The organism is Pelagibacterium mangrovi (assembly GCF_036662815.1).
Classification (GTDB): Bacteria; Pseudomonadota; Alphaproteobacteria; order Rhizobiales; family Devosiaceae; genus Pelagibacterium; species Pelagibacterium mangrovi.
On sequence record NZ_JBAFXA010000001.1, the window covers coordinates 168,056 to 220,000 of the forward strand.

Consider the following 51,945-nt stretch of genomic DNA (forward strand, 5'->3'; position numbering starts at 1 on the left):
GAGCGCGACCGAGGCGCCGATGGCGAGGGTCAGCGGATCGGTGAGGATCGAAGTGATGCGGGAAGTGGGATTGGCCATGTTACCGCCTCGTTACGAATACGCCGCCGGCAAGGGCGAGCAGAACGATGATGCCCTGGACGAGCGTCTGATATTCGAAGGGCAGGCCGGCAAAAAAGATCACATTGCCGATCATGCCCAGGACCAGTGCGCCGATGATCGAGCCGAACGCGCCGCCGAAGCCTCCCGCCAGCGCCGTGCCGCCCAGCACCACCGCCGAGATCGAGGAGAGGGCTAGGGTCTGGCCCAGGAGCGGATCGCCCGAGGCGGTCTCGCCGGTGAGGCAGAGGGCTGCGAAGGCGGCGAAAAGGCCCGCGATCATGAAGGACGTGATGCGGATGCGTCCGATGCGCAGCCCGCTCTGGAACGCGCCGGTGCGATTGCCGCCGGCGGCCAGAAGGTGGCTGTGGAATACCGTGCGCGAAACGACGAGGGTGAAGATTGCTCCGGCGATCAGCACCCAGGCGACCAGCGGGACGCCGAAAAAGCTCTCGCCATAGGTGCGCCAATAGTTTTGCGGCACGGGCAGGCCGGCCTGGGGCAGGACCCAGAGCGCGAAGGCGGCAAAGAGGATGCCGGTGGCGAAGGTCGTGACGATGGGCTGGAACCTGAGGCCCGAAATGAGCAGGCCGTTGACCAGACCGCAGACAAGGCCCACGGCCACCCCGCTGGCCATGCCGAGCCAGATGGCGAGATCGGTGCCGCCCATCGCGGCGATGACCGAGACGGTCACCACATTGGCCAACGCCACTATGGAGCCGACCGAGAGGTCGATATCGCCGGCCAGGATCACATAGGTCTGGCCGATGGCGACGAGGATGAGGGGCAGGAAGGTCGCAAGGTTGGAGCGCAGCACGCCCGGATTGGTGAAGGAAGGCTGCAGCGAGATATTGATGGCGACCAGAATGGCCAGGACGATGACCGTGATGAGCCACGGTCGGCTCCTGACGAATGCAAACGCGTTCATGCTGCTTCCCCGAAAGCGGCGCGGGCCAGATTGACCGGATTGATGGCGTCCCCCACCAGTTCGGCGGAAATTTCGCCACCGTTGAAGACAATGACGCGGTCGGCGTAATCGAGGATTTCCGAATCCTCGGACGAATAGAAGAGGATGGTCGCGCCCTCGTCGGCCAATTGGCGCATCAGGGTGAAAAGGTCCGATTTGGCGCCCAGATCGATGCCCTTGGTGGGGTCGTCGAGCAGGAGCAGTTTGGGTTTAGTTGCCAGCCAGCGGGAGATGAAGATTTTCTGCTGGTTGCCGCCCGAGAGCGTCCCGATTGGGTCGTCGATGTGGGAGAATTTGGTCTTGAGACCCTTGGAAACCTCTTCGACGCGGGGCTTGAGCTTGCCCGGATCGACGATTTTCAGCCGCTCGCGGACCGTAAGCGCGCTGACGAGGTTTTCAAAGATCGAACGGCCGCCCAGCGCCGCGTCGCGGGCGCGGTCGCCCGAGACATAGGCAAAGCCGTGGCGCACGGCCTGGCCGGGGCGCTTGATGGAAAGCTGGTTGCCTTCGAACGCCAATTCGCCGGAGGTGAAGGGGCGTGCGCCGAACAGGCCCTGCAACAGCGCCGACTGACCCTGGCCCTGGAGGCCGGCGAGACCGAGGATTTCGCCGCGATGGGCCTTCAAGGACACGCCGGAGACCCGGAAATTGGTGAGGTTGCGCGCTTCGAGCGTGACCTGTGCGGAAGCGTTCTCGGTGCGGTTGCCGCGGACGGGGGCGGCGACGTCGCCGACCATGTTGTGGACGACCTCCTCGCGGGTGGTGTCGGCGATATCGGCGGCGGTGATCGTCGCGCCGTTGCGCATGACGGTGATCCGGTCGCACACGGCGAAAACTTCATCGAGCCGGTGCGAGATCATGATTGTGGAAACCCCTTGCGTCTTTTTTTCGCGCAGGATTTCAAAGAACCGCTCGGACTGGCGGCCATCAAGGGCGGCGGTCGCCTCGTCCATGATCATCAGGCGCGGGTTCTTGGCGAAGACCTTGAGGATTTCGACGATCTGGCGCTGATCGGGGGGCAGGTCTGCAACGATGGCGTCGGGATCGAGGCCCGTGCCGGCGACGCCCTCAAACAGTTTGATGAGCGCGGCGGATTTGTCCCTGAGCGCCTTGCGGTCGACAAAGCCGTTGTTTTGCGGTTCGTGGCCGAGGAAGATGTTGTCGGCGACGCTCAGTTGCGGGATGAGGCTCAGCTCCTGGTAAAAGAGCGCGATGCCCTTGTGCTCGGCGTCGCGCGGGCTGGCGAAATCGGCGGGTTCGCCTTCGAAGACGATTTCGCCCGAGGTCCGCGATACGGCGCCGGCGATGATCTTGCTCAGCGTGCTCTTGCCGCAGCCATTGGCGCCCATGAGCGCGTGGATTTCGCCCTCCCGGACCGAAAGTTGGCCATCGACCAGCGCCTTGACGGCGCCGAAATGCTTGACCACGTTCCTGGCTTGAAGCGCAACCGGCATCTGTCCTCCTCGTCGGCTGCCAAAAGCGCCGATCTCGAGTATTCTTATTGGAAAGTCCGGGCCAGCCCAAGCGGGGCGGCCCGGACGTTCTATGGTTACTGGAAGAATTCCTGGGCTTCTTCCGGGGTCACGACTTCGGTGACCGACCAGTAACCGGGCTGGCCTTCCGAGGCGGCGACGTTGTCGGCGAGGTTGTTGTTGTCGACGAACGGGATCGGGATGTAGATCGCGTTGCCGTACTGGCCGGTGAAAACGTCCTCGCGCAGCTCATTGCCCTGCAGGGCAAGCACTGCAACGTTGAGCGCCGAAGCCATGACGCCCGGAGGGTTGACCGACGCTGCGGAATTCAGCCCCTGCTCTTCCCAACGCTCGAGGAAGTCGCGGCGGATTTCCCCGGTGGCGGCGATATCGTCGGTGCGACCGGCCGCTTCGATGGCGCGCCATGCGCCGTCGGCCATGCCGTCCTGCACGAGAACGCCGTCGATATCGGGATAGGTGGCGAGCAGGTTCTGCATGACCTGCTGGCCTTGGGCCTGATCCCAATTGGCGTTGGCCTGGTTGAGGACGTTGATGCCCGGGTTCTGTTCGAACACTTCGGAGTAGCCGGCGACGCGGGCTTCATTGGCCGGGTTGCCGGCGATGCCGTCGATGGTCACCACATTGCCTTCGCCGCCCAGCGTTTCAACCAGCCATTCGGCGGCCTGCACGCCATACTGTTTCTGGTCGATGCCCACATAGATGGCGTCGGGGGACGACACTTCCGCGTCGGTGGCGATCACGAGGATGCCGGCAGCGGCGGCCTGGGCGAAGACCGGATCGAAGGCGGTCGGGCTCTGGGGGTTGATGATGATGGCATCGACACCCTGGTTGATGAAGTTGCGGATGTGGCCGATCTGGCCCTGGACATCCACATTGCCGCTCTGGACGATGACTTCGACCTCGACGCCGTTTTCACCCCAAGCCTCGGCAGCAGCCTGGGCTTCCTCGATCATCTGGGTCCGCCACTCGCTGCCTACGAAACCGTTGGACAGGCCGATGGTGAAGCTGTCCTGACCGAATGCGGTCGAGGACAGGCCGGCAGCCGCAATGGCCGCCAGAATCATGGTTTTGCGCAAAATTTCCTCCACTAAGCATGTGTGCGATTGTTAGCACACCGAATTTATGCAACCGGTTGCAGAGCGAGTCAAGCTTATGGTTTTCGTCCGCGTTCCGCCGGGGAGGGCGGGCATTTCCAGCCTTGGATCGGCCTGACGCCTGCATGTCATGCAGACCGGCTATGCGCTTAGGCGGGCGAGACAGGCGCGCCCGGACGCTGTAACCCCCATCGGCTTCGGGCGTCCGGATTTTCGGTCGCCCGTTTTTCGTTTTCGTTCGGAGTGCTCCATGACGACGGCCGTTCTCAATTCCATGCCCCGCAGCCGGGTCGGCTATGGCCTGATGCTGGCGTTCGCCGCCTTTGCGGTCTTTGCCTGGAGCGATGCGTTCATCAAATTTCTTCACGGGGCGATCAACCCGTTCGAAACCGCGTTTTTCGGGGCGGTGTTCGGGCTGGCGGCGCTGCCTTTCCTGCGCAAGCGGGGGGATCAGTGGAGCGATATCGTGCGCACCACCAACCGGCCGCTCTGGCTGGTGCGGTTCGTCTCCTCGGGCGTGGGCGCGGTGGGGAGCGTCACCGCGTTCAGCTATTTGCCGATGGCGGAAGCGTTTTCGCTGATTTTCCTGTTGCCGTCCTTCGTCACCATCATGTCGGTGCTCTTTCTCAAGGAACAGGTGGGCATCAGGCGCTGGGGTGCGGTGATCGTGGGGTTCATCGGCGTGCTGATCATCCTGCGTCCGGGTTTTCGCGAGCTTTCCATCGGCCATCTGGGCGCGATCTTCGGGGGGCTGAGCGGGGCGATCTCGATCATCATCTTCCGCGCCATGGGGCCCAAGGAAAAAACTCTGTCACTTTATGGCGCCGGCGTCTTGGGATGGCTGGTGATCTGTGGGGTTGCGATGATCCCGGTGTTCGTCATGCCGACGGCCGAGCAATGGGTGTTTCTGGCCGGTTATGGGCTGCTGGCCGCGCTGGCCAATGTCCTGATGATGATGGCGGCCGGGCACGCGCCCGCCGCCTATGTGGCGCCCACCCAATACAGCCAGATGCTTTGGGCGCTGGTCATCGGCTATGTGTTTTTCGGCGAACTCGTCGATCTGCCCATGGTGATGGGGATCGTGCTCATCGTCGCTTCGGGGCTTTTGACGCTGCTGCGCGAGCGCCAGCGCCATACCCCGCTGCCGCCTCCGGTCGTCTCCGACCCGCAGGCCGGCGTGGCGGTGACGCCGCACGAGTCCTGATTGCAAAGAAAGTTTTGCAAAAATTTATTTGCGGTTGTAGAGTGAGGCGTCGGTTCCGTTCGCGGCAGGTCTCCTCATGCGTGAAATTTCCAAAATCGTTCCCGGCCCGGCGGCGCTCAAGGCGCTGACGCATCGCGACAGGCTCAAGATGCTGGGCATATTGCGGCTCGAAGGGCCGCAGACGGCCACCGGGCTTGCCGGACGGCTGGGGCTCAATTCGGGGGCGACGAGCTATCACCTGCGCCAACTGGCCCAGCATGGTTTCATCGAGATCGATGAGGGGCGGGGCAACAAGCGCGACAAATGGTGGAAGGCGCGCCACGAATCGACGCTTGTCGAACCCGCTGAAGCCGAGGGTGAGGCGCAGGACGCGTCGATGGCCATGATACAGGCGGTGGTGAGCCATCACGCCGCCGCCATGCAGCGGGCGCACGATACATTCACCGAACTGCCGCTCGAATGGCGCAAAGCGCAGACCATGAGCGATTTCACCATTCCCCTGTCCGCGCAGGCGGCGAAAGCACTGGTGGACGAGCTGCAGGCGGTGCTGTGGCGGGCTAAGGAGGAGGCGCCAGCGCCGGGCGAGCCGCTGCCCGAGGGGTGGCGGCCCTTCACCGTCCATATCCACGGCTTTCCCTATGTTCCGGAGGGAGGTGGGGACAAATGAGCGGCCGGCGAAGCTTTTTCTCGCTGGTGACGGCGGAAGTCTTCTCCCTCTCGGGCACAAGGCTTTCGATGATCGCCATCCCCTGGCTCGTGTTGACCATGACCGGGGACGCGGTGCTCACCGGGATCGTCGCCTTCGCCGAAATGGCGCCCTACGTTGTCGCAAAGGCGCTGGGCGGGCCGCTGCTCGACCGACTGGGAGCACGCAGGATTTCGATCATCGGAGATTTCGCTTCGGTGCTGGTCGTTGCTGCCGTGCCCGTGCTCGATCATTTCGGCCTGCTGGCGGTGCCCACGCTGATCCCGCTGGTGGCGGTGCTGGGTGTGCTGCGGGGGCCGGCCGACGCCGCCAAGCAGGCGATGATCCCTGGTGTGGCGCGGGAGGGCAGGCTGCCGCTCGAACGGGTTACGGGCGTGATGGGCACCATCGAGCGGCTGGCCTCGACGATCGGCGCGGGAGCGGCCGGGGCGCTGGTCGCGGCGATCGGGCCGGCGCAGGCACTGGCGTTCAACGCCGTGTGCCTCGGGTGTGCGGCAGTGGTGCTTTTGGCCGGCACGCGTCCGTCCGAGCGCGTCACAGCCCAGGCGCAGCACGGTTATGGCCAGCAATTGCGGGAGGGGTTCGATTTCCTTCGCGCGGATGCGGTTCTGGTTGGCATCGCGGCGATGGTGGCGCTAACCAATTTCATCGACCAGGCTTATGGCGCCGTGCTGGTGCCGGTCTGGGTGGTGGAAAGCGGGCAGGGGGCGGCGGTGCTGGGGCTGGTGTTCGCCGTCTTTTCGGGCTTTTCCATATTGGGATCGGTGGTGGCCACCGCCTTTGCCGAACGCCTGCCGCGCCTTGCGGTCTATATCGGCGCGTTCGTTCTGGTGGGCCTGCCGCGCTTTGCCGCCTTTGCGCTGGGCGCGCCGCTTTGGGCGATCCTCATCGTGCTGGCTGTAGGCGGGTTTTCCTCGGGGTTCCTCAACCCGATCCTTTCGGCGGTGATCCTCGAGCGCATCCCGGAAAATCTTGTGGGCCGCGTATCCTCGCTGGTCACCGCCTCGGCCTGGGCGCTGATGCCGTTCGGGGGCATCGTGGGCGGCGCGCTGATCGTGGGCGTGGGACTGGAGGCGACGCTGTGGCTGGCGGGCGCGCTCTATCTGGCGATTACGCTCGCCCCATTGGGAATCCGGAGTTTTCGCGGGTTCTCCCGGCGGACGAAGGCAGTTTAGTTTTTAGTTTGTCGTGCGATCGAACCGGAAAAGTCTGCAACTTTTCCTGACCGCACTCTAGTTCAACCCCACCAGCACCATGGAGATATCGCCGAAGCTCGAGCCCATCAACACGCGATAGGGGATGAAGAAGCCCGAATTGGAAAGCGGCATGTACCAGATGAGCATCCGATCGGAATTGGCCAGATACTGGGTGACTTCCGAACTTTCGAAATGGCCCGAGACCGGGACGTAGCGCATGGCGCAGAGGACCACGGGGCCCTGATAGGCCGTGCGGGTCGAGGTGGCGGTGGTGGTTTCGACATAGCTCATGGGCATGTCGAAACGCTCGATGCCGGTATAGATGCGCAGCGTGCGGTTGCAGAGCGAGCCGTCCAGCGTCTGCCCGCGCAGGATAAAGGCGGCCAGCGGATCGTTGACGCCGGAGCGGTGCGAGGACGACACCTGCACGCGTTCGGGATTGTGGACGAGCGGCGGGGTGACGGTGCCTTCGCCGGCATTGCCGTTCGCATAGGCCGTCTGGAGCGCGAAGCGCTCGTTGGCGGTGCGGGTTTCGAGATAGAAGCGGTTCGCCTGCAGCCCTGTATCCGTAACGGTTCCGCCCGAATTGACAGCGCCCGAGCCCTGGGCGACCACCTGCGCAAGGCCGGCGACATCGGCGGAGAGGTCGAGCTGGTAGGCGGCGCCTTCGGTCGCGAGGCGAATGTTGACATTGGCGACGTTGATGCCGCCGATCGAGATGACATAGGTCGCGATCGATCCGTCCTGCTGGGCAGCGGTGGGACCGGTAAGCCCCAGCACCAGGGCCGCGCTGGCGAAAAGAGACGAAAGGGAAAAGCGTTTCACGCGAGACTCGTTTCCTGATATTGCCGCATCTGTCCGACCCGCCGCGTCACGAATCAGGGGTGCGTATAGGTTGCCTGCTGCGATTCGGCCTGTCCAGCGCGCGTTGGGCACAATGAGTCGGCAAATCTCGCGCTTGTGCTTGACGGATACCCGCCATTTCTCTATATCCGCTCGAAAGTTTCTTCCATCCAGACCCAGACTGGTCGACTGGGGGCTTGACCCTCGGTCCCGGCATTCGATTGACAGGAATACAAAATGGCACGGCGCTGTGAACTCACCGGCAAAGGCGTGATGACCGGCAACAATGTGAGCCACGCGCTCAACCGGACCCGCCGCCGCTTTCTGCCCAACCTCTGCGATGTGACGCTGATCTCCGAAGCGCTCGACCGTCAGGTCAAGCTGCGCGTTTCGGCGGCTGCGCTGCGCACCGTCGAGCACCGTGGCGGTCTCGACGCTTTCCTCATCAAGGCCAAGGACGACGAGCTTTCCGATCGCGCCCGCGGCATCAAGAAGGAAATCCGCGCCGCTCTCGCCAACTAAGGCGAACGCCGCAACGGCTTTTTGAACGCCGCGTTGGGAAACACCCGGCGCGGCGTTCGGTATTTTCAAGGATGCTCCGGTCATCTGCCGGTCGGCATCCGCTCGAAAAAGGGAGACTCAGGCGTCTCCGGGGCATCAACCGGCGGTCATCTTGCCGCACAGGAAAGGAAAGCGACGCCATGAGCGTGCGTTTCATCTGGGCCATCCTGGCCATGGCGGTGGTGGTCACCGCGTCCAATTTTCTCGTCCAGTTTCCGGTGCAGGGGCATATCGGGGCGCTCGATCTCGCCGAAATCCTCACCTGGGGCGCGTTCACCTATCCGGTGGCGTTTCTGGTCAACGATCTCACCAATCGCCAGTTCGGCCCTGCCGCCGCCCGCAAGGTGGTGCTGGTGGGCTTTGCCATTGCGGTGGTGATCAGCTTCATCCTTTCGACGCCGCGTATCGCGATGGCCTCAGGGGCCGCGTTCCTTTTCGCGCAGCTCCTCGATACGACGATCTTTTCGCGCCTGCGCGCCGCCCATTGGTGGAAGGCCCCGCTCTTTGCCTCGCTGGCCGGGTCGGTGATCGATACGCTTCTGTTCTTCGGCATCGCCTTTTCGGCGAGCTTTGCCTTTATCGATTCGGCGCTGGGCGTGCCCGATTCTTCGCTGGCCTTTCCCGTGCCGCTCTTTTCGCTGCTCCCGATCGAGGTCCCGCTCTGGGTGTCGCTGGCGCTGGGAGATTTCACCATCAAGGTGATGATGGCCTTCGTGCTGCTGGCGCCCTATCGCGCGCTACTCAAGGCCATTCCCGACCGCTATCTGAAAGCGACGCTGGCTTAGAGAAAAGTGCCGCCCCTCCGGAGTACTTCCAGCAAAAGTGGAATCCACTTTTGCGGTTCGGAAGCGCGACAAAACAAGGACCTAGAGCATTTCAATGTTTCCTTTAAACGATGAAATGCTCTAGCGCGGCCCTTTTTATTACTTGCCCTTGAGGTACGCGACGAGGATATCGAGGGCCGCCTGCAGATCGGTCTTTTCGATCATTTCGGCCACTGTGTGGATATAGCGGGTGCCCACGACGATCCCCACGGCGCGCGCGCCTGCGGCGGCCTGTTGCGCGGCGGCGGCGTCCTGGCCACCGGCGGCGAGGATGGAGCGCTGGAAGGGAATTTTCTCCTTGACCGCCAGGGCTTCGATTTCTTCCACCAGTTCGATATCGGCGATGAAGGACCCGTCCTTGATCTGAAGGCCGAACCCCTTGCCCTGGGCGGTGACCATCTCGTTTTCCGGAACGCCGGGGGTGTCGCAGGCGAGCGTGGTGTCGATGCCCAGCCCGATATCGGGGGCGACGGCAAAGGACGCTGTGCGTGCGCCGCGCAGGCCCACTTCCTCCTGGGCGGTGAAGGCGACGTGGATTTCGCATTCATGATCGACGCCGCTCGCTTCGAGCGCGCGGATCGCTTCGATGCCCAGCCAGCAGGCGATGCGGTTGTCGAGCGCCTTGGAGACGATCTTGTCTCCCATTTCGACGAGCGGTTCGTCCATGACGATGAAATCGCCCACATTGACCTTGGAGCGGGTTTCCGCGCCCATGCCGATATCGACGAAGAACTCCTTGACCGCCGGGACCTTCTTGCGGTCCTCGGGCGAGGAGATGTGCAGCGGCCTTCCGCCGGCGTTCATGACGCCGGGGTAATCGCCATCGCGGGTGACGACCCGGACGCGGCGGGCGAACAGGGTACGCGGATCGAAGCCGCCGACGTTGTCGATGTGAATCCAGCCCTTTTCGGACACATGGGTGACCAGGAACCCGATCTCGTCCATGTGGCAGAGCAGCATGATTTTCAGCGGCTTTTCGGCATTGGTGCGCGAGCGGCGAACGGCGATGAGCGAGCCCATGGAATCGGTTCTCACCTCATCGAAGAGCCCTTCGATCTCGCGTTCGATCAGCGCGCGGACGCGGTGTTCGCGGCCGGGGACGCCGGGGGTTTCGCAAAGATTGCGGAGCAGGTCGATGTTCATGGAAATCACTCCCGTATGGAAAAATCGAGCAGCAGGGTGCGCTGGAAAGAATTGAAATTATCGTCGGAAACCATGGTGATACGGGTTTGCCCATCGGGCAAGCGCCGCACGCCCAGGGCCTCGAAATTGTCGATTTCGCCCCCCGACGCATGAAAGATCACCTCGCCATCCATCGTGGCATCCGGGCGGACCTGATCGGCGGGGATGCGGCGGATCTGGGCCGTGAAGGTGAGGAAGGCGAACCCGCGTTCGAGCACCAGCAGATCGCCATCGGGGAGGAAGGCGCAGTCGGTGGGATTGACGCCATGTCCCTGGGCCAGATGGAGATCGCCGCGATCGCGATTGCCGAGCAGGGTTGCGGCCCAGGTGCCGGCAAGGCGCGAATGGGCTTCGGTGATGATCAGGGTCGAACCGGCGACGGGGGAGGCCGGCGGGGCAATGCAGACCGATTCGATGGATTCATTGATGCGCAGGGCCGTCAACCAATCGGGAATGGCGACTTCCCGCGCCGCGCCGCCCGGACGGCCATCGGTGATGTCGAAATCGGCGATGCGGGTCAGATGCTCGTAGCCGACGCGCGCCACGGCGGGCTCACCATCGCGGAAGACGATGTCGACGGCTTCGGAATCCTGGGCGAATTTGCGGGGCAGGGGCGCGCCGGAGGAATTGCGGAGCACGTCCATTTCCACGTCGGTCAGCGCGCTCGGGGCGCCGTCGGTGAGGGTGAGGGCTCCGGAGACGAAACGGCCTTCATCGGTAACCATCACGAAGCGGGTGGCGTCGAGGAAGGCGAGGCTCGACAGGCCGCCGAAATCGGGGTGGGGGCTGGAGAGTTCGAGGCCGCCCTGGAAGATGAGGCCGTCGACGGGTTCTCCGATCGCGGCGCGCTGGAAACCGGTGATGGGGCGGGTGGAGACGGTGATGGATTCGGCGGGGGCTGGAGTGGGGGAAAACAGCAGGCTTGTGAGTATGAGGCAGCTCAGCGCCCCCCTCATCCGACCCGGCTTCGCCGGCCCACCTTCTCCCACCAGGGGAGAAGGGTAGCCCCTGGCGGAATCTGGGAGAAATATCAGCGCCGCCTCCTCGCCTCGCCGGGAAGTTCTTCGTCGAACAGCGCCGCGAGGTTGTCGGTCATGGCGCCGGCCAATTCGTCGGCGTCCAAAATGGTGACCGCGCGCCGGTAGTAGCGCGTCACGTCATGGCCGATGCCGATGGCGACGAGCTGGACCGGAGAGCGGGTTTCGATCTCCTCGATCACGGCGCGCAGATGGGCTTCGAGATAATTGCCCGGATTGACGCTCTGGGTGGAATCGTCGACCGGCGCGCCGTCGGAAATCACCATCAGGATGCGGCGGTTTTCCGGGCGGTTGACGATGCGCTTATGGGCCCATTGCAGGGCCTCGCCGTCGATGTTTTCCTTGAGCAATCCCTCGCGCATCATCAGGCCGAGATTGCGCTTGGCGTGGCGCCAGGGCTCGTCGGCGCCCTTGTAGATGATGTGGCGGATGTCGTTGACGCGGCCGGGATTGGGCGGGCGTCCGGCGTCGAGCCAGGCTTCGCGCGATTTGCCGCCCTTCCAGGCGCGGGTGGTGAAGCCCAGGATTTCGGTCTTGACGCCGCAGCGCTCCAGCGTGCGGGCGAGGATATCACCGCAGATCGCCGCAATGGTGATGGGGCGGCCGCGCATGGAGCCCGAATTGTCGATGAGGAGGGTAACGACAGTATCGCGGAATTCGGTGTCGCGCTCGGCCTTGAAGGAGAGGGCCTGCAGCGGATCGGTGACCACCCGGGTCAGCCGCGCGGTGTCGAGCACGCCCTCTTCGAGGTCGAAATCCCAACCGCGATTCTGCTGCGCCATCAGGCGCCGCTGGAGCTTGTTGGCCAGCCGCGCCACGGCGCCGGCCAGATGTTCGAGCTGCTTGTCGAGCAGGCCGCGCAACTGGTCGAGTTCCTCGGGCGGGCAGAGGTCGGCGGCCGAGACGATCTCGTCGAACTTGTCGGTGAAGATCTTGTAGGTCGGCTGGTTGGACAGGCGCTGATCGCCCTGGCCCTGGGGAGGCGGGGCGGGGGAATCCTCGCCGGCCTCGGCCTGGGCGTCCTCGTCGGTGTCGGCACTGTCGGCTTCCATGCCCTCGACGTCGCCGGCTTCCTCGTGCTCGCCGGGGGCTTCCTCGGTGCCGTCCATATCGGCGTTGTCGGCGTCGCCCTCGTTCTGCTCCTCTTCGCCGTTCATGGCCTGGTTGTTCTGGGCGTCATCGCCCGAGGATTCCGAATCGTCGGGGTCGAGCTGGTCGAGATCGGCTTCGGCGATCAGATCGAGGTCGCGCAGGATGGCGCGCGAGCGGCGGGAGAATTCGGTCTGGTTTTCGAGGTGCTCGGCCAATTGGTCGAGCGAGGTGCCGATCTTGCCTTCGATCTGCTCGCGCCAGAGGTCGACGATGGGCGTGCCGGAGGGAGGCACGGGGATGCCGGCCACCTTTTCGCGCATCAACAGCCCCAACGCCTCGGCGAGCGGGGCGTCGGCGATTTCCGTGACATTGGCGTAATTGGCGCGGAACAGCCGATCCTCGATCATCTCGGCGATGTTGTTGCCCATGCCCGCCATGCGGGCGCAGCCCAGCGATTCCACGCGCGCCTGTTCGAGCGCGTCGAAAGCGGCGCGGGCGTCGGGGTCCTTGGGCGCCATCTTGCGATGGGTGTCGGCGTCGTGGCTGGCCATGCGCATGGCCATGGCGTCGCCCTGGCCACGGGCCACGGCGATGTCGCGGGTGGTGGGCAGGCGGGGAAGAGCGGCGAGGCGCGCCTTGTCCGATGTGAGGATCGGGCGGTCGGCGGTAAAGCTCACTTCGAGCTCATGCCGGCCGGCAATGGTGCGCACGGCCGCGCCCACCGCCGCCTTGAAGGCCTGGGTGGGGTCGGGCTTATTGGCTTTGGAGCGCGGGGGCTGGGCCATGGACGGACTTTACGGACTGGTGGCCCGCGCTCCCATCAAAAGGAACATCGGGCGGATGCGGTGATCGATATAATCGGGGTTCTGCGCCAGCAGCTCGGGGCCAGGCCCCCATTCCTCGATGGCGGACAGCGAAAATCCGGCCTCAAGCAGCGCGTTGATGTATGTGGCGATGGTGCGATGGTGTTTTTCGACGCCATCGACCACCCAGGAAGTGACGCGCTTGCCCTCGCCCAGATAGTCGTCGACCAGGAACACACGCTTGCCGCCCGCGTCGGTCGAAAACTCGGGCTCGGTGCGCACCGCATAGAGCGGGTGTTCCACCGAAAAGACCAGCGCCCCGCCGTCGGTCAGCGCGGCGCGAATGATTTTCGCCAGCGCGCCGAAATCGGCCACGTAATGGAAGGCGAGGGAAGAAAAGACGACGTCGAACGTCTCCCCGCCGAGATCGAGATGATCGAGATCGCCGCGCCGGTAGGTGACGGCGGCATTGTCGGTGCGCTCGCGGGCGTTCTCGAGCATCTTTTCGGAAAGGTCGATGCCGAGCACGCTTTGCGCGCCCTCTCCGGCCGCAAAGCGGCAGAACGCGCCGAAACCGCAGCCCAGATCGAGCACGCGCCTATCGGCAAGGTTGGGGAGCATGGCGCGCAGAGCTGGCCATTCATTGGCCGCGGCCAATCCCTCGCGCGAGCGCGGGAACTGGCTGTAGCCTTCGAAAAAGGCCGGATCGTCGTAGATGTTCTGCGCCATGGCTCTTTGAGGATCAGGCCGAAATCGCGAGGTTGGCGGCGGATTCGGGCAGGTCGACGCCGAACACGCGCTGGTAGAATTCGGCAACCACCGGGCGTTCGAGCTCGTCGCATTTGTTGAGGAAGGTCAGCCGGAACGCAAAGCCGAGATCGCCGAAGATTTCGGCGTTTTCCGCCCAGGTGATCACGGCGCGCGGGCTCATCACTGTCGAAAGATCGCCATTGATGAAGGCCGAGCGGGTGAGGTCGGCGACGCGCACCATGTTGGAGACGGTCTTGCGGCCCTCTTCGGTCTGGTTGTAGCTCTTGGCCTTGGCCAGAACGATGCCGACTTCCTTTTCGTGCGGCAGATAGTTGAGCGTCACCACAATCGACCAGCGGTCCATCTGGCCCTGGTTGATCTGCTGGGTACCGTGATAGAGGCCCGAAGTGTCGCCCAGACCGATGGTGTTGGTGGTCGCAAACAGCCGGAAGGCGGGGTGCGGACGGATGACGCGGTTCTGGTCGAGCAGCGTCAGGCGGCCCGAGACTTCCAGCACGCGCTGGATGACGAACATAACGTCCGGGCGCCCGGCGTCGTATTCGTCGAACACCAGCGCAATATTGTTCTGCACCGCCCAGGGCAGAATGCCGTCGCGGAATTCGGTGACCTGCTTGCCTTCCTTGAGGACAATGGCGTCCTTGCCCACCAGATCGATACGCGAGACGTGGCTGTCGAGGTTGACACGGACCAGCGGCCAGTTGAGGCGCGCGGCGACCTGCTCGATATGGGTGGACTTGCCCGTGCCGTGATAGCCCTGGACCATGACGCGGCGGTTGAAGGCAAAGCCGGCGAGAATGGCAAGGGTGGTGTTGCGATCGAACAGATAGTCCGGATCGATCTCGGGCACGTGGTCGGTGCGGTCCTTATAGCCCTTGACCATCATGTCGCTATCGATCCCGAACAGATCGCGGACGGAGTACTCGGTATCGGGCAGGTGGGAAAACTCGGTCATCATAGCCTCTTGGAGGGCGCAATACATCGCAGCTCGTGGCGAAATCCGGGTGCGCTTATAGCAGTCCCGTTGCCATAAACCCAGAGCGCCCCGTGCCGCAAGGTCTGGGGCGAATATGTGCGTCCGGGAAACGCCTAGACGAAGCCGCGCGACTTCAAATGATTGTAGGCGGCGATGATCGAGCGCAGCCGGTCTTCCGACCCCTTGTCGCCGCCATTGGCATCGGGGTGGTGGAGCTTGACCAGCGCCTTATAGGCCGATTTGATCTCGACCGAGGGCTTGCGGCCTTCAAGGCCCATCACCTCGAAGGCGGCGCGGTCCTGGCCGGTGAGCGTGATGTCGCGCTCGACCTTCTCCCCGGTTCCGCTCGCCTTGGCGCGCGAACGCAGGCGGGCGAACAGATGGTTGGCGTCGTGGAACTGGCGGCCGGTATAGTCGCGGGCCTTGAATTTCTTGGGGTTCGGGTTCGATTTGCCGAAGCGGTTCGAGCCGAACGCCCAGGTCTCGCGGCTGCCCGGCGCGTTCATCTTGACGGCGTGATCGGCGATTTCCTCGTCGTTCATGCCCGAGAAATAATTATAGGCCTTGTTGTAGTGGCGCACGTGCTCGAGGCAGAAATTGTGGAACTGGCCTTCCGAGCGGGCTCCCTTGGGAGCCTTGTGGAGGCCGGGATTGTCGCAGCCATCCCAATCGCAGCCGGGTTGGGCCTGGACTTCCTCCTCGGCGGAACCGCGGCGGGGCTTGATGCGCACGGAATCGAAAATCTTGGATTTGGTATTGATGGTCATCGAGAGGTCTTAACTTTTTACCGGTTCGCCGGCCTTGTGAACCAAGGGCCCGTAATCATATACGGCTTTGGTTCGGATTGCCCGGACCAAAACCATCATTTTGTTGCCCATGGGGAATTGACACATGAGCGTTCGCGACCAGATCGAAGAAACCCTTAAGGCCAAATTCGATCCTCAACTCCTGGAGGTGATCGACGATTCCGAGCGTCACCATGGACACGCAGGATGGCGGGAAGGGGGCAATACCCATTTCCGCATCAAAATCGCCAGCCCGGCGCTGGACGGGTTGAGCCGGGTCGAACAGCACCGGGCGATCAACGCGGCCCTAGCCGATCAGTTCGAGGCCGGGATGCACGCGCTGACCATCAAGGTCACCCCTTCGGAGTGACCGGCGTTTCCAGCGGCGACACCCTGAGCTGGGTGATCCTGTTGTGCTGCTTGCGCAGCACTTTGAAGCGCAGGTCGTGGAAGGTGAACTGCTGGCCCGGATCGGGGATCAGTCTGGCCTCGTAGATCACGAGCCCGGCCACCGTCGTCGCTTCTGAATCGGGCAGATTCCAGTCGAGCGCGCGGTTGAGGTCGCGGATCGGAAGCTGCCCGTCGATGATATAGGAACCGTCGGTCTGCTTGCGTACCCCCTCGATCACCGCGTCGTGCTCGTCGGCGATGTCGCCCACGATTTCTTCGAGAATGTCTTCGAGGGTGATCAACCCCTGCACCTCGCCATATTCGTCCACGACGAGGGCGAAATGGAGCTTGGCTTTCAGGAAGGCGTTGAGCTGGGTCTGCACCGAGGTGGTGTCGGGCACGAACCAGGGCTTGAAGGCGATCTTGGCGGGGTTGACCTTCGAATAGTCGCCTTCCGCCTTCTGGATCGCGCGCAGCAGGTCCTTGGCGTGGACGATGCCCACGATATTGTCCTGCTTATCCTTGTAGAGCGGCACGCGGGTGAAGGGGCTGTCGAGGATGGCGCCGATCAGGTCGACTGGCGCCATGTCGACGTCGAGGGCCAGCATGCGGGTGCGGTGCACCATGACGTCGGAAACCTCGAGCTCGCGCAGGTCGAGGATGCCGCCGAGCATGTCGCGGTCGTTCTTGACCACTTCGCCCTCGGCATGGAGGAAATCCACCGTGCCGCGCAGTTCTTCATGGCCCGAAATGGCATTGGCGTTGCTCGCATCGAGCCCGAAGACGCGCAGAATGGTGTTGACGATCGTCTGCACCGCGAAGGTGATGGGCGAAAAGACCATGACGATGGTCCGGATGAGGGGCGCCACCGCCAGCGCGAAACTGTCGGGACGGATCAGCGCGATGGTCTTGGGCATCACTTCCGAAAAGATCACGACCGCCGCGGTCATGACGAGAGTGGCATAGGCGATGCCGGCCTCGCCGAAAATCTGGATCAGGACGCTCGCCGCAAGGGTCGAGGCAAGAATGTTGACGACGTTGTTGCCCAAAAGGATGGCGCCGATCAGGCGTTCCTTTTCCGCCGTGAGCTTTTCGACCAAGTTGGCGCGGGCATTGCCGTTGCGGGCGAGCTGATGCATGCGAGCCCGCGAGGCCGCTGTCAGCGCCGTTTCCGAGCCGGAAAAGAAAAAGCTCATGGCCAAAAGCGCGACGATGGCCAGAAGCGAAAGCCAGAGAGAAGCATCCATTTATCGCATCTCCTCAAGAAAACTCTTAACGGCTTGCGCCTCGACACCGCGTTCGATGAATGCCTGGCCGATGCCGCGCGTCAGGATGAAGGTGAGCGCCCCGCGCGAGACTTTCTTGTCCTGCGCTATGGCGTCCATGAGCGTGTCGGTGGGGGGCAAATCTCCGGGGATGTCGGCCAATGTGGTGGGCAGGCCCGCGGCTTTCAAGTGCGCTTCGATGCGGCCTGCGTCCTGGGACGGGGCGAGGCCGAGACGGGCGGAAAACCGGTGCGCAAGCGCCATGCCGATGGCAACGCCCTCGCCGTGCAGCAAGCGATCCGAATAGCCCGTTGCCTTTTCCAGCGCGTGGCCGAAGGTGTGGCCGAGGTTGAGAAGGGCGCGCACGCCGGTTTCCTTTTCGTCCTCGACCACCACCCGCGCCTTGGCGGCGCAGGCCCGTGCGATGGCCTCGGCGCGGGCCGGACCGCCCGCCGCGATCTCGGGATAATTGGCTTCGAGCCAGAAGAAGAAATCCTCGTCGTCGATCAGCCCGTATTTGACCACTTCGGCATAGCCGGCGGCGAACTGGCGGGGGGGAAGCGTATCGAGCGCCTGCTGGTCGGCCAGCACGAGGCGCGGCTGGTGGAAGGCGCCGACGAGGTTCTTGCCGTGGACAGAATTGATGCCCGTCTTGCCGCCGACCGAGGAATCCACCTGGGCCAGGAGCGAGGTGGGGATCTGGACGAAATCCATGCCGCGCCGGGCGATGGCTGCGGCGAATCCGGCGAGGTCGCCGATCACCCCGCCGCCAAGCGCTATGAGGATGTCGTTGCGTTCGAGCCGGGCGGCGAGGATGGCGTCGACCGCCGTCTGGAGGTGCGTCCAGGATTTGGTGGCCTCCCCCGCCGGCAGCACGATTTCGGCATGGGAAAGGTCCGCCGCATCCAGCGAAGCCAACAGGCGCGGGAGCTGGGCCTCGGCGACGTTTTGGTCGGTAACGATGCCATAGCGCGCGCCCGGAAACATTGTGGCCAGCCGCTCCCCGGCGCCATCGATGGCGTCGGGGGCGATGACGATGTCATAGGCGCGCTCGCCCAGCGGCACGTGAACGGTGTGGAGCGGGGGGTGCTGCAGGCTCATGGGGCTTCCGGCGGGTCGAGATGGTCACAAAGGGCGGCAAGGATATCGGCGACGACCGCATCATGGGGCACGTCGTGGGAGGCGATGGTCAGGTCGGCCAGCGCGTAAATAGGGTAGCGTTTGTCCATCAGATCGCGCAGCGTGCCGCGCGGGTCCGGCGTCTGGAGCAGGGGGCGCGTCGGGCGCTTGGAGACACGGGCGAACAGCACGTCGAAATCGGCCTTGATCCAGACCGAAACGGAATGGGTCTTGATGGCCTGCCGCGTTTCGGGATTAACGAAAGCGCCGCCGCCCGTGGCGATCACGCCGTGATCCTCGCGCAGGAGCCGGGAGATGACGCGCGCCTCGCCGGCCCGAAATTCGGCCTCGCCGTGGGAGGCGAAGATATCGGCGATCGACATGCCGGCGGCGGTTTCGATTTCGGCGTCGGAATCGGTGAAGGGCAGTCCCAGGCGGGCCGCCAGCCGCCGCCCGACGGTGGTTTTGCCCGCGCCCATCATGCCCACGAGCACGATGGGCCGCCCGGCCAGGCGCTCGAGCACCTGGCTTTCGGCTTTCGGCTTGGCGATATCCGACGCGTCGTGCCCCATTGCTTGCCCTTTCGATCGGCTGGTTCAAGCCTTTGACGGGCCATGTGTCAAGGTGCGTGCGCTTGCCCCATGTGCGCAAATCTGGAAAAGTTCATTGAGGTTAGCTCAGGGGTCCTCATGCCAACACTGTTCCGGCTGCTCGTCGCCATCGCCTTTATCGCCGGGCTCGGCTATGCGGGCATGTTCGCGCTTTCGGTGCTGGTCCAGCCCCAGGAGCGGGAGGTGAGCGTGCGGGTGCCCACGCGCGATTTCCTGCAGGATGCGTCGCGATGAAGGACGGTCATCTGATCGACGCCTTTCTCGAAATGATGAGCGCGGAACGCGGGGCCGCCGAAAACACCATCGAAGCCTACCGCGCCGATCTTTTGGACTATTGCGGATTCCTCGCCCAAAGCGGCAAGGCCATCTCGGGGGCGACGCGCGAGGATGTGGCCGATTATCTTTCCCATCTCGCCGGAGAAGGAATGGCTGCCAGTTCCTCGGCGCGGCGATTGAGCGCGCTGCGGCAATTGCACAGGTTTCTGGTTTCAGAAGCGATCAGGACGGACGACCCCACGCGGATCGTCTCCTCGCCCAAGCCGGGGCGCGCCCTGCCCAAGGTGCTTTCGGTCGAGGACGTCGATCGGCTTTTGGCGCTGGCCGAAACCGAGGCGGCGGGGGGCGAGGAAAAGGACATTCGGCTCTATGTCCTGCTCGAGTTGCTCTATGCCACGGGGTTGCGGGTTTCCGAACTCGTGGCGCTGGAACGCAAGGCCGTGCGGCGCGAGGCCGAGCATCTGATCATCACCGGCAAGGGCGGGCGGGAGCGGCTGGTGCCGCTCAACGACAAGGCCAAGGACGCGCTGATCGGCTGGCTGGCGGCGACCGAAAGGGACAAATTCGTGTTCCCCGCCAACGGAGCCGAAGGTCATCTGGCCCGGCAGGTTTTCGCGCGCGATCTCAAGGGGTTGGCGGGGCGGGCCGGGTTGCCCGTGGCCAAGGTTTCCCCCCACGTCCTGCGCCATGCCTTCGCCTCGCACCTGCTCCAGAACGGAGCCGATCTGCGGGTCGTGCAGATGCTGCTGGGGCATGCGGACATCTCGACCACCCAGATCTACACCCATGTGCTCGACGCGCATTTGAAGCGCCTGCTCGAAGAGCGCCACCCGCTGGCGGGCGGTGCTTGACATTGGCCGGGCTAATCGACACTTTCCCGCCACTTTGGACCCATAGGGCGTTGCAACCCACTCCAGCCGACCCACATTGCTGGAAACGCTCCAACATGAGAAGGTTGCCCGAAAGCGGGCGGATCGCATGCAGTCATATCTCGATTTCGAAAAGCCGGTCGCCGAACTCGAAGGCAAGATCGCCGAACTCAAATCCCTTGCCCAGACCGATCAGGCGGTTTCCATAGGGGACGAGGTCGCCCGGCTGCAGCAGCGGGCCGACGATGCGCTGCGCGACGTCTATAAAAGGCTCACCCCCTGGCAGAAGACGCAGGTAGCGCGCCATCCGCAGCGCCCGCATTTCTCCAATTATCTCAAGGCGCTGGTGACCGAATGGACGCCCTTGGCCGGTGACCGGAAATTTGCCGAAGACCCGGCGGTGCAGACCGGGTTCGGTCGCATCGACGGGGTGCCGGTCGCCATCATCGGGCAGGAAAAGGGCAACGATACCGAAAGCCGGCTCAAGCACAATTTCGGCATGGCGCGGCCCGAAGGCTACCGCAAGGCGGTGCGCATCATGGAGATGGCGGACCGGTTCGGGCTGCCGGTGATCACTTTCGTCGACACCGCCGGCGCCTATCCGGGCATCGGGGCCGAGGAACGCGGACAGGCCGAAGCCATCGCGCGTTCGACCGAAAAATGCCTCGAAATCGGGGTGCCGAGTCTGTCGATCGTCATCGGCGAGGGCGGTTCGGGCGGGGCGATCGCCATTGCGGCCACCAACAAGGTGCTCATGCTCGAGCATTCGGTCTATTCGGTGATTTCGCCCGAAGCGGGCGCCTCGATCCTGTTCCGCGACGCTGGCAAGGCGCAGGACATGGCGGCGGCCCAGAAGATCACGGCGCAGGACCTTCTCGGCCTCAAGGTGATTGACGGAATCATCGAGGAGCCCCTGGGCGGCGCGCACCGCAATCCCGAAAAGATCTTCGCCGATACGCGCGCCGAGATCGCCAAGTTCCTGGGCGAATATGGCGACGATCTGGGCCCGCTGGAAATCCGCGAACTGCGGCGCGAGAAATTCCTGGCGATCGGGACGACGCTGGCCTAGCGGGCCGGCATTTCCCCCACCTATTCACAGGCGCTCACGCCGACGTGACGGGTTTTCGTTGCAATTTGCATAAAAACTGCGACCAATGACGTCCAATCTTACCGGGTATTAACCCTCACGCGCGATAAGTGGGGGATGTTCGGTAAGTTTACGGTCGTCAGGGTCAGGGTTTCCATGCTGGCAAGGGTCTTCGGTCTGGTTGGCGCGCTGCTGCTCGCGGTCGCGCTCGCGTCATGTTCGCCGCTCGAGGGCGACGGGCGGCACATGGTTCCCCTTTCGGGCGCGGCAAAAACCCAGCTCGCCGCCATGGGGTCTTCTCCCCAGGCCGCGATGATGGTGCGCATCTACAAGGAAGAAAGCACGCTCGAGGTCTGGAAGCAGACCGCCGCGGGAAGCTATCGGCTGTTCAAATCCTACGAGATCTGCACCTGGTCGGGCGAACTCGGACCCAAATTCTACGAAGGCGACCGACAGGCGCCCGAAGGGTTCTATACGATCACGCCGGGGCTGATGAATCCCAATTCGAATTACTACCTCGCCTTCAACCTGGGCTTTCCCAACAAGTTCGATCGCGTCCATGGGCGCACGGGCAGCCATCTGATGGTGCATGGCGCGTGTTCGTCTGCCGGGTGCTATGCCATGGAAGACGAGCAGATCGCCGAAATCTATGCGCTGGCGCGCGAGGCTTTTTCGGCGGGCAACCGTTCGTTCGAAGTGCAGATTTTCCCCTTCCGCATGACGGCTGAAAATCTCGCCAAGCACCAGTCGAGCCCGCATATCGAATTCTGGAACAACCTCAAGCAGGGCTATGATTTCTTCGAGGTCGCCCAGGTTCCCCCGAGCTGGGACGTCTGCGACGGGCGCTACGTCTTCCGCCAGCCTTCCGCCGCCTCGGCCGCCGCATCGATGGCTGGCCAGTGCCAGCCGGTAACCGCCGACCAGACCATCGTTTCGGCCTTCATGGCCAAGCAGACCGCCGACGCGGCCGCGGTCCAGAGCGCGATGATCCGGATCGCCGACGCCGAAACGGCCGCCGCCGCCGCCGAGGAACGGCGCGTCGTCGCGCAGGCCGAAATGGAAGCCCGCGGCGAAGCGCTCAACAGCGCGGTCAATGGGTTCTTTGGCACGCTGATGAGCCCGTTCAACGGGTTGGCGCCGGCCCAATCCCAGGCTCAGGCCGAAGTGGCACCGGAACTGATTTCACCGCAAGGCTGAGGTCAGAGCAGGTCGCAAAGGGGCGCGATGAGCGGCTCGTCTGCCGGGGGCATGGGGTAGTCTCGCAGCGCCTGCGGGCGCACCCATTTGAGGGCCGAGTGCTCCTTGGCGACCGGCGTGCCCTGCCATTTCCTGCACACGTAAAGCGGCATCAGAAGGTGCCAGCCCTCATAGGCGTGGCTGGCGAAGGCGAGCGGGGCAAGGCATGCCTCCTTTGTCTCGATCCCCAATTCCTCTTTCAACTCGCGGATCAGGGCCGCTTCGGGCGTTTCCCCTTCTTCGAGCTTGCCGCCGGGAAATTCCCAAAGGCCGGCAAGCTGCTTGCCCTGAGGGCGCTGGGCGATCAGCACGCGCCGGTCGGCATCGACCAGCGCGCAGGCGACGACAAGGGTGATTTTCACTGCTGGCTGGTCTCCGGCTTGCGGCGGTAATGGTAGGGGTAGCGGAAGGCAAATCCCATGGCGAGATAGAGCCCCACGGCCACGGAATTGTCGGCCTGCACCTGCAGCGCCGCGTGCCGGGCGCCGTTTTCGGCGGCCCAACTCAGCGCCGTGGCGATGAGGCGGCGGCCAAAGCCACGGCCCCGCAACGCGTCTGCGGTGATGACATCGTAAAGCATCGCGATGCCGTCGACTTGGGCGCAGATCAGCGCGGCGGCGGGGGTGCCGTCCTCGGCCGCGATCGCGATGCCGCAGGCGGGCACGCCGATCGCCGTAACGATCGCGGTGAAGGTCTCAAGCGTATTGCCCTCGAACCCCTGCAGGCGCGCCAGGGTGGCGAGAAAATTCGGATCGACCGTATCGCAAAAGGTCGCGGCGGGGTCGATGCCGGGGACCTCGCCGATGTCCATCGAGAGCACGAGGCTGGTCTTGATCCCTTGCCAGCCCTGGCTTTCGAGCGTGGCGAAGGTGTTGCGGCCGGTGAGCGGCGTCACCCGGAAGAGGAGGGGCAGGCCCTGAATCTCATAGGCCGGGGCCAGCGCCGCAAGGCGAGTTCCCGCATCTGCGTCGTCGGCGGGATCGAGACACCAGATCGAATTGGAGCGCCCCGAAAAGCCCGCCGCGACGCGGGCCCGCCACTGGCCATCAGTGACCGTTTCCAGCGCCGGCCAACTGGCCAGCGTGGCGGCTTCGATGCGCGATACGCTCAGCACGGGCCGGTTAGCTCCGGTAGCTGCCGTTGATGTCGATATAGCCATGGGTAAGGTCGCAGGTATAAACTGTCGCCTTGCCGTTCCCCAGCCCGATATCGACCGATATCGAAAGCTCCTCGCCCTTCATATAAGCCGTTGCGGCGTCTTCGGAATAATCGGACGCGCGCTCGCCATTGCGGGCCAGGACGTGCTCGCCGAACGCGATGGTGAGCCTGTCGCGGTCGGCTGGCTGGCCGGCCTTGCCCACCGCCATGACGATGCGTCCCCAATTGGCGTCTTCCCCGGCGATGGCGGTCTTGACCAGGGGGCTGTCGGCAATGGCGCGGGCGATTTTTTCCGCGCTCTCGTCGGTGGTGGCGCCCGCGACGTTTATGGAAACGAATTTGGTGGCCCCTTCACCGTCACGCACCACCTGCATGGCGAGATTAAACAGCACGTCCCTAAGCGCGTCGCCGAACTGAGCGGCGCGGGGGTCATCGAGGCTCTCGATGGGCGCGATGTCGGCCTTGCCGGTGGCAAAGGCCAGTAGCGTGTCGGAAGTGGAGGTGTCGCTATCGACAGTGATGGCGTTAAAGCTCGTGGCGTTGTGGCGGGCGAGCAGCGCCTGGAGCACCGGGGCGGCCACGGGGGCGTCGGTGAAGATAAACGAGAGCATGGTCGCCATGTCCGGGGCGATCATGCCCGAGCCCTTGGCGATGCCGGCAATGGAAACCGAGACGCCGTCGAACTTCAGGCTGGCCTGGGCGAGCTTGGGGAAGGTATCGGTGGTCATGATCGCCTTGGCCGGCTCCATCCACGGCTCGGCGGTAAGCTCACCGGCCAGGCGCTCGAGAACGCCGTCGAATTTATTGGCGTCGAGCGGTTCGCCGATCACACCGGTCGAAGCGAGAAAGATTTCAGAGGTTTCGCACCCCACGGCACGGGCGGCGATTTCGGCGGTCAGCTCAACCGAGCTTTTGCCCTTCATGCCGGTAAAGGCGTTGGCATTGCCCGAATTGACCACAAGAGCACGGGCCTTGCCCTGGCCCAGATTCTGCCGGCACCAGTCGATGGCGGCCGACGGGCAGAGCGACCGGGTGAGGACGCCGGCGACGGTGGTTCCTGCGTCGAACACGGCAAGCAGTACGTCGGTGCGGCCCTTGTAGCGGATTCCGGCCTCGGCGGTGGCAAACCGCACGCCCGCAATGGCGGGCGGGGCGACATAGGATTTTGGAGCGAGGGGGGAGACGGGCAGGGCCATGGGACGTCCTCGGAACGGTGAATTTGCCGGGCCTTCGTGTGCCTCAAAACGCTGCCGTCATGCAAGGGGGATATGGGTTCTCGGCCTGTCGCTTGTTCAACCCACCGGCGCCGCAAGCATCACCAGATTGCCGTCGGGATCCTCCACATAGGCGGCGCGCTCGCCCCAGGGCAGGTCGGTGGGCGCAAGAACCGTGGGCGCGCCGATGGCGTTGAGCGCGGCCACCGCTGCATCGGTATCGGCGACATTGATGCACAGTTCGATCCGATGGCCGGTGGCGGGCCGCAGCGGGCGTCCATGCAGCGGTTCGCCCGAAATCTGTCCCATGCCCAGTTCGGTGGTTCCAAAACGAAGCGTGAGGAATGCCGCTGGCCCCTCGGGTGGAAACTGGTAGATGATTTCCCCGCCCAGCACGTCGCGGTAAAAAGTCAGGCTCTTGTCGATATCGGCCACCGACAGCATGGGGGTCATGCGGCTTGCTGGCTCTGCCATGGCGGTCTCCTCGCGTTCGCGCTCAGCGCTTCGCCGGCACGAGGACGAAGCGTCCCAATCGTTTCTGAATGGTCGGCATCAGCCAGAACACCATGATGGCGACCATCAAGGGGGCAACGATAAGCGTGATCTGCCATATCTGCCAGCCCGCCGTCAGCGGTAGCACGAAATAGAGCAACAGCGTGATGATGGGATAGACGCCCAGCAGCGTCACCAGAAACTGCCGGTGGCGCGCCGGCACCAGCGCCGGCGTCCTGGTCTGGGTGGCGGAGGGCTCATGTCCGGAGGCGGTATCGATGCCGGAGGTCGAAATGTGTGTCATGATCTTTTGATCCCTTTGGAGCGGAGCGGTGGTATATATGAAACGATCCGTTTCGTTCAAGTATATTTTTCGGGAAAATTTGATGATGTGTGTGATCGCTCCGGGGGATCGGGCCGGGCTCGGTTTCGCGCACGCATCGCCGAGCCCTTGACCGGACAAGCTGAAGTCCGGTGCGGAAAATGGACTGCAATGGTTGCGAAGGAAGAGATCTAAGGAACGGCTCGTTTCGTTCAATTTCATGATACCAATGCGGCAAGGTAGCGGGACGCGATTTTGGCGGCAGGTCCAGCGGAAGGAGTTTGGAGCCATGGCAAGCAGCAGGGATGCGCGGGACGTCAAGCGCGCTTCCATCGGGGCAAAGCGCAATCCAGCGAGCCAGCAGGCCATACTCGATGCGGCGCGGGCCATACTCGATGAGGAAGGGCTGGCGGGGTTTTCCATCGAGGCGGTGGCGCGGCGGGCAAGGGCCGGAAAGCCCACCATCTATCGTTGGTGGCCCAGCCGGACGGCGTTACTGCTCGACATCTATCAGGGGTTCAAGAACGCCCGGCCCTTTCCCGACACCGGCACGCTGGCGGACGATATGCGCGCGTTCCTCACCGACCAGCTTTTCGATTTCTGGCGCGATCGGCTGTGTGGCACGGTGTTTCGCTCGGTTATTGCTGAAGCCCAGACTGATCCGGACGCTGCCCAGGCGCTTTCGATCTATGAGCGCGACCGGCGGAAATCGGCCGAACGGATCATCGAGAGGGCGAAGGCGCGGGGCGAGGTAAGCGCCGATTTCAACGGCGCCATCGTCATCGAACTGCTCGCCGGCTTTGCCTGGCATCGGCTGTTGACCGGAAGGCTTGCCGATTCTGAAAAAGATATCGAGGCCGTCGTTGCCCTGGTGATGGCGGCGGTGGAAAATAAAAACCCCGGCCCTTAGACATCGTCCAAGGGCCGGGGTTCATAAATTGCAGCGGCAGGCAGATTAGATGCCGCCCTGGGCCTCGACGGCGGCAGCCAGTTCGGGATCGTCGATCGCGACCTCGGTGCCTTCCTTGATTTCGTCGATGGCTGCTTCGTACCTCTGGTAGAGCACCTGCTGGGCCACCTGCTGACGCACCTGCTCAAGTGGGGGCGCTTCGGACACGCGGCGTTCTTCGAGTTGGATCAGGTGCCAGCCGAACTGGCTCTGCACCGGCTGGCTCAGTTCACCCTCTTCGAGCGCGAAAGCGGCCTGCTCGAACTCGGGAACCATCATGCCGGTGGAAAAGAAGCCGAGGTCGCCGCCATTGGAGGCGGTGCCGTCGGTGCCGTATTCGCCAGCTGCGTCGGCGAAATCACGGCCGCCTTCGATTTCGGCGCGGATCGTGTTGGCTTCCTCTTCGGTCTCGACGAGGATGTGGCGGGCCCGCACTTCGGGCTCGGGGGTGAACTGGGCGGCCAGTTCGTCATAGGCGGCCTGGATGGCCTCCTCGGTCACTTCGTTCTCGACGATCTGGTTGAAGAACTCGCGGCGCAGGGCCTGTTCTTCAAGATAGGCGAGGCGGCGTGCGAACTCCTCGGTATCGGCAAGGCCGTCCTCGCGGGCGGCGTCGGCCATCAGCTTCATGTCGATCATGACGGTCAAAAGGAAGGCGCGGCGCTGGTCGGCGGGCACCGACTGAAGTTCGGCCTGCAGCTCTTCGGCGGCCAGCATGAGATCGCCTTCGGTGATCTCCTCATCGCCCACGGTCGCGAGCACGGTGGCCGGATCGACAGGTTCGGGGGCGGGAGCGGCTTCTGGCGCAGCCTCGGCGGGGGCCGGAGTTTCGGCTGCTGCGGGTGCCTGCTCCTCGGCTGCCGGGGCGGGTTCCTCGGGCGTCTGGGCCAGCACCGGGGCGGCGGCGAGCGAAGCGGCAAACACCGCCGGCATGAGCGCGGCGCGCAGCATGCTTGCCACCGGAGCGGCGAGATCGAATGACATGATGAGAACTCTCCTTTTCAAAGATCGGGCCCCCCATCGCCCGAACCGATTGTCCGCCAGTAGCGTTAAGCCCGGACTTTGGCGCTGGTTTGGCGGATTTTGCCGACGTTGACAACCCTTGGTGGCACTCTTACATCTCCTGCCGACATATTTCCCGCGCCCTGGCGGTATGGCTTCGGCCGCCGCCTTTCAACGCGTTTTACGACAGAACCCGGGACGTCGCTTCGGCCCGTACCGGCGCATACAACAGGTTCTAAGGATACTTCTTCATGGCTTTTGCTGCGCTCGCCCGGAAGTTTTTCGGTTCGGCAAACGATCGGCGCGTTAGGCGCTACCAGGCCAATGTGGACGCCATCAACGCCCTCGAAGCCGAATACGAAAAATTCAGCGACGATCAGCTTCGCGCCAAGACCGAGGAATTGAAGCAAACGCTGCGCGACGGCGGCAAACTTGCCGATGTCCTGGTCCCCGCCTTCGCCACGGTGCGCGAGGGGTCCAAGCGCGCGCTGGCCATGCGCCATTTCGACGTGCAGCTCATCGGCGGCATGGTGCTCAACGAGCGCGCCATCACCGAAATGCGCACCGGTGAAGGCAAGACGCTGGTCGCGACGCTTGCCGCCTATCTCAACGCCCTCGAGGAAAAGGGCGTCCATGTGGTGACCGTCAACGATTACCTCGCCCGCCGCGACAGCGAGTGGATGGGCCGGCTCTACAATTTCCTGGGGCTGACCACCGGCGTCATCGTCCACGGCCTCAACGACATGGAGCGCAAGGCCGCCTACGACGCCGACATCACCTATGGCACCAACAACGAGTTCGGCTTCGACTATCTGCGCGACAACATGAAATACACGCGCTCTCAGATGGTGCAGCGCGGACACAATTACGCGATCGTCGACGAAGTGGATTCGATCCTGATCGACGAGGCGCGGACCCCGCTGATCATCTCGGGTCCGTCCCAGGACCGGTCCGAACTCTACAAGACCATCGACAAATACATCCCGCTGCTGACCGAAGACGACTATACGATCGACGAAAAGCACCGCGCGGCGAGCTTCACCGACGAGGGCATCGAAAAGCTCGAGGAAATTCTCGAGCGCGACGAGATCATCAAGGGCGGTTCGCTCTACGACATCGACAACGTCTCGATCGTCCACCACCTCAATTCCGCGTTGAAGGCGCACAAGATCTTCAATCGCGACAAGGACTACATCGTCCGCAACGACGAAGTGGTGATCATCGACGAGTTCACCGGCCGCATGATGCCGGGGCGCCGGTTCTCCGAGGGCCTGCACCAGGCGCTTGAGGCCAAGGAAAACGCCAAGATCCAGCCCGAGAACGTGACGCTGGCCTCGATCACCTTCCAGAACTATTTCCGCCTCTACACCAAGCTGGCCGGCATGACCGGCACGGCGGATACCGAGGCGGCCGAATTCGCCGACATCTACGGGCTGGACGTGGTGACCGTTCCCACGAACCTGCCCATCTCGCGCGCCGACGAGAACGACCAGATCTACCGCTCGGTGGACGAGAAGTTCGAAGCCATCACCAATGAGGTTGTGGCCTGCCGCGAGCGCAACCAGCCGGTGCTGGTGGGCACCACCTCCATCGAGCGCAGCGAGATGCTGGCCGATTTCCTCAAAAAGAAGGGCATCAAGGACATCGCCGTCCTCAACGCCCGCCACCATGAGCAGGAAGCCCAGATCATCGCCGCGGCCGGCGTTCCCGGCGCGATCACCATCGCCACCAACATGGCCGGGCGCGGCACCGACATCCAGCTCGGCGGCAATCTCGAAATGCGCCTTGCCAATGAGGCCGAGGGTCTCGAGGGCGAGGCGCTTGAGAAAAAGACCGCCGAGATCAAGGCCGATATCGCCAAGAAAAAGGAAGAGGCGCTTGCCGCCGGCGGCCTGATGGTGATCGGCACCGAGCGGCACGAAAGCCGCCGCATCGACAACCAGCTCCGCGGCCGTTCGGGCCGTCAGGGCGACCCCGGCCGCTCGAAATTCTTCGTCTCGCTGCAGGACGATCTGATGCGCCGGTTCTTCCCCGAGCGCATGGAAAAGGTCTTGACCTCGCTGGGATTGAAGGACGGGGAATCGATTTCGGACGCCATGGTCACCAAGGCCATCGAGCGCGCCCAGACGCGGGTCGAGGCGCACAATTTCGATATCCGCAAGAACATCCTCAAATACGACGACGTGATGAACGATCAGCGCAAGGTGATCTTCGAACAGCGCAAGGAGCTGATGGACGCCGAAACGGTGACCGACACCATCGCCGACATGCGCCACGACGTTGTGGATTCCGTCATCGCGAAATCGTGCCCCGACCGCTCCTATCCCGAGCAGTGGAACATCGAGCAGCTCGGCGCGGCCACCAAGACCTATCTCGGCATCGAACCTCCGCTCGCCCAATGGGTGGATGAAGAGGGTATGGACATCGCGACGCTGCGCGAGCGGATGGTTCAGATGGCCGACGACTACGCCGCCACCAAGGAAGCGCGGGTCGGGCCTGAAAACATGCGCCAGATCGAAAAGAGTTTCGTTCTGCAGTCGATCGATGGGCTGTGGCGCGAGCATTTGATCACCCTCGATCACCTCTCCAAGGTCGTGGGCTGGCGCGGGCTGGCCCAGCGCGATCCGCTCAATGAGTACAAGCAGGAAGCGTTCGAGCTGTTCAGCCAGCTTCTGACCAATCTGCGCGAACTGGTCACCACCCAGCTCAGCCATTTCGAGCTGCGCCCCGCCCCGCCACAGGAGCCCGACCAGAGCCAGCTCACGGCCACCCATATCGACCCGACGACCGGCGAGAACGAAGTGAGCGACGAGCCGGGCAAGGGCCAGCTCACGCCCGAGCAGATGGCCAACACCCGGCGCAACGATCCCTGCCCCTGCGGGTCGGGCAAGAAATTCAAGCACTGCCACGGCGCGTTCTGAGCCCATAGCAGCGATGTTTACAAAATCCCCGGGGCTCGCTCCGGGGATTTTCTTTTGTGCCGACCGCGCTCTAAGGAACCCACGCCGGGCCGTGCGCGTTTTCACCCGCCACTCGGCATTTCTTTCGCGTTCCGCATCGAAACCGTAGGATCGGCTTGTCCATTGCCCCATACGGGAGGCTATGGGCGCGAGGGGGGAAGTTTTGACTTACGACCAGATCGTTCTTTTCGTCTTGCTCGTCCTGGTCCTCGCCGGCCTGCTCTGGGGCAAGTGGCGATACGATCTCGTTGCCTTCTCGGCCCTGATCCTGGGCGTGATCCTTGGCGTCGTGCCTATCGATACCGCTTTTTCCGGCTTTGGCGATCAGGCGACGATCATCGTCGCGCTGGTGTTGATCGTCACCGCCGGGCTGACGCGCTCGGGGGCCGTCGATCTGGTGACGCGCTATGCCATTTCCGCCGAACGGGGCCTTTCCGCCCATATCTCGATCCTGAGTGCGCTGGGGGCGGCGCTTTCGGCCTTCATGAACAATATCGCGGCCCTCGCGCTCTTGATGCCGGTCGATCTGCAGGCCGCCCAGAAGGCCGGTCGGTCGCCGGCCCCCTCGCTCATGCCGCTCGCGTATGCGACCATTCTGGGTGGCGTCGTCACATTGATCGGCACGCCGCCCAATATCATCATCTCCACCTATCGCGAGAACGCGCTGGGCGAAGGCTATAGGATGTTCGATTTCGCGCCGGTGGGGCTCTTGGTCGCCATCGCGGGAATAGCGTTCATTTCGCTCGTGGGCTGGCGGCTTCTGCCCAGCAGGGGCGGCAAGCAGGGTGCGGCGGCGGAACTGCGCGCCTCGGGCACTTATACGGCCGAACTGGTGGTGACCGAACGGTCCAAGGCCATCGGTCAGAAGGTGCGCGACCTCGACGAGCTCGCCGACGAGCATGACTGCGTGATCGCAGGCCTCGTCCGCCGCAACAGGCGTATGGCTGGCCGGGCGCGGGCGATCACCATCAAGGATGGTGACCTGCTCGTCGTCTATGGCACGCCCGATGCGCTGAGTGCGTTGGCCGGAGCCCTTGGGCTCGACCATCAGGGTAAATCCGGCGAGGGGGTGGAACTGAGCTCGGATCTCGAAATGATGGAAGCGATCGTTGCCGCCGACAGCCGACTGGTGGGCCGTACAGCCAACAATATCCGCATGCTGCGCGGGCAGGGGCTTTCGCTGCTCGGCATCTCGCGGAGCGGACGGGTCCTCACCGAGCGCGTGCGGCGCACGACCCTTCAGGTGGGAGACGTACTGCTGCTGCTCGGACGGGCCGAAACCATGGAAGATGGCGTAGCGCGGCTGGGCCTTTTGCCCATGGCTTCTTCGGTATCGATCGTTCACCACGAAAAGGGACTTCTGGCTGCGGGCCTGTTTGCAGGCGCTGTGCTGTCCAGTGCGTTCGGGCTTATGCCGCTTCCCGTTGCACTGGCGGCCGTGTGCATCCTCTATGTGCTGTTCGATATCCTGCCGGTGCGCGACATTTACGATGCGGTGGAATGGCCGGTCATCGTGCTGCTGGGCGCCTTGCTGCCGGTGGGGGCGGCGCTCGAAACCTCTGGCGCTACCGCGCTTCTTGCCGAAAATCTCGCATCGGTCGGCCAGTACATGCCCGGGTGGGTCGCGCTGGCCGCCGTGCTGATCGTCACCATGCTGCTCTCGGACATTCTCAACAACGCGGCAACGGCGGTCATCGCCGCGCCGCTGGCTTTGGCCCTCGCCCAATTGCTGGAGGTCAATCCCGACAGCTTCCTCATGGCCGTGTGCATCGGCGCGAGCTGCGCGTTCCTCACGCCCATCGGGCACCAGAACAGCGCGTTGATCATGGGGCCGGGCGGTTATCGTTTCGCCGATTATGTCCGGCTCGGCCTGCCGCTGGAAATCATCGTGGTGATCGTCGCGGTGCCCGCGATCATGGTGTTCTGGCCGCTTTAAGTGCGCGATCGGAAAGCGAGCCGATCAGTTCGATTTGTCCCCTAGCACGTCGCGCAGGCTGGTCGTCGCCGAGCCCGGACGCAGCGGTTTTTGCTGGTTTTCATGCGGTGCCCAGCCGGAGAGCCAGAGGATTTCCAGCGTGGCGCGCGCCCTGCCATCGGGATCGGAAAAACGCTCGGCATAAATCTCGGCGGCGCGCATCAGATGTCGCGGGGTCATCGAGCGCCGGTCGCGCTGGAGCAATGGATTGGTGGCGCCCATGGCGCGCAATTCGTCAAACAGCGCGAGCGGGGATTTGTAGCGCACCGTGTGGGTTTCCAGATCGGTCACGGGCAGGGCGAAACCGGCCCGCTGCAGCAGGGCTCCGGCGTCGCGCACGTCGATCATGGGAGCCACGCGCGGAGCCACGCCACCCAGAATTTCCACGTCGGCCGCGAGAAAAGCGTCGCGCAGTTCCGTGAGGCTTTTTCCGCCCACCAGCGCCGCGATCAGCAGCCCGTCGGGGGCGAGATGGCGGCGCAGGCTGGCGAGAAAACCGGGAACGTCATTGACGGTCTGGAGGTCGAGAAGCGAGACGATGAGATCGTAACCGGACCCCGGAAGGGCGAGGTGTTCGGGATCGACAGTCGCGAACCCCTCGACTTGGATCATTGTCGAAACCGTTTCGAAATCCACCCTTCCATTGGCCGAACGGGCCGCGCGCGGCAAAAGCCGTGGGTCGGGTCCCATGTTCAGTGCCCTGGAAAAATCGCGGGTCACGGGGGCCAGCCGGTCGGCGAGATCGGCAACCACCAGATCGGTCACGAAATCGGAAGCGCCATTGCGGCGTGCGATATTGGCCGAAAGCCGCTGGCGGTCGAAGACGAGGGGTGGCTGGGTCATGGTGGGCCCCATATGGCGCGCCGGGGCGGGCCGTGCAATGATCGGTTCTTATGGAGAGGGACTCGGGGCTTGTCAAAAAGGGTTGGAAGGGCGCGCGTGCCGTGATCGGCGGGCTTGGCGCCCTCGTGCTCGATACGGCCTTCCCTCCGGTCTGCCTTGCCTGTTCGGACGCGGTGGCCACCCCTGACGGGCTTTGCCCCGCATGCTGGGGTCAGCTCGTGCCGATTTCGGCCCCGCTCTGTCCCGTCCTGGGCCTACCCTTCGCCTCGGATATGGGCGAGGGCGCGGTTTCGGTGCAGGCCATCGCCAATCCGCCGCCTTTCGATCGGGCGCGTTCGGCGGTGGCCTATACCGATCTGTCGCGCAAGCTGGTCTCGACAATGAAATATTCCGACCGCCCGGAGGTCGCGCTGTTTTGCGCCCGCATGATGGCGGCCGCCGGGCACCAACTTCTGGGACCCGATGCGGTGCTGGTGCCGATTCCCCTGCATCGAGCGCGTCAGTTCGAGCGGCGCTACAATCAATCGGCCGAACTGGCGCGGGCCATCGCCCGGCTTGCAAAATGTGGCGTCGATAACGATCTGATTGTCAGGCATCGGCGCACCATCCAGCAGGTCGGCTTGAAGGCGGCACAGCGCGCCCGCAATGTCGAAGGCGCTTTCAGGGTCGATCTCAAGCGGCTGGATCGTCTGGGTGGGCGGCGCGTTGTGCTCATCGACGACGTGCTCACCACCGGGGCGACGGTTTCGGCCGCGGCCAAGGTGCTCAAACGGGCCGGCGTCGCCCGCGTCGATGTGCTCAGCTTTGCCCGCGTTGTGTTCGATGCCGATATGACAGTATAGGAAGCGCTTCGGGCAAGAAGCGCGGCGAGAATTGGAGTTTTAAAAAATGTCGAAGGTCGAGATTTATACGACCCCCACATGTCCCTATTGCCACGCCGCCAAGTCGCTGCTTGACGACAAGGGTGTCGCCTATGAAGAGATCACAGTTCTCGATCCCGAGTTGCGCGCGGCCATGACCCAGCGCGCCCATGGGCGCCGCACCGTGCCGCAGATTTTCGTCGGGGAAACCCATGTGGGTGGATATGACGATCTGGCGGCCCTCGAGCGCCAGGGCAAGCTCGATTCCCTGCTCGAGAGCGCCGCGTGAGCCGGGAGGTAACAGTCGCGCTGGTCCAGATGAATTCGGGGCTTCACGCCGATGACAATCTGGCCGAGATCGCCCGCCGCGTTCAGGAGGCGGGCAAGGCGGGGGCATCCTACGTGCTGACGCCGGAGATGAGCGTGGTCTTTGCCGAAAACCGCGCCGGGCTCGCCGAACGTGCCGGCCCGTGGGCAGACAATTCGGCCATCGTGCACCTGTCCGACATCGCGCGTGAGAACGGCGTTTTTCTCCATATCGGCTCGCTGGCCATCGCGCTCGGCGACGGCCGGTTCGCCAATCGCTCGGTTCTTTTCGATCCCCGCGGGGAGATCGTTGCGACCTACGACAAGATCCATCTGTTCGACGCGGACCTGCCGGGCATCGACGCCTATCGCGAGAGCGCGACCTATGCCGGTGGCGGCCAGGCCGTCATCGCCGATATCGGCGCGTTCAGGCTGGGTTTTTCGATCTGCTACGACATGCGCTTTGCCGCCCTCTATCGCGCGCTCGCGCAAGGGGGAGCGCAGGTGATCGCGGTGCCGGCGGCCTTCACCGTCCCGACGGGCAAGGCCCATTGGCATGTGCTGCTGCGCGCCCGGGCCATTGAAACGGGCTGCTATATCCTGGCCGCCGCCCAGGGCGGCGAGCACCAGAACGGCCGGAAAACCTACGGCCATTCGCTCATTGTGGCCCCCTGGGGCGAGGTGATCGCCGAAATGGAAGACGACCGTCCCGGCATCGTGCTCGCCACTCTGGACCTTGACGTGGTCGAGACGGCGCGCCAAAGGGTGCCCGCGCTCGCCAATGGGCGCGATTTTGAACTGCCAGCGAGGATTGAAGGGTGATCCAATATACGCTCACCTGCGAAGCCCATCACAGGTTCGACGCATGGTTCCGCAACGCCGACGCCTATGACGATCAGGCGGCGCGGGGCATTCTCACCTGCCCGGTGTGCAATTCGCACAGGATCGAAAAGGCCCTGATGGCGCCAGCGGTTTCGACCGGAGGCGACACGGTTTCGCTGTCCTCGGGCCATCCCGACCACGCCAAATTCCTTGAAGCCATGCGCGCGCTGCGCCGGAAGATGACCGCCGAGGCCGATTACGTGGGCGATAAATTCGCCGAGGAAGCCCGGAAAATCCATTACGAGGAAACCGAGGCGCGCGGCATCTATGGCGAAGCGACCCGCGACGAGGTTTCGAGCCTGATCGACGAGGGCATCGAATTCATGCCCCTGCCCAATCTGCCCGACGAGCACAATTAGGCCTCGGGCTTCTCCAGCAGCAGCATGTAGTTGACCGCCATGTCGCGGCTCTTGCCCCATTCGTTCCTGAGTGGGTTGAACGACACGCCCGTCTTGTCGATCACTTTCATCCCGTTCCGCCCGGTGATCGAAATGATTTCCTCGGGGGTCACCAGTTTTTCGTATTGATGGGTGCCCTTGGGCAGCCAGCCCAGCACCCGCTCGGCGCCCACTATGGCCAGCGCGTAGGCGCGCGCGGTACGGTTGATGGTTGCGACGAACATCAGCCCGCCTGGCCTCACCAGCCTGCAGCAGCTTTCGAGATAAAGCGGCACGTCGGCGACGTGCTCGACCACTTCCATGTTGAGCACGACGTCGAATTGTTCCCCCGCCTCGGCCAGCGCCTCGGAGGTCGTCGCGCGATAGTCGATATCGAGCCCGGATTGCTCGGCATGGAGCGCCGCGATCTTGACGTTCTTTTCCCCCGCGTCGGCGCCCACCACGGTCGCGCCCAGCCGCGCCATGGGTTCGCACAACAGGCCCCCGCCGCAGCCGATATCGAGCAACCGCAGACCCTCGAACGGGCGCATCGCATTGCCGTCGCGGCCGAAATGGGCCAGCACGTGCTCGCGGATGTAGGAGAGGCGCACCGGATTGAACTTGTGAAGGGGCCGGAATTTGCCCTTGGGGTCCCACCAGTCCTCGGCCATCTTGTGAAACCGGTCGATCTCGTCGGGGCTGATGGTGCTCATGGGCCGTCCTTTCACTTGGGTTCAGACCTGGCCCCGGATGGCTCGCGAGTCAAGCGATCCGTATTGCTAAAGGGCCCGCTTTGTCGTACTCACCGCGCCACGGCCGTACGGCGCGTTACGGTTCGATAATGGTTTTGGTCTGGGCTTTAAAGTCATGGCGCGTATTGTGATGAAGTTCGGCGGCACGTCCGTCGCCAATGTCGACCGCATTCGGCAGGCGGCCCGGCACGTCAAGCGCGAGGTCGATGCCGGCCACGAGGTTGCTGTCGTGGTTTCGGCCATGTCGGGCAAGACCAACGAACTGGTCGGCTGGTGCACGGAAGCGGCGCCCATGCACGACGCGCGCGAATACGATGCGGTAGTGGCTTCCGGCGAACAGGTCACCGCCGGCCTGATGGCCATCGTCCTTTCCGAATTGGGCGTCCAGTCGCGGTCTTATGCGGGCTGGCAGGTGCCGATCAGGACCGACGACGCCCATGGTTCGGCGCGGATCGTCGATATCGATCCGACCAATCTCGACGAGCGGATGAGCTCGGGCTGGGTGCCCGTGGTCACCGGCTTCCAGGGCATTTCCGACAAGAACCGCATCACGACGCTGGGGCGCGGCGGGTCCGATACCTCGGCGGTGGCCGTGGCGGCTGCGGTCAAGGCCGACCGCTGCGATATCTATACCGACGTCGATGGCGTCTACACCACCGATCCGCGCATCGCGCCCAAAGCCCGGCGCCTCGAGCGGGTGAGTTTCGAGGAAATGCTCGAAATGGCGTCGCTGGGCGCCAAGGTGCTCCAGACGCGGTCGGTCGAGCTGGCCATGGCGCAGGGCGTGCGCCTCGTGGTGCGTTCGAGCTTTGAAGACCCCACTGCCGGCAACGCCCCGGGCAGCGAATGGGGGCAGACGGGCACTCTTGTGTGCGATGAGGATGAGATCATGGAAAAGCAGATCGTTTCGGGCGTGACCCTTGCGCGAGCCGAGGGCAAGATCACCCTGCGCAAGGTCAAGGACAAGCCGGGCGTCGCCGCCTCGGTGTTCGGCCCGCTCGCCGATGCGCGGATCGTCGTCGACATGATCGTCCAGAACATTTCGGAAGACGGCCAGACCACCGACATCACCTTCACCATTCCCGACAGCGAATTCGACAAGGCGCTCAAGGTGCTCAAAAGCACGCCCGAGCTGGAATATGAGTCGATTTCGGGCTCCAAGGGCGGCGCCAAGATTTCCGTGGTGGGCGTGGGCATGCGCAGCCACGCGGGCGTTGCGGCCTCCATGTTCCGGGCGCTTTCGGAAAAGGGAATCAACATTCAGTTGATCACCACGTCCGAAATCAAGACCTCAGTGCTTATCGATGAGGAATATGCGGAGCTTGCAGTTCGGGCTCTGCATACCTATTACGGATTGGACAGGACCGAGGACTAGCCGGAACGCTCCGGCTGACTCCTCGGGGGTTGGACAATCCACAGGGCGGGATACCCGCCGGGCGAAATGGTGATGGCGACAGCAATTGGCGGACCGCGTATTCTTCTGCGCCAGTTGCGCGAGACCATGGCCGAGCCGTTGGCCAGCCAGGACCGTCTCGACAAGATCGTCGATCTGATCGCCGACAACATGCGGGCGGACGTCTGCTCGTTCTATGTCCTGCGCGACGACGGTGCGCTCGAACTTTTCGCCACCCATGGCCTGCGGCGAGACGCCGTCCACATCACCACCCTGCGCCTGGGTGAGGGTCTGGTGGGCCTGATCGCCGCCGAAGCCGAACCCCTCAGCCTTCAGAACGCGCCCGAGCACCCTTCGTTCGTCTATCGCCCGGAAACCGGGGAAGACCCGTTCTTTTCGTTCCTGGGCGTGCCGGTTTTGCGCGCCGGCCAGACGTTGGGCGTTCTCGTCGTGCAGAATTCCGAGCGGCGGGTCTATGGCGAGGACGAAACCGAGGCGCTGCTCACCACAGCGACGCTGCTGGCCGAAATGATTTCCACCGCCGATTTCGACGCGCTGGTCAAACCCGGTTCCGATATCGACCTGCGCCGCCCGCGCATGTTCGAGGGCGTGGGCTTTTCCGAAGGCATCGCGCTCGGTCAGGTGGTGCTGCACGATCCGCGTGTCGTCGTGGCCAATTTCGTTGCCGATGACACCGATGCCGAAAAGGAACGGCTTGAAGCCGCGCTCGAAACCATGCGCGTTTCGATCGACGACATGCTCAACACCGGCGACATGCAGATCCCGTCCGATCACCGCGAAATCCTCGAAAGCTACAGGATGTTCGCCCATGACCGGGGCTGGGTGCGGCGCATCGAGGAAGCCATCGATTCAGGGCTCACCGCAGAAGCGGCCGTCGAGCGGGTGCAGAACGATACCCGCGCCCGCATGCTGCGCCAGACCGATCCCTATATCCGCGAAAGGCTGCACGACCTCGACGATCTGGCCAACCGCCTGCTGCGCATCCTCACCGCCAATGGATCGGTTTCGGGCAAGGATTTGCCCGACAACGCGGTTCTGGTGGCGCGCAATATGGGCCCGGCCGAACTGCTCGAATATGACAGGACCAAGCTGCGCGCTGTCGTCCTCGAAGAAGGGGCGGCCACAGCGCATGTGGCGATCGTCGCGCGCTCGGTGGGGCTGGTCGCCGTAGGGCAGGCCGAAAACGTCGTTTCGATGGGCGAGGATGGCGACGACATCATCGTCGACGGGTTCACCGGCGCCGTGCATCTGCGCCCCACGCCCGATATCGAGGCGACCTATATCGACAAGGTCCGCCTCTCGGCCAAACGGCGCGCCCATTACGCGGCGCTCAAGGATACCCCAGCCGACACGCGCGATGACGTGCACATCACGCTCCTGCACAATTCGGGGCTTCTGGCCGACATGCCGATGCTGGAGGAAACCGGCGCGGAGGGCGTAGGCCTGTTCCGCACCGAGCTGCAATTCATGATCGCGAGCAAGATGCCGCGCGTCAAGGATCAGGTCGAGCTCTATTCGGAAGCCATGCGGCTGGTGGGCGAGCGGCCCATCGTCTTCCGCCTGCTCGATATCGGTGGCGACAAGGTCGTGCCCTATATGCGCTCGATGGCCGAGGAAAACCCGGCCATGGGCTGGCGCTCGCTGCGTCTGGCGCTCGATCGGCCCGCCCTGCTGCGCACCCAGGTGCGCGCCCTTTTGCAGGCGACCAATGGCAAGGCGCTGCGGCTCCTGGTTCCCATGGTCACCGAGACCATCGAATTCCTCAAGGTCAAGCGCTTCATCCTGCGCGAGATCGAGAGATTGCCGCGCCTGGGCTTTCCCAAACCCGAAACGCTCGAGATCGGGGCGATGATCGAGGTTCCCTCGCTGTTGTTCGAACTCGACCGGCTGCTGCCCGAGACCGATTTCATCTCCATCGGCTCCAACGATCTGATCCAGTTCCTCACCGCCGCCGACCGGGCCAATCCGCGCGTGGCGCGCAATTACGACGCCATCGCCCGGCCGCGGCTGCGGGCGCTCAAGCTCATCGTCGACGCGGCCGGCAAATACAACAAGCCCGTCACCATGTGCGGGGAGCTGGCCGGGCGCGCCATCGAGGCCATGGCGCTGCTTTCGATCGGCATGACGCGGCTTTCCATGGGCGCATCCTCGGTCGGCCCGATCAAGGAAATGATCCTCGGACTTGACCTTGCGGCGCTCAAGGCCGAAATGAGCGATTATCTCGACAATGGCGATACGGATGGCTCGGCCCGTGAGTTGCTGATCGAATTTGCTGAACGCCATTCCATCCCCGTCTAGGGGACCTCACGCGCCTTTTCCGGATCTATGACCATGGCAGGATTGCCCCAAGACAAGCTCGACGCCCTCGAACGCCGTTTCGATTCCATCGAACATGCGATGAGCGCCAACCCCGATCCCGACAAATATGTCGAGTTCTCCAAGGAATATGCCGAACTTTCGCCCATGGTCGCAAAGGTTAGGGCCTATCGCACGGCGCTTTCCGATCTGGCCGGTGCCGAGGAATTGGTGAAATCGGGCGACAAGGAAATGGCCGAGCTCGCCTATGAGGAGATGGGCGAGCTCAAGGAAAAGATCGAGGCGCTGGTCCAGGACATCCGCATCCTGCTGCTGCCCAAGGATGCCGCCGACGAAAAGAGCGCCATCCTTGAAGTGCGCGCCGGAACCGGCGGCGACGAGGCGGCGCTTTTTGCCGGCGATCTGTTCCGCATGTACCAGCGCTACGCCGAAAGCCAGGGGTGGAAGGTTGCGGTGATGGAAGTCTCCGAGGGCGACGCGGGGGGCTACAAGGAAATCATCGCCAATGTTTCGGGGGCGGGCGTTTTCGCCAAACTCAAATATGAATCGGGCGTCCATCGCGTGCAGCGCGTGCCCGAAACGGAAGGCTCGGGGCGCATCCATACCTCGGCGGCCACCGTCGCCGTTCTGCCCGAGGTCGAGGATATCGATATCGATATCCGCCCCGAGGACATCAGGATCGATACGATGCGCGCCTCGGGCGCGGGCGGCCAGCACGTCAACACCACCGATTCGGCGGTGCGCATCACCCACATCCCCACCGGCATCATCGTCACATCGGCGGAAAAATCCCAGCACCAGAACCGCGCCAATGCCATGAAGGTGCTGCGCGCCCGGCTTTTCGACGAGCAGCAGCAAAAGGCGTCTTCCGAACGGGCTGAAAACCGCAAGAGCCAGGTGGGCTCGGGCGATCGGTCCGAACGGATCAGGACCTATAATTTCCCGCAAGGGAGGGTCACCGATCACCGGATCAATCTGACGCTCTATAAACTTCCCCAGATCATCACCGGGGAAGCCTTGGGCGAGGTGATCGATGCGCTGATCACCGAGAATCAGGCGGCGCAACTGGCGGCGATGGAGCAGGGGGGCTGAGTTAGAATATCCCCACGGCGAGCTCGGCCCAGACCGTGAGGACGATCAGAAGCGCCAAGGCGGCAAATCCGGCCCTGATCAAGGTGCCCGCCTTCATGCGCATGGCGATCTCGAATGCCAGCCCCAGCGCGCCGAGCAGGATGCCCGCGGCCAGGAAATCGGACGCGGTCCAGACGACTTCGTCAGTGAATTGCATGGCGAGCAACGGCAAGGCGAGAATCGCAGCAAGCGTCGCCCAAAGCGCCACATGCCAATGAGATGCAACGGGTAGAGATGCTGAAGGCCGGGTCATTTTTAAAACCTTCGTATGGGCGGGATGGAGTTTGTGCCGCGATCGCGGCTTTTTTGGGTAAGGACATGGCCAATTGACTCTCACGATCGGGCAAAGCTGGCGCAGGCTGCGCGACCGGCTGGCTTCGGCGGATGTGCCGACGGCGGCGCTCGATGCGCGGTTGTTGGTCCGCCATGTTCTCGGCCTCGATGAAACGGGCCTCATTGCGCGCGAAACCGAAGCGTTCTCGCCAGAGATGCTTGCATCCCTCGAAGATCTGGCTAAGCGCCGCCTTGGCGGGGAGCCTGTGGCGCGCATTCTGGGCGTGCAGGAATTTTACGGTCTGCCCTTCGCCCTCAACGCGGCAACCCTGATCCCCCGGCCGGAAACCGAGATGCTGGTGGATTTCGGGGTCGAGGCGCTGGCCGACGTCGCCAGTCCGCGTATCCTCGATCTGGGCACCGGCACCGGCTGCATCATTCTTTCCCTCCTGGCCAATCTGCCCGATGCACACGGCATCGGCGTGGACATCTCGGGCGATGCCCTCGATCAGGCCCGCGCCAACGCACAAGCCCTGGGTGTCTCGGGCCGGTTCGAAGCCCGCCGGGGCGACTGGTTTGCGCCCGTTGCGGGCGAATCATTCGATCTCATCGTCTCCAATCCGCCCTATATCGAGAGCGCCGCCATCGACACCCTCGAGCCGGGCGTGCGCCGGTTCGATCCCATGGCGGCGCTTGATGGCGGCGTCGATGGGCTCGACCCCTATCGGGTCATCGCCCGCAGCGCGCGCGCCCATCTTCTCGAAGATGGTTTGCTCGCCCTTGAAATCGGTTTTACGCAGGGCCACATGGTAGGGGCGCTGCTGCAGGAAGCAGGGTTTTCGTCCATATCCATTGCCAGAGACCTTGCAGGCCACGACCGGATGGTCACCGCCCGGGCGCAGAAATGACACAACGTCCGTCCCAATTTGCAGCAGGCCAATATTTTTCTTGGAAACCGAAGGATATGCGGTTAGGTTGCCGGTGCTGACGCGGTGCTTGGGCATCGCGGTGAACCCCACCCTGACATTGGCGGCAGATAATAGCCGGCAGCGGAACCGACCTCCCTTAAGGTCGGCATCAGCTTTGGATAGGGTTGGAGATCACGCAGCCTTTTTGGGGCAACCAGAGAGAGCGATCGGCATAGCGCGGGGCCTATGGGTTCCGTGTCCGCCGTGCCCTGCGCCCGCCGTACTCGACGTTGCGGCAGGCCCCCGGGAGGCAGGTCCAGGAAAAGTCGAAATCGGTTTTCCGGTTCGGGCCTGCACACAGAAAGAAGGATTTCGATTGTCCCCGAAGGGGCGGAGAAATCCGAAGCGCATACCTTCACGGAACGTGTTGAAGCGAGCAGATGAGACCAAACCAGCAGAACAACAAGCAGCGTTCGCGCGGCCGGAACAACAATAACCAGCGCCGCGGCGGCGGTGGCGGCGGCAATCCGCTGTCACGCAATTACGAGAGCAACGGCCCTGACGTGAAGATTCGCGGCAACGCGGCCCATATCGCCGAGAAATACGTCCAGCTCGCCCGTGACGCGACCTCCGTCGGCGACAATGTGATGGCGGAGAATTATCTCCAGCACGCCGAGCACTATTTCCGCATCATCCTTGCCGCGCAGGCCCAGTACCAGCCGCGCCAGGATCAGACGATCGACACCACCGCCGATGAGGACGAGGACGAAGAGGCTACCGTCGCCAATGGCGCGGCCGAGCCGTCCGAGCGTGCCCCCGAGGCGCAGGAAGCGGTAGCCGAGGGCGAAGAACAGCCGCGTCAGCGGCGCCAGCGCCGTCCGCGCCGCGAGCGGATCGAGGAGAGCGCGGAAGCGGCCACCGGCACCGAGCCGCAGGCTGAAGCCGCCCCGACCCCCGCTGCCGAAGCGGCCGCCGAGGATGAGGCGCCCAAGCGCGTCCGCCGTCCGCGTCGCAAGAAGACCGATAGCGAGGATGACGGCCCGGCTCCCGAGCTGCCTGCCTTCCTCACCGCGGGACGCGAAGCGGCCGCCGAGTGAGCCTTTCAGGCGAAAACGAAAATTAAAAGGACCGGGCCATCGCGCCCGGTCTTTTTCTTTGCGCAATTGCGCCTACATACTCTTCGATACTTGGGATCGGTGCCGCCAGCCGGGCCGGTTCCCAGGAAAAATCCAACGCTTCGGGCGTTTGTCCCTGTGCCGGTTTCGGGCGGGGCGACGTGCCAGAAAAAGGAGAGTTGAAGCGATGAACATCGAAAAATACACGGAACGGACGCGTGGGTTCATCCAGAACGCGCAGCAGCTCGCGCTCAGCCGCGGGCACCAGCAGTTCACCCCGCTCCATATCCTCAAAGCCTTGGTCGACGATCCCGACGGCATGGCCGCCGGTCTGATCGAGCGCGCCGGAGGCAATCCGCAGGCCGTGCGCGCCGGCGTCGAGGAGGGATTGAAGAAGATCCCCTCGATTTCGGGCGACAATGGCCAGATCTACCTTTCGCGCGAACTCGCCCGAGTTTTCGAAACCGCCGAATCGGCGGCGCAGAAAGCCGGCGATTCGTTCGTTGCCGTCGAGCGCATGCTGCTCGCGCTGACCATCGAGAAAGACACCGACGCGGGCAAGATCCTCGCCTCGGCCGGGGTCACCGCCAATGGACTGAACGCGGCCATCGAGGCGATCCGCAAGGGCCGCACCGCCGATTCGGCGAGCGCGGAAAACACCTATGACGCGCTCAAGAAATATGCCCGCGACCTCACCGAGGACGCGCGCGAGGGCAAGCTCGATCCGGTGATCGGGCGCGACGAGGAAATCCGCCGCACCATCCAGGTGCTCAGCCGCCGCACCAAGAACAACCCCGTGCTGATCGGCGAACCCGGCGTCGGCAAGACCGCCATCGCCGAGGGCCTTGCCCTGCGCATCGTCAATGGCGACGTGCCCGAATCGCTGAAAAACAAATCCCTTCTGGCGCTCGACATGGGCGCGCTGATCGCCGGCGCGAAATATCGCGGCGAGTTCGAGGAGCGGCTGAAATCGGTGCTGGGCGAAGTGTCCACCGCCGAAGGCCAGATCATCCTGTTCATCGACGAGATGCACACGCTGGTCGGCGCCGGCAAAGGCGATGGCGCCATGGATGCGTCCAACCTCTTGAAGCCCGCCCTGGCGCGTGGCGAGCTCCACTGCGTGGGCGCCACGACGCTGGACGAATACAAGAAATACGTCGAAAAGGACGCAGCTCTCGCCCGCCGCTTCCAGCCGGTTTACGTCAACGAGCCCACGGTCGAGGACACCATCTCGATCCTGCGCGGACTCAAGGAGAAATACGAACTCCACCACGGCGTCCGCATCTCGGATTCGGCGCTGGTGTCGGCCGCGACGCTATCGAACCGCTACATCACCGATCGCTTCCTGCCCGACAAGGCCATCGACCTAATGGACGAGGCTTCGGCGCGCCTGCGCATGGCCGTCGATTCCAAGCCCGAAGCGCTCGACGAGCTCGACCGCCGCATCATCCAGCTCAAGATCGAGCGAGAGGCGCTGAAAAAGGAAGATGACGACGCGAGCAAGACCCGTCTCGCCCGGCTTGAAGCCGAACTGGCCGGCCTCGAGGAAGAATCCGACGCCATGACGGCGCGCTGGCTGGCCGAGAAGGAACGTCTCGCCGGCGGCACCAAGCTCAAGGAACAGCTCGACGCGGCCCGCACCGAGCTTGAACTTGCCCAGCGCAAGGGCGATCTCGCCCGCGCCGGCGAGCTTGCCTATGGCGTCATTCCCGGCCTCGAAAAGCGTCTGAACGATGCCGAAGCCCATGAGGCCCAGCCCGGTTCCGACATGGTCGAGGAGGTCGTGACCCCCAACCATATCGCCCAAGTGGTTTCCCGCTGGACCGGCGTTCCAGTCGACCGGATGCTGGAAGGCGAACGCGACAAGCTGCTGCGCATGGAAGACGAGCTCGCCAAGCGCGTCATCGGCCAGTCCGAGGCCGTCGAAGCCGTCTCGCGCGCCGTGCGGCGGGCCCGTGCCGGGTTGCAGGACCCCAATCGCCCCATCGGCTCGTTCATGTTCCTGGGCCCCACGGGCGTAGGCAAGACCGAGCTGACCAAGGCGCTGGCCCAGTTCCTGTTCGATGACGAGACGGCCATGGTCCGGCTCGACATGAGCGAGTTCATGGAAAAGCATGCCGTCGCACGGCTGCTCGGCGCCCCTCCGGGCTATGTGGGCTATGACGAGGGCGGGGTGCTGACCGAAGCGGTTCGCCGCCGGCCCTATCAGGTGATCCTGTTCGACGAAATCGAAAAGGCCCATCCGGACGTCTTCAACGTGCTGCTGCAGGTTCTCGACGATGGCCGGCTGACGGACGGGCAGGGGCACACCGTCGATTTCCGCAATACGCTCATCATCATGACCTCGAACCTGGGGGCCGAATATCTGGCCGCCCAGCCGGATGGGGAATCGGTGGAGCTGGTGCGCGGCAAGGTGCTGGACGCCGTGAAGATGGCTTTCCGGCCCGAATTTTTGAACCGTGTCGATGAAATCCTGCTCTTCCACCGTCTCGAACGCGGCCAGATGGGCGCCATCGTCGATATCCAGCTCAAGCGTCTGCAAAAGCTGCTCGACGCCCGCGAGATCACCATCGACGTGACCTCCAAGGCCCGCGAATGGCTCGCCAATGAGGGCTATGATTCAGCCTATGGCGCGCGTCCTTTGAAGCGCGTCATCCAGCGTTCGGTCCAGGACGAGCTGGCCGAAAAGATGCTGGCCGGCGATGTGATCGATGGCGGCACGGTCAAGGTCGATGCCGGCGATGATGGGCTGGTGATCCTGCCCGTGGTCGAGGGCCAGGTGGAGCCCAGGGCCGCGGAGTGACATCCAGCCATATCCCGATAGTGAGAAAGGCCCCGGCGACGGGGCCTTTCTTTTTGCGCCGGACCCAGTTCTCCCGCTATCGGGACACGCTGCTCAAGGCGTCAAACATATGTTCCACAAGGGTCACCAAAGGCCGCTCGCCGTCTTCTCGGCTCCAGGCATCGAGCGAAAGTCGGGTAATGGAGATGGAAAGCATCGCCAGAACCCGCAACTCGGCTTCGTCCTCTTCCGGCCAAACGCTGCGCAAGGCGTCGAACACCACGGGTTCGTCCTCGATATAGCTGGCGCGCTTGCGCGACTGGATCGCTTCGCTCGAGCGCATGATGCGATCGATAACGATCAATTCGTCGGTTTGATATTTCCGGGCCATGTCGATCATTTTTTCGCGCATGGCCTCGAACGGTTTCTGGTCGGGCGAGCAGGAGAGGGCCGCATTGGCCAATACCGTTCCCAGCCCGGTCTGGAGCGAGAGCAGGATTTCGTCTTTCGATTTGAAATAATGAAAGAACGTGCGGCGGGAAATTCCGGCCTTGGCCGCAATCGCGTCGAGCGTGGTCGCTTCATACCCGTTCGAGCCGAACAGAAGCAGGCCGGCCTCGGCAATGCGCTGCCGGGTCTGCTTGCGCTTGCGCTCCCGAAGCCCTTCCGGCCCCTCGCCATTTTTTTTCGATCCGGTCACGGCGATCGCCCTTGCATTAATTGCACTCAGTGCAATATAAAAATGCACCAAGTGCATTTTATCATAAGGACCCGGCGATGGTTAAGTGGACGGCATCGGATATTCCCGCTCAAATGGCCGTGTGGCGATAGTCACCGGCACGGGCGGTCTGGGCTTCGAGGATGCCCTGGTCCTGGCGGGCAAAGGGGCCGAGGTGATCATTGCCGGGCGCAACCGGGAAAAGGGTCGCGATGCGCTGGCCCGGATTCGCGCCGAAATTCCCGAGGCCAAGGTCAGCTTCGAGCAGTTGGATCTGGCGCAACTCTCTTCGGTCGCCGATTTCGCCGCACGGGTGAGGGCGCGGCATGACCGTATCGATCTTCTGGTGAACAACGCCGGCGTCATGGTGCCTCCCGAGCGCCAGACCACGTCGGACGGGTTCGAGCTGCAATTCGGCACCAATTATCTCGGCCATTTCGCGCTGACGGCGCATATGATGCCGCTCTTGCGCAAGGCGCCCGATGCCCGGGTCGTATCGCTGTCGAGCGTTGCGGCGCGGGACGGCCAGATCGATTTTTCGGATATGCAATCAGAGCGGCAATATCGTCCGATGAAAACCTATAGCCAGTCCAAGCTCGCTTGCCTGATGTTTGCATTCGAACTTCAGCGCAAAAGCGTCGAGGGCAATTGGGGGATAACCAGCATAGCCGCCCATCCGGGGGTTTCCCGAACCGATCTGCTCCATAACGCGCCGGGTCGTTGGAGCATCCAGAGCCTGTTGCGTTCCTTTGCCTGGTTCGCGTTCCAGCCCGCCTGGCAGGGCGCCTTGCCCACTCTTTATGCGGCAACGGCGCCGGCGGCCGAGGCCGGCGGCTATTATGGACCCGATGGTTTGGGCGAATTGCGTGGCTATCCCACTCGGGCCAAAATTCCGCCGCAGGCGAACGATCATCCCGTGTCCGCCCGGCTGTGGACGGTGTCCGAAGAGCTTGCGGAGGTGCGTTTTCCGGCCGGTTGACCAAAAAAAAGCCGTGGCGTTCGCCACGGCCTCTTTCGTCAACTGCCTGACGGCTTACGAGCGCTGATAGTCGATGCTCGAACAAAAGATTGCCGCCTGGCAGCCGGTGATCTTGATCGTGTCCGGGCCGGTCTGTTCGACAGTCGCCTTGGCATTGCCGCCATTGAGCGCAATGGAGCCTTCCCATTTGTTGGGGCCCACAAGCGTGCCCTGCACGACTTCCTGGCCGACAAAGGCGAGGTTTTCCTCGGTGCGGGAATCGCCCTGGATATCATTGAGCACGCCGCACAATTGCGTGCCGTCGCCGCAAAGCTCGAACGTGAAGCTCGTGCCCCACCGATCGACCCAGGTGCCGTTGGGGTTCATATCCTGGCCGATGGCCGGGGCAACGAAAAAGCCTGCAAGAAGCGCGGCGGCTACAAAGGGTTTCATCATGGTTTGCTCCATATTATGAGCACGGACCTCCCGTGCGAAATCTCAAATGTTCATTCCCCGCGCCTGCAAACGCCCAAAGCGCGCATTGGTTGCCGTTGCGAGACGATGAACACCTCATCGGCCTGACACCAGCCATAGAGTTTGCGCACTGAACCGAACCTGAACGCTCTGCCAGCAATTCATCCCCTCATCCGCATCCCTTGCCCCACCCCCGGCTGTCACCCGGGGATAAACCCGGGGCGACAAGTGGGTGTTTGAGGCAGCGCGCCGCCTCCTCTCCACCCTGTCATTCCGGGATTTATTCCCGGAATCCAGCTTCAGCCTCTCCCCCACCTCCACCGTCGAGGCCGTCCGCAGCACTTGCCAAATGCTCCCCTTCTCCCCTTGAGGGAGAAGGTGCCCGAAGGGGCGGATGAGGGGTGCGCTGAGCTTGCGCCAAACGCCCCCGCCAAAAACTTATCCCCGCTCCCACAACCCACGCCATACTCCCCCTCACGACCCCGCACTCATGGACGCAAGCGCAACGAACGTTTGGGCGGGATCGGTTCGGGTCCGTTGGCGGTCGCGTCAGCGGAGGCAGAAACGTTCCCAGCGCCGACCCACGGCACGGTCGAGGGTGTACTGGCGAAAGCCAGCGGGGATTGGCCCCAGCATGAGAGGACGACCAGGCCCAAAATCCCGGATGCATGGGGCGATGATCGCTTCATACTAACTAATACAGCACGAGGCGTTCATCGCCCCATGCCGTCTACCCCAATCACCCGAGGCTCACCGCCGTCGGGCGCTTGCGCTCGTCCTTGCCTTGCGACCCCTCTTGACCTCGCTCAAACGACATGTGAACATAAAGAGAACAAATGGGAGATGAAAATGAGCGCTCTGCCTATAAACTATATCGAGTTCGTCAGCGGCGATTTCGTTGCGAGCCGGAGTTTCTTTGAAAACGCCTTTGGCTGGCGCTTTACAGATTACGGTCCTGATTATGTGGGGATCGAGGGTGCCGGGCTAGATGGCGGTATCGCACGAGCCCAGAGCGGCCACAAGGAACCACTGGTCATTCTCTTTGCCGACGATCTCGATGCGGCCGAAGCCGCCGTGCGCAAGGCGGGCGGCGAGATCACCGCCGAGCAATATGATTTCCCCGGCGGGCGGCGCTTCCATTTTCGCGAACCCGGCGGCAATGAACTGGCGGTCTGGGCGCAGCCGAAAGCCTGATTATTGGCTCGTGGCGACGGTCACAGGGTCGGCCGGCGTGTTCTCCTGGTTGATGAGCGCACGCACCTGGACGATGGTCGCCTCGAACTCGCCCTGATATTGCTGGGGCAGGGAGTTGGCGCGGGGAAGCTTCACCGCCAGCGGATCGACGGTATTGCCGTTGATCTTGATTTCGTAGTGAAGATGAGGCCCGGTCGACTGGCCGGTCGAACCCACATATCCGATGACCTGTCCCTGGGTCACCCGGGTGCCCGGGGTAATTCCATCGGCGATGGCGCTCATATGGCCATATGCGGTGTTGTAGCCATTGGCATGGCGCAACTCCACATAGCGACCATAGCCCGAATACCACTGGGCCATCTCGACGATGCCGTCGCCGCCGGCATAGATCGGTGTCCCGGTCCGGGCCGCCAGATCGACGCCGGTGTGGAGGCGGTATTGCCCGAAAATGGGGTGGTTGCGATAGCCATAGCGCGAGCGCAGCGTTCCGCCCCCTTCGAGCGGCCGGCGCACCAGGAACTGTTTCCCGGTCTCCCCGTCGGGATTGTAGAAATCGATGACCCCGTCCTCGGTCTGGAACCGGAACAGCTCCCGCACGGTGTTGCCCAGCGTGAGCGCCACATAGAGCAGTTCCTGCTCGCCCTGCTCGGCGGTCCCCGAAAGCAGGATCTCGATCGAATCGCCCGGTGACACGCGGCGGGTCAGGTCGAGATCGTAGGCAAACATCGCGGCGATCCTGTCGATGGTCGCATCGTCGAGTTCGTGCTTGCGGCCCGTCTCCCAGATCGAACGGTAGATGGTGGGCAGATTGCCCAGATTGACCTCTTCGGTGTCTTCCTCGGTAAATTCGATCACCGGGGGCTCGAGCGCGGTTACATATCGGCCCTGATCGGTCAGCGCCACGGTCACCCGGTGTACGGTGTCGTCATAGATCGAGACGCGATAGGGGATCAGCGTATCGGTTCCGCGCGAGGGGCCGAACAATATCCGCAGCCGCGTTCCCGCCGGCAGGTCGGATTCGGGGAAGAGGTTGTGCATGGCGCGGGTAACGGCGGTCACCATTTGCGTGGTAAACCCGTTGCGCATGAACGCCTCGGCCAACGGGGTCTGCTCGCGGATGGTCAGTACGCGCTCGGTGCGCAGATTGCTCATATCCTCGGCCATGCGCGTCTTGGGCATGACCGTCACGTTTTCGGCCACCCCCGCCATCGTGCCCGGCGGCGCTTCCAGCCCGAGCTCGCGCAGGCTTGCCCCCGGAGCCGCATACGCCATCAGCGGCCCGTCGGCCTCGGTATAGGCGCCCTCGACAGAGAGGCGCACGAACTGGGCCGCGCCCATATCGTTGACGGCGCGGTGGGGCGGATCGCCCAATTCCAGCGCCGCGGTCCGCACGGTCACTTCCCCTTCGACATCGGCGCCATAAATATCGGTGCTGATGAGATCGGCGGCCGGATTGGCGCGCAGGGGCTCATTGCGGGCCAGCAGGGCGACGGGATCGTATTGGGGAATGTCTTCCGAAAGTGGCGTTGCCGCGGTCGCAAGCGTCGCGTTGATGGTGGTGAAGGGCTGGTTGCGAATGCGCGCCACGCCATCGACGACTTCCCGGATCGAGGTCTCTATCACCTCGAGATCGGAATGGGTCTGGGTGACGGGCTTGGCGCGTCGCGTTTTGCCGACCAGGGAATCGGGCGTGGACGACACGTCCTGGCCCGCCGAAATCGCCAGGGCCTCGAATGGGGTGGAAAACGTATCCTGCCCTTTAAAGGAGACCTGAAGGGCTCCGGCCATGAGCATGAACGACGTCACGCCCGTCAGAACGGTACCGGCGAGCCAGGCAAAGCTGATCTCGCGGCCTTGCGGCAGCGCGCCTTCCGAGGACTTGACGGTCAGCGCCGGCGAATCCTCGTATCCTGTCGCCTTGAGCAAGGCGGCGTGTCGGTTGCGTTGCGCTGCGTTCAACTCTTCTCCCCGGACCCTCGCGGCCAGCCAGATATAGTACGCGTGAAAAGGGATGGACGCGGTGGACTCATATGTCAAGCAATGAGCCTGCCCCTGGAACTAACCCCAGGATGCACCACCGTGCCGGCCGG

At 63.6% G+C, this 51,945-nt stretch carries 51 protein-coding genes (1 of these 51 running past the window's edge); 25 read left to right on the forward strand and 26 right to left on the reverse strand.

Annotation, left to right across the window (positions count from 1 at the left end; all coding sequences use genetic code 11):
• The 4 genes from V4T21_RS00835 to V4T21_RS00850 all read right to left on the reverse strand — a co-directional run.
• On the reverse strand, nt 1-78 hold the 5' portion of the coding sequence (locus tag V4T21_RS00835) for an ABC transporter permease (RefSeq protein WP_332711721.1). It extends 891 nt beyond the left edge of the window; 78 of the gene's 969 nt are visible here — the first part of the coding sequence; the start codon lies at nt 76-78; its stop codon lies off the left edge, out of view.
• 1 nt (nt 79) lies between these two features.
• Nucleotides 80-1,024: an ABC transporter permease gene (locus tag V4T21_RS00840; RefSeq protein WP_332711723.1), complete on the reverse strand. Its 945-nt coding sequence runs from the start codon at nt 1,022-1,024 to the stop codon at nt 80-82.
• A complete protein-coding gene (locus V4T21_RS00845) occupies nt 1,021-2,517 on the reverse strand; it encodes a sugar ABC transporter ATP-binding protein (RefSeq protein WP_332711726.1) in 1,497 nt (498 codons plus the stop codon). Before V4T21_RS00845 ends, V4T21_RS00840 begins: the two co-directional genes overlap by 4 nt.
• Before the next feature lie 95 nt (nt 2,518-2,612).
• Nucleotides 2,613-3,620: a substrate-binding domain-containing protein gene (locus V4T21_RS00850; RefSeq protein WP_332712683.1), complete on the reverse strand. Its 1,008-nt coding sequence runs from the start codon at nt 3,618-3,620 to the stop codon at nt 2,613-2,615.
• Between the two features lie 280 nt (nt 3,621-3,900).
• Here V4T21_RS00850 and V4T21_RS00855 point away from each other — a divergent pair, with 280 nt between their 5' ends.
• From V4T21_RS00855 to V4T21_RS00865, 3 genes are all read left to right on the forward strand, one after another.
• Nucleotides 3,901-4,854, forward strand: a complete 954-nt coding sequence (locus V4T21_RS00855) for a DMT family transporter (RefSeq protein ID WP_332711728.1) — start codon at nt 3,901-3,903, stop codon at nt 4,852-4,854.
• Nucleotides 4,855-4,930: 76 nt separating this feature from the next.
• A complete protein-coding gene (locus tag V4T21_RS00860; protein ID WP_332711731.1) occupies nt 4,931-5,521 on the forward strand; it encodes a helix-turn-helix domain-containing protein in 591 nt (196 codons plus the stop codon).
• Entirely contained in the window at nt 5,518-6,735 is a 1,218-nt protein-coding gene (locus V4T21_RS00865; RefSeq protein WP_332711733.1) for an MFS transporter, read from the forward strand. The genes V4T21_RS00860 and V4T21_RS00865 overlap by 4 nt, the downstream gene beginning before the upstream one ends.
• A gap of 57 nt (nt 6,736-6,792) precedes the next feature.
• Here V4T21_RS00865 and V4T21_RS00870 read toward each other — a convergent pair whose 3' ends face one another.
• Complete coding sequence (locus tag V4T21_RS00870; RefSeq protein ID WP_332711736.1) at nt 6,793-7,581, reverse strand: DUF3108 domain-containing protein; 789 nt, start codon at nt 7,579-7,581, stop codon at nt 6,793-6,795.
• Nucleotides 7,582-7,836: 255 nt separating this feature from the next.
• Here V4T21_RS00870 and rpmB point away from each other — a divergent pair, with 255 nt between their 5' ends.
• The gene (gene rpmB, locus V4T21_RS00875) at nt 7,837-8,121 is read left to right on the forward strand and encodes a 50S ribosomal protein L28 (protein WP_332711739.1); all 285 of its coding nucleotides are present in this window, start codon (nt 7,837-7,839) and stop codon (nt 8,119-8,121) included.
• A 179-nt stretch (nt 8,122-8,300) separates the two neighbouring features.
• Entirely contained in the window at nt 8,301-8,945 is a 645-nt protein-coding gene (locus tag V4T21_RS00880; protein WP_332711742.1) for a VUT family protein, read from the forward strand.
• Nucleotides 8,946-9,083: 138 nt separating this feature from the next.
• On the opposite strand, the gene V4T21_RS00885 is transcribed toward V4T21_RS00880, so the two are convergent.
• The 6 genes from V4T21_RS00885 to V4T21_RS00910 form a co-directional block, all read right to left on the reverse strand.
• Complete coding sequence (locus tag V4T21_RS00885) at nt 9,084-10,127, reverse strand: M42 family metallopeptidase (RefSeq protein ID WP_332711745.1); 1,044 nt, start codon at nt 10,125-10,127, stop codon at nt 9,084-9,086.
• Nucleotides 10,128-10,132: 5 nt separating this feature from the next.
• On the reverse strand, nt 10,133-11,122 hold the full coding sequence (locus tag V4T21_RS00890; protein WP_332711748.1) for an esterase-like activity of phytase family protein: 990 nt from the start codon (nt 11,120-11,122) through the stop codon (nt 10,133-10,135).
• A gap of 74 nt (nt 11,123-11,196) precedes the next feature.
• The gene (gene cobT / locus V4T21_RS00895) at nt 11,197-13,080 is read right to left on the reverse strand and encodes a cobaltochelatase subunit CobT (protein ID WP_332711751.1); all 1,884 of its coding nucleotides are present in this window, start codon (nt 13,078-13,080) and stop codon (nt 11,197-11,199) included.
• Between the two features lie 9 nt (nt 13,081-13,089).
• Nucleotides 13,090-13,827, reverse strand: coding sequence for a class I SAM-dependent methyltransferase (locus tag V4T21_RS00900; RefSeq protein ID WP_332711754.1), 738 nt, complete (start codon nt 13,825-13,827; stop codon nt 13,090-13,092).
• A 13-nt stretch (nt 13,828-13,840) separates the two neighbouring features.
• Nucleotides 13,841-14,821 carry a cobaltochelatase subunit CobS gene (cobS, locus tag V4T21_RS00905; RefSeq protein ID WP_332711757.1) on the reverse strand — a complete coding sequence of 327 codons (981 nt, stop codon included), beginning with the start codon at nt 14,819-14,821 and terminating at the stop codon, nt 13,841-13,843.
• Between the two features lie 134 nt (nt 14,822-14,955).
• Nucleotides 14,956-15,609, reverse strand: coding sequence for a J domain-containing protein (locus V4T21_RS00910; protein ID WP_332711761.1), 654 nt, complete (start codon nt 15,607-15,609; stop codon nt 14,956-14,958).
• A 124-nt stretch (nt 15,610-15,733) separates the two neighbouring features.
• On the opposite strand from V4T21_RS00910, the gene V4T21_RS00915 reads away from it, so the two are divergent.
• On the forward strand, nt 15,734-15,997 hold the full coding sequence (locus tag V4T21_RS00915; RefSeq protein ID WP_332711764.1) for a BolA family protein: 264 nt from the start codon (nt 15,734-15,736) through the stop codon (nt 15,995-15,997).
• On the opposite strand, the gene V4T21_RS00920 is transcribed toward V4T21_RS00915, so the two are convergent.
• From V4T21_RS00920 to V4T21_RS00930, 3 genes are read right to left on the reverse strand one after another with little or no spacing between them, the layout of a single operon-like run.
• Complete coding sequence (locus V4T21_RS00920) at nt 15,981-17,264, reverse strand: HlyC/CorC family transporter (protein ID WP_332711767.1); 1,284 nt, start codon at nt 17,262-17,264, stop codon at nt 15,981-15,983. The genes V4T21_RS00915 and V4T21_RS00920 overlap by 17 nt on opposite strands.
• A complete protein-coding gene (gene aroB / locus V4T21_RS00925; RefSeq protein WP_332711769.1) occupies nt 17,265-18,383 on the reverse strand; it encodes a 3-dehydroquinate synthase in 1,119 nt (372 codons plus the stop codon).
• Entirely contained in the window at nt 18,380-18,973 is a 594-nt protein-coding gene (locus V4T21_RS00930; RefSeq protein WP_332711772.1) for a shikimate kinase, read from the reverse strand. Before V4T21_RS00930 ends, aroB begins: the two co-directional genes overlap by 4 nt.
• Nucleotides 18,974-19,090: 117 nt before the next feature.
• Between V4T21_RS00930 and V4T21_RS00935 the strand changes: the two genes are divergently transcribed.
• The 4 genes from V4T21_RS00935 (at nt 19,091) to V4T21_RS00950 (ending at nt 22,441) form a co-directional block, all read left to right on the forward strand.
• Nucleotides 19,091-19,246, forward strand: a complete 156-nt coding sequence (locus V4T21_RS00935) for a histidine kinase (RefSeq protein ID WP_332711775.1) — start codon at nt 19,091-19,093, stop codon at nt 19,244-19,246.
• Entirely contained in the window at nt 19,243-20,139 is an 897-nt protein-coding gene (locus tag V4T21_RS00940) for a site-specific tyrosine recombinase XerD (protein ID WP_332711778.1), read from the forward strand. Before V4T21_RS00935 ends, V4T21_RS00940 begins: the two co-directional genes overlap by 4 nt.
• Before the next feature lie 127 nt (nt 20,140-20,266).
• Nucleotides 20,267-21,226, forward strand: a complete 960-nt coding sequence (locus V4T21_RS00945) for an acetyl-CoA carboxylase carboxyltransferase subunit alpha (protein ID WP_332711780.1) — start codon at nt 20,267-20,269, stop codon at nt 21,224-21,226.
• Between the two features lie 135 nt (nt 21,227-21,361).
• Entirely contained in the window at nt 21,362-22,441 is a 1,080-nt protein-coding gene (locus V4T21_RS00950) for a L,D-transpeptidase family protein (RefSeq protein ID WP_440589601.1), read from the forward strand.
• A gap of 2 nt (nt 22,442-22,443) precedes the next feature.
• Here V4T21_RS00950 and V4T21_RS00955 read toward each other — a convergent pair whose 3' ends face one another.
• The 5 genes from V4T21_RS00955 to V4T21_RS00975 all read right to left on the reverse strand — a co-directional run bounded on the left by V4T21_RS00955 (nt 22,444) and on the right by V4T21_RS00975 (nt 25,648).
• On the reverse strand, nt 22,444-22,842 hold the full coding sequence (locus V4T21_RS00955) for a (deoxy)nucleoside triphosphate pyrophosphohydrolase (RefSeq protein ID WP_332711782.1): 399 nt from the start codon (nt 22,840-22,842) through the stop codon (nt 22,444-22,446).
• Nucleotides 22,839-23,594, reverse strand: a complete 756-nt coding sequence (locus V4T21_RS00960) for a GNAT family N-acetyltransferase (RefSeq protein WP_332711785.1) — start codon at nt 23,592-23,594, stop codon at nt 22,839-22,841. The genes V4T21_RS00955 and V4T21_RS00960 overlap by 4 nt, the downstream gene beginning before the upstream one ends.
• Nucleotides 23,595-23,601: 7 nt before the next feature.
• A complete protein-coding gene (argJ, locus tag V4T21_RS00965; protein ID WP_332711787.1) occupies nt 23,602-24,834 on the reverse strand; it encodes a bifunctional glutamate N-acetyltransferase/amino-acid acetyltransferase ArgJ in 1,233 nt (410 codons plus the stop codon).
• Nucleotides 24,835-24,930: 96 nt separating this feature from the next.
• Nucleotides 24,931-25,326: a VOC family protein gene (locus V4T21_RS00970; RefSeq protein ID WP_332711789.1), complete on the reverse strand. Its 396-nt coding sequence runs from the start codon at nt 25,324-25,326 to the stop codon at nt 24,931-24,933.
• A gap of 22 nt (nt 25,327-25,348) precedes the next feature.
• Nucleotides 25,349-25,648, reverse strand: coding sequence for a putative antibiotic biosynthesis monooxygenase (locus V4T21_RS00975; protein WP_332711792.1), 300 nt, complete (start codon nt 25,646-25,648; stop codon nt 25,349-25,351).
• Nucleotides 25,649-25,955: 307 nt separating this feature from the next.
• Here V4T21_RS00975 and V4T21_RS00980 point away from each other — a divergent pair, with 307 nt between their 5' ends.
• Complete coding sequence (locus tag V4T21_RS00980; RefSeq protein ID WP_332711794.1) at nt 25,956-26,576, forward strand: TetR/AcrR family transcriptional regulator; 621 nt, start codon at nt 25,956-25,958, stop codon at nt 26,574-26,576.
• Nucleotides 26,577-26,621: 45 nt separating this feature from the next.
• Here V4T21_RS00980 and V4T21_RS00985 read toward each other — a convergent pair whose 3' ends face one another.
• Nucleotides 26,622-27,599, reverse strand: a complete 978-nt coding sequence (locus V4T21_RS00985; RefSeq protein WP_332711796.1) for a peptidylprolyl isomerase — start codon at nt 27,597-27,599, stop codon at nt 26,622-26,624.
• 269 nt (nt 27,600-27,868) lie between these two features.
• Here V4T21_RS00985 and secA point away from each other — a divergent pair, with 269 nt between their 5' ends.
• Entirely contained in the window at nt 27,869-30,538 is a 2,670-nt protein-coding gene (gene secA / locus V4T21_RS00990; protein ID WP_332711799.1) for a preprotein translocase subunit SecA, read from the forward strand.
• A 202-nt stretch (nt 30,539-30,740) separates the two neighbouring features.
• Nucleotides 30,741-32,513 (forward strand): SLC13 family permease, encoded by a 1,773-nt coding sequence (locus V4T21_RS00995; protein WP_332711801.1) that lies wholly within the window; start codon nt 30,741-30,743, stop codon nt 32,511-32,513.
• A gap of 24 nt (nt 32,514-32,537) precedes the next feature.
• Here V4T21_RS00995 and V4T21_RS01000 read toward each other — a convergent pair whose 3' ends face one another.
• Nucleotides 32,538-33,395 (reverse strand): methyltransferase domain-containing protein, encoded by an 858-nt coding sequence (locus tag V4T21_RS01000; RefSeq protein ID WP_332711804.1) that lies wholly within the window; start codon nt 33,393-33,395, stop codon nt 32,538-32,540.
• A 50-nt stretch (nt 33,396-33,445) separates the two neighbouring features.
• Here V4T21_RS01000 and V4T21_RS01005 point away from each other — a divergent pair, with 50 nt between their 5' ends.
• Genes V4T21_RS01005 through V4T21_RS01020 form a run of 4 tightly spaced genes read left to right on the forward strand, consistent with a single transcriptional unit; the run spans nt 33,446 to nt 35,802 of the window.
• Nucleotides 33,446-34,237 (forward strand): ComF family protein, encoded by a 792-nt coding sequence (locus V4T21_RS01005; RefSeq protein ID WP_332711807.1) that lies wholly within the window; start codon nt 33,446-33,448, stop codon nt 34,235-34,237.
• A 46-nt stretch (nt 34,238-34,283) separates the two neighbouring features.
• Nucleotides 34,284-34,544, forward strand: a complete 261-nt coding sequence (grxC, locus tag V4T21_RS01010; RefSeq protein ID WP_332711810.1) for a glutaredoxin 3 — start codon at nt 34,284-34,286, stop codon at nt 34,542-34,544.
• Nucleotides 34,541-35,383: a carbon-nitrogen hydrolase family protein gene (locus tag V4T21_RS01015; RefSeq protein ID WP_332711813.1), complete on the forward strand. Its 843-nt coding sequence runs from the start codon at nt 34,541-34,543 to the stop codon at nt 35,381-35,383. Before grxC ends, V4T21_RS01015 begins: the two co-directional genes overlap by 4 nt.
• Complete coding sequence (locus V4T21_RS01020) at nt 35,380-35,802, forward strand: DUF1178 family protein (protein WP_332711815.1); 423 nt, start codon at nt 35,380-35,382, stop codon at nt 35,800-35,802. The genes V4T21_RS01015 and V4T21_RS01020 overlap by 4 nt, the downstream gene beginning before the upstream one ends.
• On the opposite strand, the gene ubiG is transcribed toward V4T21_RS01020, so the two are convergent.
• Nucleotides 35,799-36,533: a bifunctional 2-polyprenyl-6-hydroxyphenol methylase/3-demethylubiquinol 3-O-methyltransferase UbiG gene (ubiG, locus tag V4T21_RS01025; RefSeq protein ID WP_332711818.1), complete on the reverse strand. Its 735-nt coding sequence runs from the start codon at nt 36,531-36,533 to the stop codon at nt 35,799-35,801. The genes V4T21_RS01020 and ubiG overlap by 4 nt on opposite strands.
• 154 nt (nt 36,534-36,687) lie before the next feature.
• Here ubiG and V4T21_RS01030 point away from each other — a divergent pair, with 154 nt between their 5' ends.
• From V4T21_RS01030 to prfA, 3 genes are all read left to right on the forward strand, one after another.
• Complete coding sequence (locus V4T21_RS01030) at nt 36,688-37,947, forward strand: aspartate kinase (protein ID WP_332711821.1); 1,260 nt, start codon at nt 36,688-36,690, stop codon at nt 37,945-37,947.
• Between the two features lie 72 nt (nt 37,948-38,019).
• Entirely contained in the window at nt 38,020-40,284 is a 2,265-nt protein-coding gene (ptsP, locus tag V4T21_RS01035; protein ID WP_332711823.1) for a phosphoenolpyruvate--protein phosphotransferase, read from the forward strand.
• 33 nt (nt 40,285-40,317) lie between these two features.
• A complete protein-coding gene (gene prfA, locus V4T21_RS01040) occupies nt 40,318-41,394 on the forward strand; it encodes a peptide chain release factor 1 (protein ID WP_332711825.1) in 1,077 nt (358 codons plus the stop codon).
• Nucleotide 41,395: 1 nt separating this feature from the next.
• Here the strand turns inward: prfA and V4T21_RS01045 are convergent, their stop codons facing one another.
• Nucleotides 41,396-41,686 carry a hypothetical protein gene (locus V4T21_RS01045; protein ID WP_332711828.1) on the reverse strand — a complete coding sequence of 97 codons (291 nt, stop codon included), beginning with the start codon at nt 41,684-41,686 and terminating at the stop codon, nt 41,396-41,398.
• A gap of 73 nt (nt 41,687-41,759) precedes the next feature.
• Here V4T21_RS01045 and prmC point away from each other — a divergent pair, with 73 nt between their 5' ends.
• The 3 genes from prmC to clpB all read left to right on the forward strand — a co-directional run bounded on the left by prmC (nt 41,760) and on the right by clpB (nt 46,532).
• A complete protein-coding gene (prmC, locus tag V4T21_RS01050) occupies nt 41,760-42,614 on the forward strand; it encodes a peptide chain release factor N(5)-glutamine methyltransferase (protein ID WP_332711831.1) in 855 nt (284 codons plus the stop codon).
• Between the two features lie 440 nt (nt 42,615-43,054).
• Complete coding sequence (locus tag V4T21_RS01055; protein ID WP_332711834.1) at nt 43,055-43,711, forward strand: DUF4167 domain-containing protein; 657 nt, start codon at nt 43,055-43,057, stop codon at nt 43,709-43,711.
• A gap of 205 nt (nt 43,712-43,916) precedes the next feature.
• Complete coding sequence (gene clpB, locus V4T21_RS01060) at nt 43,917-46,532, forward strand: ATP-dependent chaperone ClpB (RefSeq protein WP_332711837.1); 2,616 nt, start codon at nt 43,917-43,919, stop codon at nt 46,530-46,532.
• 76 nt (nt 46,533-46,608) lie between these two features.
• Here the strand turns inward: clpB and V4T21_RS01065 are convergent, their stop codons facing one another.
• Nucleotides 46,609-47,211 (reverse strand): TetR/AcrR family transcriptional regulator, encoded by a 603-nt coding sequence (locus V4T21_RS01065; RefSeq protein ID WP_332711840.1) that lies wholly within the window; start codon nt 47,209-47,211, stop codon nt 46,609-46,611.
• 85 nt (nt 47,212-47,296) lie between these two features.
• On the opposite strand from V4T21_RS01065, the gene V4T21_RS01070 reads away from it, so the two are divergent.
• Nucleotides 47,297-48,208, forward strand: a complete 912-nt coding sequence (locus V4T21_RS01070; RefSeq protein ID WP_332711842.1) for an SDR family oxidoreductase — start codon at nt 47,297-47,299, stop codon at nt 48,206-48,208.
• 54 nt (nt 48,209-48,262) lie between these two features.
• Here the strand turns inward: V4T21_RS01070 and V4T21_RS01075 are convergent, their stop codons facing one another.
• On the reverse strand, nt 48,263-48,643 hold the full coding sequence (locus V4T21_RS01075) for a hypothetical protein (protein WP_332711845.1): 381 nt from the start codon (nt 48,641-48,643) through the stop codon (nt 48,263-48,265).
• 867 nt (nt 48,644-49,510) lie between these two features.
• Here V4T21_RS01075 and V4T21_RS01080 point away from each other — a divergent pair.
• Entirely contained in the window at nt 49,511-49,855 is a 345-nt protein-coding gene (locus tag V4T21_RS01080) for a VOC family protein (RefSeq protein ID WP_332711847.1), read from the forward strand.
• On the opposite strand, the gene V4T21_RS01085 is transcribed toward V4T21_RS01080, so the two are convergent.
• Nucleotides 49,856-51,814, reverse strand: coding sequence for a M23 family metallopeptidase (locus tag V4T21_RS01085; protein ID WP_332711849.1), 1,959 nt, complete (start codon nt 51,812-51,814; stop codon nt 49,856-49,858).
• Nucleotides 51,815-51,945: the final 131 nt, after the last annotated feature.

Bases quoted from the DNA above. Each gene is read 5' to 3' on its own strand.
- V4T21_RS00840 (WP_332711723.1), bottom strand. From the start codon at position 1,024: ATGAACGCGTTTGCATTCGTCAGGAGCCGACCGTGGCTCATCACGGTC.
- V4T21_RS00845 (WP_332711726.1), bottom strand. From the start codon at position 2,517: ATGCCGGTTGCGCTTCAAGCCAGGAACGTGGTCAAGCATTTCGGCGCC.
- V4T21_RS00850 (WP_332712683.1), bottom strand. From the start codon at position 3,620: ATGATTCTGGCGGCCATTGCGGCTGCCGGCCTGTCCTCGACCGCATTC.
- V4T21_RS00855 (WP_332711728.1), top strand. From the start codon at position 3,901: ATGACGACGGCCGTTCTCAATTCCATGCCCCGCAGCCGGGTCGGCTAT.
- V4T21_RS00860 (WP_332711731.1), top strand. From the start codon at position 4,931: ATGCGTGAAATTTCCAAAATCGTTCCCGGCCCGGCGGCGCTCAAGGCG.
- V4T21_RS00865 (WP_332711733.1), top strand. From the start codon at position 5,518: ATGAGCGGCCGGCGAAGCTTTTTCTCGCTGGTGACGGCGGAAGTCTTC.
- rpmB (WP_332711739.1), top strand. From the start codon at position 7,837: ATGGCACGGCGCTGTGAACTCACCGGCAAAGGCGTGATGACCGGCAAC.
- V4T21_RS00880 (WP_332711742.1), top strand. From the start codon at position 8,301: ATGAGCGTGCGTTTCATCTGGGCCATCCTGGCCATGGCGGTGGTGGTC.
- V4T21_RS00885 (WP_332711745.1), bottom strand. From the start codon at position 10,127: ATGAACATCGACCTGCTCCGCAATCTTTGCGAAACCCCCGGCGTCCCC.
- V4T21_RS00890 (WP_332711748.1), bottom strand. From the start codon at position 11,122: ATGAGGGGGGCGCTGAGCTGCCTCATACTCACAAGCCTGCTGTTTTCC.
- cobT (WP_332711751.1), bottom strand. From the start codon at position 13,080: ATGGCCCAGCCCCCGCGCTCCAAAGCCAATAAGCCCGACCCCACCCAG.
- V4T21_RS00900 (WP_332711754.1), bottom strand. From the start codon at position 13,827: ATGGCGCAGAACATCTACGACGATCCGGCCTTTTTCGAAGGCTACAGC.
- cobS (WP_332711757.1), bottom strand. From the start codon at position 14,821: ATGACCGAGTTTTCCCACCTGCCCGATACCGAGTACTCCGTCCGCGAT.
- V4T21_RS00910 (WP_332711761.1), bottom strand. From the start codon at position 15,609: ATGACCATCAATACCAAATCCAAGATTTTCGATTCCGTGCGCATCAAG.
- V4T21_RS00915 (WP_332711764.1), top strand. From the start codon at position 15,734: ATGAGCGTTCGCGACCAGATCGAAGAAACCCTTAAGGCCAAATTCGAT.
- V4T21_RS00920 (WP_332711767.1), bottom strand. From the start codon at position 17,264: ATGGATGCTTCTCTCTGGCTTTCGCTTCTGGCCATCGTCGCGCTTTTG.
- aroB (WP_332711769.1), bottom strand. From the start codon at position 18,383: ATGAGCCTGCAGCACCCCCCGCTCCACACCGTTCACGTGCCGCTGGGC.
- V4T21_RS00930 (WP_332711772.1), bottom strand. From the start codon at position 18,973: ATGGGGCACGACGCGTCGGATATCGCCAAGCCGAAAGCCGAAAGCCAG.
- V4T21_RS00935 (WP_332711775.1), top strand. From the start codon at position 19,091: ATGCCAACACTGTTCCGGCTGCTCGTCGCCATCGCCTTTATCGCCGGG.
- V4T21_RS00940 (WP_332711778.1), top strand. From the start codon at position 19,243: ATGAAGGACGGTCATCTGATCGACGCCTTTCTCGAAATGATGAGCGCG.
- V4T21_RS00945 (WP_332711780.1), top strand. From the start codon at position 20,267: ATGCAGTCATATCTCGATTTCGAAAAGCCGGTCGCCGAACTCGAAGGC.
- V4T21_RS00950 (WP_440589601.1), top strand. From the start codon at position 21,362: ATGTTCGGTAAGTTTACGGTCGTCAGGGTCAGGGTTTCCATGCTGGCA.
- argJ (WP_332711787.1), bottom strand. From the start codon at position 24,834: ATGGCCCTGCCCGTCTCCCCCCTCGCTCCAAAATCCTATGTCGCCCCG.
- V4T21_RS00970 (WP_332711789.1), bottom strand. From the start codon at position 25,326: ATGGCAGAGCCAGCAAGCCGCATGACCCCCATGCTGTCGGTGGCCGAT.
- V4T21_RS00975 (WP_332711792.1), bottom strand. From the start codon at position 25,648: ATGACACACATTTCGACCTCCGGCATCGATACCGCCTCCGGACATGAG.
- V4T21_RS00980 (WP_332711794.1), top strand. From the start codon at position 25,956: ATGGCAAGCAGCAGGGATGCGCGGGACGTCAAGCGCGCTTCCATCGGG.
- V4T21_RS00985 (WP_332711796.1), bottom strand. From the start codon at position 27,599: ATGTCATTCGATCTCGCCGCTCCGGTGGCAAGCATGCTGCGCGCCGCG.
- secA (WP_332711799.1), top strand. From the start codon at position 27,869: ATGGCTTTTGCTGCGCTCGCCCGGAAGTTTTTCGGTTCGGCAAACGAT.
- V4T21_RS01000 (WP_332711804.1), bottom strand. From the start codon at position 33,395: ATGACCCAGCCACCCCTCGTCTTCGACCGCCAGCGGCTTTCGGCCAAT.
- V4T21_RS01005 (WP_332711807.1), top strand. From the start codon at position 33,446: ATGGAGAGGGACTCGGGGCTTGTCAAAAAGGGTTGGAAGGGCGCGCGT.
- grxC (WP_332711810.1), top strand. From the start codon at position 34,284: ATGTCGAAGGTCGAGATTTATACGACCCCCACATGTCCCTATTGCCAC.
- ubiG (WP_332711818.1), bottom strand. From the start codon at position 36,533: ATGAGCACCATCAGCCCCGACGAGATCGACCGGTTTCACAAGATGGCC.
- V4T21_RS01030 (WP_332711821.1), top strand. From the start codon at position 36,688: ATGGCGCGTATTGTGATGAAGTTCGGCGGCACGTCCGTCGCCAATGTC.
- ptsP (WP_332711823.1), top strand. From the start codon at position 38,020: ATGGCGACAGCAATTGGCGGACCGCGTATTCTTCTGCGCCAGTTGCGC.
- prfA (WP_332711825.1), top strand. From the start codon at position 40,318: ATGGCAGGATTGCCCCAAGACAAGCTCGACGCCCTCGAACGCCGTTTC.
- V4T21_RS01045 (WP_332711828.1), bottom strand. From the start codon at position 41,686: ATGACCCGGCCTTCAGCATCTCTACCCGTTGCATCTCATTGGCATGTG.
- V4T21_RS01055 (WP_332711834.1), top strand. From the start codon at position 43,055: ATGAGACCAAACCAGCAGAACAACAAGCAGCGTTCGCGCGGCCGGAAC.
- clpB (WP_332711837.1), top strand. From the start codon at position 43,917: ATGAACATCGAAAAATACACGGAACGGACGCGTGGGTTCATCCAGAAC.
- V4T21_RS01075 (WP_332711845.1), bottom strand. From the start codon at position 48,643: ATGATGAAACCCTTTGTAGCCGCCGCGCTTCTTGCAGGCTTTTTCGTT.
- V4T21_RS01080 (WP_332711847.1), top strand. From the start codon at position 49,511: ATGAGCGCTCTGCCTATAAACTATATCGAGTTCGTCAGCGGCGATTTC.